Source organism: Paraburkholderia sp. WS6 (genome assembly GCF_030464835.1).
GTDB lineage: Bacteria > Pseudomonadota > Gammaproteobacteria > Burkholderiales > Burkholderiaceae > Paraburkholderia > Paraburkholderia madseniana.
The window spans coordinates 1-55183 of record NZ_JALQCK010000039.1 but is presented as its reverse complement, the minus strand read 5'-3'; the positions used below and the strand labels follow the sequence as shown (position 1 = coordinate 55183).

Here is a 55183-nt window from a genome sequence, read left to right as displayed (position 1 = left end):
TGCTTCCCAGGTTCAGGCCCGGCACTGCCATTCATGCGGTGGCAGCCTGACTGGCGGAAGTTGGCTAGATCACAGCGTGATACGTTTTGAAGGTGCACTGATTGTTGCGGCGACGCCAACATGAACAGAACCCGGCAAATTGGCCCGGTACCCGTTGCCCGAAGCGAAAAGCCCGCTTCCGGCTCGACTACGCGAAGTAGCTGATCCCCGAGGCGATCATTAGCAAGTTCACGGCGCGAGCGAAATGATTGTCTGACAGCCGCTTGTAGAGGGTCATGCCAACAGCGGTTCCGAGAAGCACAGCGGGTGTGCAGAGCAAGGGCACGGTCAAGTTGACGAGCGTAGGCTACGTGTCTGTCTCGAGAGTAGTTATCCTTATCAGATAACTCGGTTGGCTGCGGTTGAGACAGTCCAGTCATGCCATCTGGCGAGGCGTTCTTTTAGTATGGCGCGATGACATGCCGCGCTCATCTGATGTCTGGGCAACGCGAAGTGCTGCCGGATCGGGCCGAAGCATGAGAGAAACGCTTGCGTGCGCCGCGCGTCGCGAAAGTCGCACATCTGGCGTTCGCGCCTGCGGGTTGGCTGGTGGCTATTCTCGGCGCGGTTGTTCACGCGAGCAGCCGCTTTGACAAAGACGTACTTCACCTGAGCGAGTTCAGGAATATCAGCCTTCGCCGCCGGATAGCTGCGCAGTTGATCGGTAACGATCTTGTGCGGCACCGGGTTTGATCGCAGCACCCGCCGGAAGAAGCGCTTGGCCGCGGCCTTGTCGCGCCGCTTTTGTACCAGCACGTCGAGCTCGGCGCCATGCTCGTCGACCGCACGCCACAACAGATACGGCTCGCCGCGCAGTGTCACGAACATCTCGTCAAGGTGCAAGGTGCTGCCCGGGGCTCTGGTGCAAATCGGAGGAGCCGGTAGGTTACGCTCGGGTTTTGACGATCGCGAGCACGCAATGAGTAAGCAGATAGACATTGACCGGCTGTTCGACGGCCGTCACTTTGACCGCGAAGTCATCGTCCTGTGTGTGCGTTGGTACCTGCGTTACAAGCTCAGCCTTCGAGACCTTGTCGAAATGATGGCCGAGCGCGGCCTGTCGATTGCGCACACGACGATCATGCGCTGGGTCAAGCGGTTCACGCCGGAGTTCGTCAAGCGCTGGGATCGCTTTGCTACGGCAGCCGGTCGGTCGTGGAGAGTCGACGAGACGTATGTGAAGGTCCGTGGCAAATGGGTCTATCTCTACCGTGCAGTTGACCGGGCAGGAAAGACTGTCGATTTCAGGCTTAGCGCCAAGCGCGATGTCGCCGCGGCCAAGGCCTTCTTCGCGAAGGCGATCAAGAGTCAAGGGCGCGCTCCGAAGACCATCACGCTGGACGGCTACGCGGCGTCTCACCGCGCGGTGCGAGAAATGAAGACTGACGGGTTGCTGCCCGAGGACACGACGTTGCGATCGTCGAAGTACTTGAACAACTTGATCGAGCAGGATCATCGCAATATCAAGTCCAGGGTCAACGCGATGCTCGGCTTCAAACGCTTCAGGAATGCAGCCGTTACGATCTCCGGCATCGAATTGATGCATCGCATTCGCAAAGGTCAGTTAAACCTCACAAAGCTGCCTCTCAAAGATACCGCTGCGCCTGCTGTTTGGAAGGCGGTCCTCTCAGCACGATGAAGTAACGGTGAATACGCCGCGTTTCGCTCGCGCCCGTAATTTGCACCAGAGCCCCCATTTCTATTGTGTCGGCGTCAACTATGCGGACCATTTGAAGGAGGTCCAGGATGCCGGCATCGTACGCCCGAAACCGAAGCATCCATCGCTGTTTCCCCGCTTTCCGGAATCGCTGGTCGGGCATGATCAACCTTTGCAGATACCGAAGGTATCGGACGAATTCGACTACGAAGCAGAACTGGCCGTGGTCATCGGAAAAGGTGGGCGCTATATCGACGAAGCCGACGCATTGCGCCATGTCGCCGGATATACCTGCTTCAACGACGGCAGCGTGCGCGACTGGCAATATCATTCGAGCCAGGTCACCTCAGGCAAGAATTTCTGGCAAACCGGTGGCCTCGGTCCGTGGCTTGTCACGGCAGACGAGATCCCCGATCCGAGTTGCCTTGACATCAAGCTTTTGCTCAATGGTAAGACCCTTCAGGACAGCAATACTCGCCACCTGATCTTTGGTGTCGCGCAAATCATCGCTTATGCGTCAGCGCTCATACCGTTAAAACCGGGCGATGTCATTGCCACTGGCACACCATCTGGTGTGGGCTTCTCCCGCACGCCGCCGATTTTTATGAAAGCTGGCGACATCTGCGAGGTCCAGATCGGGAAAATCGGTACCTTGCGGAACAAGGTGGAGAAAGCAGTCGGGTAATCCGTTCGCCGCGCAGGCTGCCGCCGAAGCAACGCCATTGTCTCGTAAGGCAACTGGCTGATCGCGCACAGCAATATTTCGCGCCGTCAAATTTCAGAACCGCTATCGGAGTAACATGGCGCAATTTCTTGGCGAAGCGGAATGAGATTGCCAACATACCGAGTCCGGCCGACGACTATAGGTTCGGGAAGAAACTCCGTGATTCTGCCGGGGACGCCACGGCTAGCCTACGACGCAGAGCTGGCGTGCAATGAAGCGAAATTAGAAGCGTTTCGGAAGTAAAAGTGGAAGCAGCCTTGGCACAATTGGTCTACATCGCCCACCCAGACGGTTGTCGTGCCCATTCCCTTCGAACCTATTCACTGCCATGTTCGTGCAGGTCAGGCAGCTTTCCGTTTGATCCGCTATCGGTACGTTGAGGCCCTGCTGGCAGAACCGCTTTGTTGGCTTTTCTCTCCCGCCGCTCGCTGCGTCGCTGTTCCGCACGCTTCACGACTTCTTCCAGCGATTGCACGTTTTCGGGGGTCGAACGACCAAAGCGCTTGCTATAACAGTGCGCGATAAATTCGGCGAGAGGACGCTTCCACGGCTCCTGCTGGTCGTTAGCCAGTGATCCGAATTTTCGGGGATTCAATCCCAGTTCGCGCGCCATCTGGATATGAGCATGACTCAACCTGAAACGCTGCCTCGCTTCAAACCAGGGCTGAAGTTTCGGTGGTGTCCGCATCAGGGTTCACCTCTGCGCCAGCTCGCTGCAGTCAGGCGCTCCACCGCCGCGTAGTAACGCGCCTGCGAAGCAGCAGCATCGTCGTTCTGATCCGCCTTCAAAATGCCAAACAGATTCTCTGCGACAACTGAGCCGATCGCGTGGATAGCATCGTGTCGCGTGAGTCCCTGTTTCCTGAGGCGATCCATCGCCCGGACCACGGGCTCAAGGTCCAGGGCAATCTGGTTTTCGACGATCACATGCAGCGCGGCATGTGCCGTGACATTGGGAAGCTTGATCCGGGCAACGCGATGCCAGGTTTCAATGAGAAAAATCCGCTCCTGTTCGTCGAGTTCAAGCCATGATTCAGGCTCGGGCCCGCGCTCCGGGTTGTACGCTTCCATGATGTCAATCCTGTACTGACTTCTGTTCATCGTAAAAATGCCGCCTGCCGTCGCGTTGCGCTTAACCGTGCCAATTGAGCCCATGCGGAGGCATCGCGGGCGTTACACGCAGTTCGCTCCAACGCTCACCGAGACGGTCGATGCACGGCGTCTGATTATTCTGCAGCGCATCGAACAGACGCTCTAGCCAGCGTTCCCGCATGACGGCTGGCGCATCGACTCCGGCGATGACTGGTACCGGTGCGTCGACTGCACGGTTCACGGCTGTGCCGGGTGTACCGAACGAACTGTCGACCCGCTTGAGCGCGGGTGAAAGCTTCTCGAGCAAGGACACGGCGCCATCGGCCGCGACAACAAGCTCCTTTCGGGCGATCTGCCGGATTTCCGCGACGACTTCCTTGAGACGCTGGATCGGCAGCGCAGATTTCCGGCCAGACGCGCCGCGCTGGAACCGTGCCGGGAAAGTCCACCTGTGAGCGGTTGGCCGGGTCATCATCTTCAGGCATGCCGTGTCAGCGCGTCTTCATATAAGCGGCGTACAGGCCGGCATGCAGATCGCGCAGCGCCTTGCGGCGCTCAACCAGCTCATGCTGGTTGCCCTGCCGCTCGAGGCTCAGGATCTGCAGCAACAGCCGCGTCGCCCGCTCCGGCGCCGTCTGGCGCGACGGCTGCGCGTCACGCAGCAGCGGCGCCAGTCCTGGCTTTTCGATCAGCACCCACGCGGGAAACCACGCGAGGTCGGCTGTCTGGCCTGCACCCTCGAAATTCGCGTCGAACTTCCTGCGCAACGTGTCGATTGACGCGTCGGCGAGCCGGTGCAACAGACCCGCCAGCCGGCCAGGTGACAGCCACGCCAGTTCAGTGAGTAATGGCAACGCGGATTCCAGGCCATCCGCGCGATGCCGCACCTCGGCCATCCACGTCAGCGGCGCCGGGATCCGGCGCCACGACTCGATCCGCTCGACGGCCCGTCTTGCCTCACCCCAGTCGCCCGCGCGCAGCCATAGCGGCGCCGCGTGAAGGTCACTGACCTCAGCGCGAAACGGCAGGGCCGCGGCCTGCTGCGCGAGCGTCCGCCAGCATGACGCCATCCACGCCCGTCCGGGTGCGTCGCCCAGTAACCGCCGCGCCGCTGGTTCAACCTCATCATTGAGGCGACCACAGGCGGCCGCCAGCGCCGGATGATCGACGAGCGGCGCGGGGACATCGTTTCCGAGCACATCGATCAATGTCGCCAACCCGCCCAGGGTGTCGTCATCGGGGAATTCGCCTGCGAGTCTCTGCCAGGCCTGCCGGGCAGAGACCGCATCGCGCCGGTGGAGGGCGTCGAGCACATCGTTGCGAAGCATGACGTCGCGGCTGTCGGCGAAGATGTCGAGCTGCATGGTGGTCAGCGTCAGAGGAGTTGATCGTTCAGACCGGCCAGATTAGCCCATTTCACCACGCTGCGGAACGACCGGCCATTGACGTCGACCGATTCGATCACCGCGCGTTGACCGCTCGCTTCAGCGATCACGCGCACGATGCGATCGCGATACCGCATCAGCGCGCCGATCGGTGGGCAGACGGCCTTCTTCCCTTTCCGGGCGGTCGGGTTCATGCGCTTATCCGGGCTTCTTCGCCGATGCCGCCTTGCGGGTCGCACGGGGCTGCTTGCGGGCGGGTACCGTGACAGACACACCCTTGCGACCTGAGCTGCGCGGAGCGACCGCCCCCGTCATCTGCTGTCGCAGCATCCCGAGCTCTTGCGCGTAGCCGGCGCTGGCGTCGCGCACAGCCACCAGGCTGCCCTCAAGGACGCCGGCCTGGTGCCGTGCATTCGCGAGCTGTGCCTGCACGGCCTGCAGTTCGCTGCGATGCCGCGTCTCGCCCTGCTCGCCCTTTCGCGTGGTGGCCACCAGTTCTTTCTGGAGGCGCGCGCTGGCAACCCGTTCACGCTCGATCTCGAGCAGCGCACGTTTCTCGGCTGCCCGTAGTCGATCTTCTGCCAGATCGGCACTGGCGCGCAGCTTTTCAAGTTCACCCGAAAACCTTTCCCTTGCCTCCACCAGTTCGCGCTCGCGCGCGGCCAGTGCCGCCTGGACCCGCGCCAGTTCTGCCCCCAGCGCCTGTCGCTGTGCGTGGCCTTCGGCGTGTGCCCTGTCGAGATCCCGTATCTCGACCTGCGCGGCCAGCAGCGCCGCGGTGCGCTGCTCGAGCGCGGTCTCGGTGCGACCCAGCTCGTCCCGCGCGGCGACGACCGCCTGCTGCGCCTCGACACGCTGCGCCTCGACCTCGTCGCGCAGCGCGTCAAGCGCGGCCTCCGCTGACGCGGTGGCGCGGGTCCAGAGGATGGCCACCAGTTCGCCGGCGGCGGCACCGAGATCGGCAGGCAGGTCGGGATGCTCGATGCGCAGCCGGCTTTTTTCCCGCAGCTCGGCCCAGAACTCGCCAAGCACGGCAGCGGGCGTGCCCATGCTGCCACGCCGGACCAGCTGGTACAGCCGGTTTGCGGTCGGCGTCTGGCCGAAGCGGAAAAACAGCAGCGCACAGACTTCGCGGTACAACTCGCGCGTCCTCGGGAATTCCACCTTCAGACTGTCGATTTCGGCGGCGAGGCGGGCCTCGTCAGGCTGGACAGCGGGCAGGGCGTCAGGCATGGACGGGAAACTTCGTTGGGTGGCATTAATAATACAACGTAAAACGCCATATATACAACGCACATGGCGGATTACACGACATTAGGCCTATAATGTCGTGTATGTGGTCGGGAGCGCCGACCGAGAACGTGTCACACCTGTCGGAGCCGCCCGGACCGTGTCAAACACCCAAATCGCGTCCATCCAGACGGTCGAATCCCTCGTCATTCCGGAACGCCTCGATGGTCGCCACGGCACCAACCGGGGCGACACCGCCCATTCCCAGCTGTCGGCCAGCAATGACCTGGACGCGGTGCGCGCGTGGCTTGCCAACTACACCGACACGAAGACGACTTTCGACAATTACCGCAAGGAAGCCGAACGGCTGCTACTGTGGGCCGTCGTACAGCTCGGCAAGCCGCTGTCGTCGCTCACGCACGAGGATCTGCTGCTGTTCAAGGTATTTCTCGCCAATCCGCAACCTGAAAACCGCTGGGTGTCGGCCAGCGGCGGCAAATACCCGCGCGGCAACGCACGCTGGCGGCCGTTCAACGGACCGCTGTCACCGGCCAGCCAGCGACAGTCGCTGATCATCCTGAACGGCATGTTCACCTGGATGGTCGACGCCAGTTACCTGCGCGGCAACCCGATGGCGTTACTGCGCCAGCGGGGAAAACATACGGCGCCGCGTGTCACGCGCTACCTGTCGATGTCGCTGTGGGATGAGGTCAAGGCCTTCGTCGGGCAGTTGCCGCAGGACACCGCGGTGCAGCAGGCGTACGCCGCCCGCTGCCGGTGGCTCACTACCCTCTTCTACCTGCAGGGCATGCGCCTCTCCGAGGTCGCCGCCGGCAAGATGGGCGACTTCTCGCGGCGGCTCGGTGCGGACGGGCGCGAGCAGTGGTGGCTCGACATCCTCGGCAAGGGTGACCGGGAACGGATCGTCCCCGCGTCGCCCGAACTGATCGCCGAGCTGGCCCGCTACCGGAAGGCGAACGGTCTCCCGCCGCTTCCGGCTCGCACCGACGACACGCCGCTGGTCATCCCGTTCCGGGGAAAAAGCCGCTGCATGTCGCGCTCAGCCGTGCACGACGCGATCAAAAGCGTGTTCGGTCACGCGGCGGACTGGTTACGCGCCCGCGGACCTGAGTTCACCGATCGCGCCGATGAACTGGACCGGGCGTCGGCGCACTGGCTGCGTCACACCTCGGGCTCGCACCAGGCCGACGGCGGCGTCGACCTGCGCACGGTGCGCGACAATCTCGGTCACGTGTCGCTGAACACCACGAGCCTTTACTTGCACGAGGAAGAGGACAAACGCCATCGCGAAACGGTGAAACGCCACCGCATGAACTGGGAGACGCCGCCTGCCGCGGAGCCCGGTCCGGCGAAGCACGACCCATGAACCCGGCTCCGGACGGTTGGCCCCGGCAATCGCGTTGACCCACAGGCCGACGGCGGCGCCGATCGACATACCGTGCGCGACAACCTGCGCCACGCATCACTGACGAGCAGCGATCGGGAAAACCAGTTCGAACAAGAAACGGACAACAGCGACATGTTCAAGCATGCGCACCGCAACCATGGATACGACGCAGCGCAACTGGAACATTCGGACGGTTTGATTCGCCCAGCGGGCAAACCACGGTCCATCCCGGGGGCGCCTCATAACGCCGCGGAAGTAGCTCATCGCTGCATCTCTGCCCCGTCCCACGCCGGCACATCGGATCGTCGGCGCGCCTACGCAATATGGATGTGTCAATTCCTCGGGCAAGTGACTGCTCGAGTCCGCCGCATCGGGAGGTGGGCCGTACTGGATTCGAACCAGTGACCAACGGATTAAAAGTCCGCTGCTCTACCAGCTGAGCTAACGACCCGGGCTACTCCGATCCAGTCACCCCGCAAGCGCCACGTCGCCGCCCAAGGCTAGCCAATATCGATCGTGCGGCTCGCGGTTCGCTGCTGCTCCTGTTTCGGCACCGTCAACGTCAGCACGCCCTTGTCAAACTTCGCGAGAGCGTGGTCCGGATCGGCATTTTCCGGCATCGGGATCGTACGCGTGAAGGCTCCATATGCGCGCTCAAGCCGATAGCAGCCGTCCTCCTCACTGTGCACATCCTGTTTTTTTTCGCCGCGCAACACCAGCGCTCCGTCCTCGACGGTAACGGTCAGATCCTCCCGCTCCATGCCTGGCAGTTCGACGGTCACGCGCAGTATCTTCCCCTCGTCAACCACGTCGATGCGCGGCTGGAAACGCGATGAACTGAAGTCGCCAAACCATCGTTCAAGCGCGCCGCGCGCCGAGAACGGATCGTGAAAGAAATTCTCCATCGCACGCCACGGATCACGGGGGAAAAGTCGCGAAATGTCAGGCCACGGAACACGTGACGGTTCGCTGTCGGGCGGGCTTTGCGCACTGTCCGCCTCCGGCTTGCGTCCTGCACCGCGGAGAAATTTGAAAGGGTTCCACTTTTTCAGGTCGGTGTTCATCGTATGCTCCTCGATGGTCTGACAGGAGAGCCAGATGTCCATCATTGCGCTCACACTGCCACGTTTCTGCTGACGTCCCTGGACTGCCACCCGGCGGTCACCGTCGCCACGCGTTCTGCGCTCGCGAATGCACTGCTCGCAGTCAGCCTGACGGCGTGCGGCGGGGCGTCGCGCTAAGCCTTTGCGGCGACCGGCTCCCGCTGGCCCTGACGCGGCAGATACCGGTCGGCCAACAGCTGTGCATCACACCTGATGCTGATCGGCGCCAGATATCCATCGGCGACGCCTGGTCCGCCTGCGAACCGGCGCAGCGTCACAGCCCAGGTGCTGATCGTGTATTCGCGCCCCCACGAGCCGGGCGGTGGCGACCTCGTGGTCGCCATCGGCTTTTCTCCTGTCGTCGTTGCGGGTCTTGCGGGCTCAGTTCGTCTGTACCTCGATCCGTCGCGGCCGTGCTTCGTCGCGACGCGGAATCGCCAGTTTCAGCACGCCGTCCTGCAGGTTCGCATCGATCTTCGATGTGTCGAAGTCCGGGCTCAGCGAGAACGCGCGGGCGAAATGCGGTTCACGGATCTCGGCGTGCTGCAGCCGCAGACCGGCGGGCGTCGGCACGACCGCTTCGGCCTCGATATAGAGATTGCCGTCGTGCACCTTCACGTCGAGTTTGTCCTTTGTGACGCCTGGCAGGTCCGCCCACAGCGTAATGCCCTGGCTATCCTCGAACACGTCGACGGCCGGTGTGAGTGTCATCCGCCGTGCCGGCTGGTCGCCCTCGCGTCGTGCTACGGCTTTCTGGTCGCGTTCAGCAACCTGTGTTCTGTCGTTCATGGCTTGCTCCTTGAATGACTGGCGTTACTGGACGGCGATGGCCCGCGGCTTGGACGCTTCGCGCTTGCCGACGGTGATCGACAGGCAGCCGTTGGTATAGCGCGCCTGCACCTTGTCGGGGTCCGCGTTCTGCGGCAGTTCGATCACGCGCCGGAACGCGCCTGTGAAGCGCTCCTGCGCATAGGTGCGGATGTCGTCGCAGGCCTGGTCATCGCGGGTGTCACCACTGGCATCCTGCCGCGCCGGCTTGCGCTCGCCGGCAATCGTCAGCAGCCCCTTGTCGATCGACACGTCGAGCGCGGCGGCATCGACGCCCGGCGCGAACGCGACGATCTCGATCGAGCCGTCGGTCGCGCCAATGTTGATCTGAGGAAAGGCGCCGAAGCGACCGGAACGGATGCTGGAAGGAAAGCCGCCGAACAGGCTCACCATCTGGCGCTGCAGACGGTCGAACTCACTGAACAGGTCGGTTCCGGAATAGAGATCACTCATGGTCGTATCCTCCTGAACGCAGCATGGAGGCGAACGGGCCTACGCGCTCCAGCCCGCCTGCCAGCTGCTGGCAAACAGATCGAAACACGCAGCGCGCCTGATACCACCGGCGCGTCTGCCTGAGCGAATTCCAGGATAGGCGCTACAGTGAAAAATTCAAGTGGTGGTGGTGAAATTCCGGTCTTGAAAATCGCCTGCCAACTCCTATTATCGCGGTGCATTGCACCGGGAACCGGAGGACACCATGGAATTCGATTCGGACTGGCTCACGCTTGGCAGACACCGCGTCCGGCTGCGCTCGACCAGAGGCTTTCCGACGGAATTGATGCGTAGCGTGACGGAGGTCGTATGCCTCGCGATCGACAACAACATGAGCGCCCGCGCGCGGCTGGTCGAGATCGTCTTCCAGCAGGAACAGACCTACGATATCGCCGTCGGCACGACCCTGATGGAAGACAGCGTCTGTGCACCGCACCTGGAGGCGGCCATCGCGGTTGTGCTCGGCCTGCTGCCGGAGCAGGTGAACATCACCGTGACGACTGTCAGTCAGGATGAAGTCAATCTGCACTTCGGCGTGTACGAGCGCATGCTGGCCGAGAAGCTGGGCGTTGTGCCGCCAATCCAGTGACCGTAGGGTGATGGCATTGCTTCGCGGCGGCAGCCGCCCCGAGGCGGGTCATAGGGCACACCCGAGCGAGCACTCTTCGGGCTTTCGTATGCTCGGCGTGAAGGCTGGCTAATAGTTGTGCTGTGAAGGGTGCGGTGTGAACCGACTCTGAACCAGACCAGCCAGCTCCGGGATGCCCGGGACTGCACAAGCCAGATGGGAGCCGCATCATGAAAAAACGCTTGCAGACAATGCTCGCGTCGGCCGTGCTGGCCGCCGGCTCAACTGCTGCGGCGGTGGCCGCCGAGCCGCCCCTGAAAACGTTGCCGTTGCAACAGGACATCTGGATCACTGGCACGATCCAGCGGGGCAGCGGACAAGACGTGCCGGGCGACTATACGTCACTCCGGCTGGACCGTCCGTCAACCTCTCCCTGCAACGACAGGGTCGTGACCGACATCGTGCTCGGCAAGGCTGGCGTACCGGACCCTTTGCTTCTGCTGCCTTATCTGGGGCAGCGGGTCGCCGTCAGGGGGCGCGTCATCTGTCCGGATTCCGGCATCCGTTTTACGCCGACGCCGGACTTCGTGTTTCCGATCTACTGACGGCAGGCGCGGCACGGCCGGACCAGTAACGGTCCGGGGCGATGGCATTCCCCGTCCGGTCACCCGACGACGGCCTGACGTAATGCCGGCGATCCTGCTGTCTGGACGAGCGCTGTATAGATGCTCATGTAATGCTGTGCCATGGCCCTGGCGGTGAAGCGGTGCACGAAGGCCGCACGGATTTCCGTTCGGGACAGCATGTCGAGGCGTGTCACGGCATCGACCGCTCCTGTCACATCATCGACGATATAGCCTGTCACACCGTGTGAAATCACTTCCGGTACCGAGCCGCGATTGAACGCAATGACGGGCGTGCCACATGCCATTGCCTCAATCATCACCAGGCCAAACGGCTCCGACCAGTCGATCGGGAACAGCAGCGCGCGGGCGCCTGAGAGGAATCCGGATTTCTGCGCGTCATCGATCTCGCCGACGAATTCGACATGCGGCTGCGACAGCAGCGGCTGGATCACGCCCCGGAAGTACGCTTCGTCGGCCCTGTCCACCTTCGCCGCAATCTTCAGCGGCAGACCGGCGCGGGCGGCGATATCGATGGCCAGGTCGACACGTTTTTCAGCACAGATCCGGCCGAGGAAAGCCAGGTAGGCCGGTTGTGTCGACAACTGCGGGGTCAGCAGCTTCTCCGGCAGACCGTGATAGACGGTGTCGAGCCAGTTCGCGTGCGGCAACGGCACCCGCTGCGAATCTGAAATCGACACGACGGGCGCCTGCGGGAACATATCGAACACCGGCTGCAGCTCCGGCAGATCGAGACGCCCGTGCAGCGTGGTCACGAACGGCACGACGAGCTGCGAAAACGTCGGGAACGGCAAATAGCTCAGATGGAAATGCAGGACGTCAAACGTATGGGCGACGCGCCGCACCTTCTCGAGCAGCAACAGGTGCGGGGCAAACGTATCGGAGATTCCAGGATCGAGCCGCAGGGCGTGCGGCCAGGCGGCTTCGAGATGCGCGCCTGTCCGTGAGTCACCGCTTGCGAACAGGGTGACGTCGTGCCCCAGCCCGACCAGTGCCTCGGTGAGGTACGACACCACGCGTTCCGTGCCGCCGTAGAGCTTCGGCGGCACCGCTTCATGCAACGGCGCAATCTGCGCGATACGCATCTGGCAACTCCGTTCAGGTACTTCGCGCAGACCGTGCGCGTATAAGGACGCGACAGGAGAAACGGAACGGGCCAGCGAAACCGTACGTTGGCCCGCGCATCGACAGATCAGAACGCCGTCCTGAGCGCGGTCCTGACCTGTCTGAGGACCCTCTTTTCAGACGGGCTTCCGGGGCGTATCCTTGACGGCTTCCTTGACATCGCCCGCCTTCTTCCGTGCTTCGCCCGCCGCCTGCTGGACATCGCCCTTGACTTCCTGTTTCGTATTGCCCGTTGCGTGTCCAACCGCCTCATTCACCTTGCCCTTGACCTTCTCCGCCGTCCCCTTAACCTGATCCTTGTTCATGGCCGACCTCCAGTGCAAAACTGATCCATGGATGGGTTACCGCCCCTACCGGGCAGGCTCAACAATTTGCGCAAACGGCGTGCCTGGCCGCGCCGTTGCCGCTGCGCCATGTCGCCGTCTCCGTCCCCGCCGGACCGATAAAGTGAGTGCATTGGGGAGTACGAAATTAAATTGCGTGATACAACCGGCACGCTCCGCGCATGACGACTGTCGGCTCGCCACAATGAGGCGCAAACTGAGAGTGGCAGGAGCGCGTGCAGTGAGCAGCATGGCTGTCGCCGCGAACGGCACGATCGCGCCTGGCGGCCCCATTCGCGCCTTCGTTGACTGACACGTAGCGAGGTCGCTACGAAGTTCGCGATCGTTACGTGCGCGCTGATGCTCGCCAACGCTTTTGTCACTGACACCCTGCGGGCCCAGGGGACGGTGCAATCGATCAACACGACCCGGGGCGATGTCGTTCAGCTGACGTCCGGATACAGGGCCTCCAGGGTCATCGGCTCGACCGTCTACAACGAGCGCACGGACACGATCGGAACGATCGACGATCTGGTCGTGAGCCCCAAAGATCGCGTGACCTACGCCTTTCTGTCCGTCGGTGGTATTCCCGCTCCCGGCACCCACCAGGTCACGGTGCCATTTGACAGTCTGCACGTCGTCGATAAACAGATGCGTTTGCCGGGCACCCTCCGGGACTCGCTGAAAGCATTGCCCGAATTCAGATACGCGTCGCCTGGACCGCCAGGGCCCAGCGTGTCAGATCCTGAGCCGCGTGACCTTGGTGCCTTCCAGCGACACGCCGGCCATCAGGCCCGCATTGGTCAGCACGAAGGCCTGTATCGGGGCAGTCGCGGTTGACGTATCGATATTGCCGTTCGCCCCGACCTTCACCACGGCGACCGTCGCGTCGGCGCCGACGGCCCAGCCATCGCTGTTGCGGAAGCGGTCGAGCGCATCCTGCGTCATGAACAGGAAAATGATCGCCTTGGACTGCGCGCCGATCTGCAGACCGAACGAGCCGCCCGCCGTGCTGTAGTAGCCGGCCGTCTGGCCACCCACGCGCAGCGCGCCTTCGCCGTACTGCCCGCCGATCCAGAAACCGGCCTGGATGACCGACGGGAACACCAGCACACCGCGCGCTTTCGCGACGAGTTCGCGCGAACCGCTGGCAGCGGTGTACAGTCGCGCGAGCGTTGTATCGACACCGGCATTGATGGACCGGCGCTTATCGGCATTTTCCGACGTGTCCGATCCGGATTTCGGGGGCGTAGTCGTGCAGCCAGCCAGACCGAAGCCGCCCGTTGCGAGCGCCGCGCTCGCGGTCAAAATGAACTGTCTCCTGAGCATCATTGTTCTCCCGAGATCTCAACGATCAACGCGAAGTGCGAGCTTCGAGGTTCGAGCAGACACCTTCGCGTACTGCGTCAGTCCGTCATGAAATTGACCCTGCGCGCGTGGCGAACTATCCGTGCCCCGTGCACAACCTTCCTTGTTCACTCTGGCTCGAATTCATCGAGCAATGCGGCGCGGGGCCAGCCCAGTGGCGCCAATCGTCTGCTGACCCCCCGCAACGTTGCACCAAATCCCCGGCGAGCCCGGCAGTCCATCCGTGCGCTTGTCACGACACGCGTCGATGCGGTCCACGCGATAGTGGCGCCGGTGCCAATCAGCGCCTGGACGAAGGCGACATCTTCGTTAGATTCAAGCAACGGGAATCCGCCCGCTCTAAGGTATGCCGTCGCGGAGACACCGAGATTCGCACCATGAATATGATGGTGGCCGTCAGCGTCGCAGTATGTCCTGAGAAAGTCTTCCCGCACCGCGTCGCAGTGCCCTGACCAGTCATGAACGCCGATTATGCCGCATACCGCGTCCGCGCTGCAGCGCAACTGCTGGACAAGCCAGTCCGCAGGAACCACAGAGTCGGCATCCGTGAAGGCGAGCCACCGCGCACCGCTTTCTAGCGCAGCGCGCGCGCCCGTCGCACGGGCCATGCCGATATTGCGGCCCACGACCTCGATGATCTGCGCACCCAGTGACGCGGCAATCTGGCCCGTATCGTCCATGCACGTGTCCAGCACCACCGTCACCTGCACGTCCTCGCCGCCGAGCTCCGTGTGGCGCCCCGCCAGCATCGCGGCGCTAACGCACTCCCCGATGCAGCAGCCCTCGTTGTGGGCCGGAATAATAATGCCGATCATTTTGCACTCCGTTTTGTTGTTCTGTCCGTGCGCACACGGACATGACGGACCGATGAAAAAGCACTGCCGCGTTGAGCCGGCTGTACTGATGGCGGATAGAAGGTGGCAGTGCCAAGCATGTGTGCGCTCAGAACGCATCCTCACACGCGCCCTAGCTCGCCCTGTCTTCTCTTCTCTACATGGTCCCACGGACCAGCAATTTCTGGACCGAGCGCGAGATGTGGCCTGTGGTTTTCTGCGGTGGAGTGCGGGCGCATACTGTCCATCGCGATCGATCGCAACTGTCGGGAGGCGTTCCGTACGTTTTTCAGACCGGCATCGCCCGATTTTCCGGTGGACCGGCGGCACTGCGAGTTGACGGTCTTTACCACTTCGAGCACTGGCATGATCGTTGCGCAGCACCGGTAACGCCTGGTGGAGTTCGCCGCGACTACGTCGAACCTGCGAGCGCCGATTCCCATCGTCGCGCGAATCGTCAATCGTCGGCAGCGTCGCAGACATGATGGCTGCGACCACATGGCGGCATGTGTCGGATGAGCGCGTTCCGGGAGCGCCCTTCACGTTGCACTGCCTCGCATGGCAGCTGCCATGTGCCGGCCACGGACGCTTCATATTTGACGCCACCGCGCGGCGCGTCGGTGCCGCACGCGGTTTCAACAGGTACCACTTGCCTTCATGCGGATTCACAGGGCGTTAGGTTAGTGCACGAGTCATTCGCCCGCACGTGGAACCGGGTGGCAACCCACGACGTCATGAAGGGCAGTACAACTAACCTGAGACGAACGACCGATTGCTATGGAATGAAGGCGGCCGACGCCGCACTGCACTCTCCGGCGCGCCACAGGACGCCTTCTGCCTACAGAGCAGTTTCGGAACAAAAAATGACTCACCATGAAATGAACCGAGAGATTCTGCAGCTGGAAAATCTGTTCGGACATATTTTCGCCGTCGTACTGGCGCAGTCGCCTCGATTCCCTCCATGCGGTAGTGCTGCTTCCAATGCATCGCGCGCGGCTAATGAGGCTCGATGCATCGTTACGCGTCATGGAGCGATCAAGTTAGGGCGTGCCCGTGAAAATCCGATCGGGATGGTTCGCTCCCGCTCTCTGAGCGCCCTTGCCCGATTGCAACGAGGTTCGTTCGTAAGCCACGCGGTTCTCTCATGTTGGTACCGGTTGACCCGATTTGTAATCCGTGTCCCACCGCGAGACACAGAAAGGCAGTGTCCATGGCCTGCCATTTCCGGCCCAGTCGGAACCGAATACGTACCAGACCGCCAGACCCGTTCTATGCCGGATAGAACGTGTAATAGCGCGTTATACCCCTCCTGCAAGCTTAGATGACTCCGAATCCGCCACGATGGCCAGCGACAAAGGTGGCGCCTACGGATGCCCCCCATCTCCGAGCGTTGACGTCCCTTGTTACCTCCGTCGTTGTAATTTTCGCCCTGGATCTTGAACGGGTCGTTCTAGTCCCAATCACGCTTGCGGTCCTGCTCAGCTTTCTTGCGGCACCGTTGGTCGATTTGCTTCGGCGTCTGAAACAGGGACAACTACCTTCTGTTGTAGTTGCGGTCCTTTTGGCGTTGACTCTGATCGCAGGTGTAGGAACCCTGCTCGGCGCCCAGATCGCCCAACTCGCGACCGAGGCACCTCAGTACCAGGCCGCCATAGAAAAAAGATCGCGCGTGTGCAAGAGTCGACAGTTGGACGAGCCGACGCGTTTCTCGAGACCGCATCAAACGCGCTCAAGCGTCTCTCGCGTCCTACCAGGGCAAACGGCGGAGGCAGTCCCGTGTCGGCGCGACCGGCTGAAAAAGCACCGATGCCCGTGGAGGTCCACGAGCCGCCTGCGTCGCCCATCTCCCTGGCACAGCAATTCCTATCGCCAGTCGTCAACCCCCTTGAGACCACCGGCATCGTTCTGGCGGTTGCCACCTGTATCGAGAAACTGGAATTCATCGACGTGCTTTTCGGGGATCGCCCACCGCTCACTCCGCCGACCAACTTCTATCAACGGATACTGGCAGACGATCCCCAGGAAGCGCTCCAGCAAGCCGAGACATTGTTGAAGGAAATGCCCCTTGTCGAGTACTACGACTCTGTCGCCCTTGAAGGGCTGAAGCTTGCCCGGAACGCCCAGCCGGCGACTTTGCGGAACGGTCGGGTAAGGAAGCGGGTTGTGAGCCAACTGCCACGCGAGTGAGCGAAATATCGCCGGACACGAATTAAGCACAATCTCCCTGACATACCGGGCCCGCGCGCGCCAATAACTTTTGGTGCATTCTATCCAACAAGCGATGCCTCTGGACCACGTCCAATTTATCTCGAGATCACGCCATGGCCAAAAAGAAAACCGACGAAAAGAAGCGTACAAGGGGTGTAAAACTGCCTGACTTCAAAAGCCGGCAGGCCATCCTGCTTGCCACACGTAACGCAAAAATGGCGCGGTCAGCCCATGCCTATGTCCGTGGGAACACCACGCAGTTTTACGAATGGCTTGATGCAAGTGACAATAAAGCTTTGCCCGAGGGCCCCGCGATATGGATCTGCGGAGACTGTCACACCGGCAACCTGGGTCCTGTTGCGGATGCCCAGGGCCGCGTCGAAGTTCAGATCCGGGATCTCGACCAGACCGTTATCGGAAATCCCGCCCACGATCTGATTCGGCTAGGGCTATCGCTTGCGACCGCCGCGCGTGGTTCGGACCTGCCCGGGCTGACCACGGTCCATATGATGGAGGCGCTCGCCGATGGATATGAATGCGCGTTCGACAAGGCCGCAAAGGGAAAGCATCTCGATCTTGGCGAAAAGCCAGAGACCGTGCGGGTTGTCATGAAGGAAGCGGTCCGCCGATCCTGGAAGCACCTGGCAGTCGAACGCCTTGAAGACACCAGGCCGACGATCCCGCTCGGCAAGCGTTTCTGGCCCCTCACGAAGGATGAAGCTGCACAGATATCCTCATTGTTCGAAAAGGGTGCCATCAGCCAGCTCGCCACCAGTCTGCGGGGACGCAGTGATAGCGGTCAGGTGACCGTGCTAGATGCCGCCTATTGGGTGAAAGGGTGTAGTTCGCTTGGCCGCCTGCGCTATGCCGTGCTACTCGACGTGGACGGCGGTGTGGTTGAGGGAGACGACCTTTGCCTTGTCGATATAAAGGAAGGGATAAAGGCGGCAGCCCCTCGATACTCGGGCGCAAGTATGCCACGCGACAACGCGGAACGCGTCCTTGAAGGGGCGCGCCACCTGTCGCCGTTTCTAGGCGAACGGATGCGCGCAGACCGATTGCAGGACCGGTCAGTGGTCATCCGGGAATTACTTCCGCAGGACATTAAACTCGAGGTTGAACAAATCAGTCAGGCCGAAGCGATGGATGTGGCGCGCTACCTCGCGCAGATCGTCGGTAAAGCACACGCCCGACAGATGGATCACGGCTCCCGCCGGGCCTGGCTGAAAGAGTTGAGGCGCAACCGTTCCAAGACCATTGATGCCCCCCCTTGGCTATGGAACAGCATTGTCGAACTCGTCAGTAGTCACGAAGCTGGATACCTCGAACATTGCCGCCGATATGCACTAGCCGGAATGTAGTCAGATACGGCCGACGTAACGACGTGCACCATGGCCAAGTCGGGACTCTCGCCCGCCGGCACCGCGCTACAGTCGACTCTGAACGCGCGGGCCGCCAGTTCTGGGAGCCTACAGATAGATTGAAATCGACTTTGCCCCGCTCTTGCGTGGGCCGTCCGCTCAGCTCTTTGCCGGCAGGCCTCCGAGCAAATCCGCCATGTCGTCAGCGTGTTCTTCTTCCACTGCGAGAATTCCCTCCATCATGCGCCGCGTCGTCGGGTCTTTTTCGCCGAGGTACTGGATGATGTCGCGATAACTGTCGATGGCGATGCGCTCAGCGACAAGGTCTTCCTTGATCATGTCTACGAGGGATGTGCCTTCCACATATTCAGCGTGGCTCCGGCTCACCAATCCGTCGGGTGCAAAGTTGGGTTCGCCACCCAACTGGACTATGCGTTCTGCAATCTGATCGGCATGACCCTGCTCCTCGTTCGAATGGACCAGAAACTCATCTGCGACGCTTTTGGATGCCGGTCCCTTTGCCATGAAGTGATGGCGCCTGTACCTCAGCACACAGACGATTTCTGTGGCCAGCGAGTCGTTGAGTAATTTCAGGACAGTTTCGCGGTCCGCCTCGTAGCCAGCCGTTACCGCACCTTCGTCGATATGCTGACGGGCACGCTTGCGCAAGGTCTGGACGTCCGTCAGGAAGGGTTTCTGGGACATGAGAATCTCCTTGAAATTTCAATAAAAGACATTGATCTACACATCCGCTGAGACCGACCAGAATGACGGCGCAAACGCGGAACGATATGTCGTGTTCTCCGCCAGCTCACGGCAGGGAGCCACACAGAGGCATACTTGAACTCGGGTAAAGACTTCAAAGACTGATCGCGGCGCCAGACGGTACAACCTGCCTTCAGTCGACCTGATTGCCGCTGGACGGAACCGCGATCTGGGCCGAGTGGGATCATTTTTATGTCCAACCGGCAGCAAGGCACGTGCCCCCGCAGTGCAGCACGGGTGAGAGTGGCGGCCTGGAATGGAATAGACAACGCCCAACGTACCGGGCTGCAATGAAGTGAACCGTGAAGAAGCGTTGGCATGCGATCGGCTAGAGTCACGGGCACCGCGCCTCCGAGTAGTTGCGACGGTGCAACCGCGCTTATCCGAGCGCGTCCAACGGCAACGGTTGGATGCACGGGCAGACCACACTGCAGAACGTCCCGTCCAGTAATGTCGGGAAGACTTCCATCGTCCACGAACGGACAAATGATATTTCCCGCTTGAGCGATTTACGGCGCCTTTCAGCCAGGTGGGCTCCAGCGTCGGTGTACTGAACACCATAACGATCATGAATGTAGATTCGACCCGTTCCGTGCGAACCCAATGCGTCGCGGCAAACGAACGGGATCTGTGACCTTGACCCTGCGAAGCCAACCCCGTGACCCATAGCCAGCGGATCGCACTCCCCTCCAGACCCAGCTCCGTCCAGACACGAATCAACCGGTGACGGTTTGCAGTATCGCTGTGCGTTGCCCGCCGTGACGCAGCGCCCCAAAGCTGTCGACGCATTTCTGCGCCATGGTCCTGGCACCGAAGCGCCGTTCGAATCGAGCCAGTATTTCCGTTCGCGACAGTTCGTTGAGATGTTGCAACGTACGTATGGCACTCTGAACGTCCTCGCAGATATAACCGATGGCGCCGTGATCGATCACCTCGGGTACAGAGCCACAATTGAATGCGACGAAGTATTCCTGGTCGACCTTACCGGTCTTTCGAGCAGTCAACGCATCAGATCCCAGTTCCTGGTCCAATGCATGATCGATGATGTCTTCTTCGCAACAAGCACGTCCAGCGTCTGCTTAGCGACTGTAACGGCACGATCGCTGGGCGCGCGCAGCCACAGACGGTAGGCTGACGAACGACGATACCCAGCGGCGTGTCAAGGGGCCTAATTCCTCGCATCGCGATGCCGATCACACCAGGCCCTCCCATTGCGCGACAGAGCGAGCGCACTTTGACCAGAGTTCGAGTGTGAAATCCGGTTCCACGTGTTCAACCATTCGATGCAGTAATCCGGGCCGACGGAACGCGTTCGATATGTCGTCAACTGTCTGCGCCCATGGTTCGATCGGGTACCGCCAGTGGCAACTCACTACGTAACCATCGTCTGTCAATGACAACAGCACGTGCTCGACGAGTGACGCGAGTTTGCGTGGCGCGAGGTAATACGCCAGTTCGCTGAGCACGATCAGGTCGAATCGTTCATGGGGCCAATGCTCAGGCATCTCAAGCTGCTCGACGCGTGCCCCGGGAATGCCAGTGAGGCGATGGCGGGTGAGCTCTACCGCACGCGATGAAAAATCCGAACACAAGAGCCGATCGCAGCGCGTGGCAAGTTCCGCTGCAATTGATCCGTTGCCGCAACCCGGCTCAAACCCATGCCTAAAACGCTCGCGTGGTAGTGCGGCCAGCATGAGCGCGCGCTTTCGCCGTTCGTACCAACTGATGTTGCACCGCCAGGGGTCATCGTCGCGTCGGAACTTGTCGTCAAAATACTGTACGCGCGTCGTCATAGCGACCACTCATCGTGATCGCGCGCAACCGACTGGCCGAGCGCAGCGAGGTCATGTTCCGCGTGGCTCTGCCGCACAAATACTGGCAAGTCGGCACTCATCTGCGCAAACCAGCGGTCGCGGCAAAAGGGCGTTGCACCCAACGCACGTCCTGTCGCCTCCAGAACCGTGCAGACCGCCGCTTCCGTCACGCTGCGGGCACGAAGCGCGACTGTCATTGCATTGCAGTGCGGGTTATCGTCGATCCACGCGGCCGTCTCGCGCAGTACTGAGGCGGCGCTGGTGAGCGCGGCATCGACCGTCCCCAGGTGTGCGCGCCTGTAAGGATCGTCGCGACGCACGACCGCGCGACGCAAGGTGTTCCCAAGCGCAGCTGCGGCGCCATACCAGCAGGCCGCAATACCCGCTGCACCCTGCCAGAATCCCGGGCGGCTCAGATACTGGCCCGATACGCCGACAGGTGTTGCGGGCACGGCGTCAAACTCGACTTCAACACTTTGTGTTGCTGCCATGCCGACCGCATGCCAGCCCCGTTCGGTTACATGGATACCGGGTTGCCGAAGGTGGACTGCAGCAAGCCATTTTTCCCCGAGCGAGTCGCGGCAGGTGACAAGCGCGTCGGTGACGAAGGCCGCTCCTGAGCACCACGCTTTGGTGCCAGTGAGTGTCATTACCGCATCGCAGTCGCGGTCCGCCCGCAAGACTGCGTCAGGAGGCTCGGCCGCCCACACAGCCCAGATGCCCCCGGGCGTGAGCGCCATCGGAGCGCGTGATTCGGCAAGAATCGCGAGCGCGTCCGTGTGCGACTCATAGATTTTTACGAGCGACAGGTCACGGCCGGCGATCGTCGCCAGGACACGCCAGCGCGCCAGCGTGGCGCCGCGGCCAGGCAGCGGCAAGCGGTACCCTGAACCGGTCAGCGCTGCGCTCGCCCCCGCGAGTGCGTTGACGCTTCGGCACGGAAGATCCAGCTTGGCCAGAACGCCATCAAGTACAGAATATTCATTCGGATAATTTGGCATGACATATCAGACAGCATGGCTAGCCGCTTTCCAAGATCTCGGACAATCTGAAGCCCACCACATCGCGTTGGGCATTGACGCACCAGGGGCAGCATCGCTTCCGACGCTGGGTCTTCGCTCGTCGGCACATGGCGTGCTGCAGTGTATTGGTGCCTCAGTCGGTCACGATGATCCAACTCGGACGCCGACTTGCATCCGTGTGCGAAGGCTGAATCAAGCCCCTCGAGTTGAATCAGGTGGCGAGTTCACGTGAGGCGGAGATGTCAGTTCCTCTGACACCACCGTCTGTTTGCCGTGCAGTTAAAGGTCGCGGGGGTCTCCTTCGACAACATCCCGCGTGGCCATCCAGTATGGCCGGCGGTTGTAGTAATCGTGCACCGAAGAACCCCACTGGGGGTCCACCATCGAAGGCCAATGGTCCTTATCGAATCCGGGCGCGTTTTTGATACTGTCCGCGGTCATGTCGAACAGGCGGAAGCACTTCTCGTCCGTATCCAACGTGAGCGCGCTCCATGGGATAGCGTGCAGCGTGTCGCCCATTCCGAGAAAGCCTCCGCTCGACAGCACGGCATACGCGATGCGGCCGCCGCGCACATCGAGCATGATGTCCGCGATCTTGCCTACATGTTCACCATCCGACGTGAAGACCTTGTTGCCGTCGAGCGTGGCTGCGGCCATTACGTATGGGCCGGGGCCGTTGCCGCTCGCGATGCCGACGATGTGCGCGCCTGTTCCAGTTGACGGTTGCTGGATGCTTGGGTCAAGTGCGGTCATGATGTACTCCTACTGGATCGGACCTTATTCCGAGCAATCGGCATGCCGCACCGTAATGCGGTCAACGAATTGCACGGCCCGCCGGTCGTCAACGGCCCGGGCCGTGCCTCCCATTCAGGCGGCGCTCTTCCGAAGATCGCAAACTTACGATCGCAGCGGGTGAACGCGCACAACGGATCTGCAATTGCGTGGACTTCAGGACGTCGACACGACGCTCGCGCTACCGAAACGGAAGAAGATGCGACGTACAGTCGTGGTCGCTGGCACGCGCAAGCATTGGCGAAAGCGCCATACGCAAATGAGCCGAGAATCTTTGCTACATACGGCTATAGAATGAAACCGAACGCTGATGGCCGGGAATGCCCGTTGCGTGAGGGGTCACGTGGACGCTGACACCTCGTCAATTGCCGACGGCGATACCCTGTCAAAGAAACTTCTGCTAGCAGATGATGACCACTCCGCGTGTGCTGCGGTCGGGCTATTTTTCGAGTCCGAACAGTTCGAAGTGAAAACGGCGGGCGACGGAATCGAAGCGCTACCTCTTTGCACGACCTGGCACGCAAGCGCATGCAGCTTGTACAGCAACGCACCCTGCACATCCTGAGTATCGAAAGCCTGCTGGCCAGACAGTTGAACCTGCGCATCAATGGTGAACACATATAACGTCTCGACGACGCCGCGGTGCGGGCACTCACGCTGCCGCTTTACGTCGAGCGCGCGCTGATGGCGAACCTGGCGGTCTTGCGCACGCTACGCGGGGAGATTCCCTCCCTCGAAGCCATTCTTCATCAGAAAGTAAAATTGCGCTCGGAGTTTCGCGTCCTCAAGACCACGCCAGGCATCGGCGACTCGCTTGCCGCAACCATCATGCTCGAGACAGGGAGCATCACGCGATTTCCCGACGTCGGCCACTTCAGCTACTACTGCCGTTGCGTCGAGAGCGAGCGGATCTGCAATGGAAAGAAAAAAGGTGAAGGCAATGCCAACCCGCCCCGTGCTCGCACGACTTGCCGTTTGCAACAGACTGCGCGGCGGCAACGTGGCGTGCAGAAAACGCTGTTTCTTGCTGGGTCCTGCCACCTGGGCACGTCGTTAAGCTTCGCGCGCGGCATCGTCGATGGTCAATCGTTCCTCCAGTTTGTCCAATACTAGCCAGGTTGGGCGGCTTAACGCCGACAGCGGGAACAGTAGCAGCGCGCGGCATGATTTTTGCGTCTGCCACTGTACATGCGCTAGCCGACAGAAGGTGAACACCATGATTCAACGAGTGACCACGCTTGTTTCCGCAGGACTGCTCGCCGCGATTTTCACCACAGGTGCCCTGGCTCAAGGTGTGCCTCAATCCATTACGGAGAAGCGGACCGATGTCGTCCAACTCTCCGCTGGATACCGAGCCTCCAAGCTCGAAGGCGCAACCGTCTATAACCGCGAAAAGGACAAGATCGGGACAGTGGACGACCTCGTCGTAGCGCCGAATGACAGCAGCACTTACGCGATTCTGTCCGTGGGAGGCTTTCTGGGGATGGGCAAGCATCTGGTGGCGGTGCCCTTCCGCGATCTCCAGATCGACCGGCGGCAGCTCATCCTGCCGGACGCAACGAAGAAGTCCGTGGAGGCGCTGCCCGAATTCAAGTACGCGCCTGAGTAGGCGCGGGGGCTCGCCTTCGGCGACGAGCGGCGAGAAGTCTCGCGACGGCTGCGCCCAATGGCCTGCCCCTCGCAAATTTTTCAAACCACAGGCACTCGAAGCCATCGGCGTCCAGCAGCAATCGCAGCGCGTCGGATGCCCCCGGGTAATCGTCGAGTACGAGCACGCGCCCATGCGGCACCGAAGCCGCCATGCGAACGCGGAACGCGGCTTGCTTGGTTATGAGCGTCGAACTTTTGGACAAGAGCCGGCGTAACGCGAAATCGATGTGTACGGCCATTGGCTCGAACAGGAACTGACTACGGTGGGCGCGCGGGTGATTGTCGCGTTGGGCGTCACCGTGCTGAAAGACCGCAATGCGCATCCGCGGGACGCGCTCGGCAACGTGGTCGTACATGGAGAACGGCTCGTGGTGACGACCTATCTCCCGTCGTTCGCGCTGCGCGCACCCGATGCCGCCACGCGTGAGCGCACATACAGCGCCATCGTCTCGGGTCTGCGCCACGCGGGCGAGTTTGTGCACGAGCGCCACGGGTCCGACAGGTAACTCAGGCGAACTGCCTCGGCCGCTGTGTTCAGTCCACCCGCCATTCCAACAAGGAGCCCTTCATGCCTGTCGACCATCCGCCACCCGCCGTGCCCGTTGCGCCCACTGCGCGCGTTTCGGCGCTCGCGCCGCAGCCATGAGCGTCGATACGCTGCACCGCGCGCGCAGCATTGCACGCCATCCGGGCGCTTTCCTGTTGCAGACGCTGAAGGCCTTTCGCGCCAATCAGGGCATGTTGCTGGCGGGCGCCGTAGCTTACTACGCTCTCCTTTCGATTGTTCCGCTTCTGATCCTGATTGTCATTGTGCTGTCGCACGTGGTGGACCAGCGCCTTCTGCTCAACACGCTTGCACGTTTGCTGCGCTGGCTGGTGCCGGGCCAGGCCGACGCGCTCGTCCATGAACTCGCTAATTTCCTCGCGCACCGCGCGGTGATCAGTTGGGTGCTGCTCGTGACGATGTTCTTCTTCAGCTCGCTTGCTTTCACCGTGTTGGAGAACGCGATGTCGGTGATCTTCGTGCATCGGGTGGCGATCCGCCGGCGGCATTTCATGCTGTCGGCACTGCTGCCGTATTGCTACATCCTCTTTCTCGGCGTCGGCCTGCTGATAGTCACGTTTGTTTCCACTGGCTTGCAGGCGGTCGGCGCGCAAGGTATCGATCTGTTCGGCCGCCATGTTTCGCTGCAGGGATTTTCGCGCGCGCTGCTGTATCTGCTGGGGGTGGCAGGAGAAATCTTCGTGCTGACATCGATTTACCTCGTCATGCCGGTTGGCCGCCCCGTGCTTCGGCACGCGTTGTTCGGCGGCGTGACGGCGGCCCTACTGTGGGAAATCACGCGCCATATGCTGGTCTGGTATTTCGCCACGTTGTCAAAAGTCAGCGTAGTTTACGGCTCGTTGACGACTGCCATCGTGATCCTCTTCAGTCTCGAATGGCTTGCCACGCTGCTGCTGTTCGGTGCCCAGGTGATCTCCCAGTATGAGTCTTTTGGCATTGGTGCCGGGCCGCCGCCCGAACAGGGACTCACCACCCGCTGAATTGCGCCTGCGCGGCAGGATATTCCATCCATGCCGTATCACCGCTTTGCGGAATTGATCGGGAAGCGAAGGCGGTTGTGTCCGCGTATATGGCCCTTGTCGATCAACGCGGAGATTGCGATTGGTTGGCCGCCATCGGGTCGCGCCGTGAAGCGTTCGCGGCGCACGCCACGGCGGGACGCTTCGGTTTGCGACGGTTCGGCGAGCATCGAAATCAGCGCGCCGCCTTTCGCAACCCCGTTCCACGAGCGCGTCTGCGTTTCGCCGCCGACCAGGTTGAATACCGGATCGACCTCGGGCACGACGTCCTCGAATCGTGCGCTTACATGCCAGAGCCGCCACGTATGCCGCGTACCATCAGAGGCGTTACTCTTCGGGCACAGCCCGGTCTGCCGCAACGATCTTGCGGCCATACTCCACTGCCGCCTCACGCGCTTCCGCCGGCGTCGCGAAAGGTCCGATCTGCGGCGCGCCGTCGAACGGGAACAGAATCTTCCGGTCAGACTTCCTGATCACCCTGAGGCTGCCCATATATCGACCGTCGCCAGTGCCATGGTAGCTCGCGTAAATCTCGAAGTCGCCGTCGGAAACATCCGCCTTATGTCGCGCCATTGCTGATTCGTCGTTCATGTTCTTGAGCCGCTCTTCCTGCTCGACGCCGCGGACTATGCGACCGGCACGCGCCGTGCACCGGGTTGCTTCAAGTGCAAGCGTGAACGACTCGAGGAGGCCATGATCTGGCAGAGCAATCCGTATTCCCGAAGTCCGAAAACACTGACGAATCGGTTTGGCATGTGCCTTGCGTGTCCTCTGTCTGACTTGTCCGGCTCGCGGTAGCCGATCGGCAACCACCAGTATGCGAGGCGTCAATCGACCGCCCAGTAGAGAGCCCCACTACCATGCAACCGATGCCGCTCGTCCCCGGCTGGCAAGACTTCGCGATCCGGTTCGCTGTGGCGCTCGTCGCCTGGCACCGCGATCGGCCTGAATCGCGGCGAATCGTGCAAGGCTGCAGGTTTGCGCACGACCCTGCTGGTTTGCCTTGCCGCGCGTATCGCAATGGTTCAGGTGAACGCTTTGCCGCCGCAGACCGGCAATCCGGATAATTCGTTCGCAGTGCTAGATTAAATGCGCCTGCTCTTCGCATCCTGACCGGCGTCGGTTTCACCGGTGCGGGTGCAAATCTGCGCAAGGACGGTCTCATTATGGGTGTGACGACCGCCGCGACACTGTGGTTCGTCACCGTGATCGGACTATGCGCTGGTGGTGGTCAGATCGCGCTGGCGGGGGGGGGGCCAATACCGCGCTCGGCCTAAACGTGCTGCAATTGCCAGGTGTGCTCGAACGCCGCCTGCCGCACACCCATCGCGCGTGGCTGACGGTTGAATACGCCGAGGAGTAAGCGAACCCGCGGCGCAACGAACAAGAATACGCGATCACACAGTCGGACGATCCACTCGCAGGCAGACGTGTGTCTCGAAAGTTTCAGCTCCGCAGACTGCAGGCAGCGCGAACCCTCAGCGCCGAGCGCTTACGGTCGCGAAGGGTCCGTCTTTCGGATAATACTTATCTCGCCGTTGCGCTCGAGAATCGCACTTTTCACCCGGTCGAGGGCATCGGAGCCGAGTTCCTGGCGAACTGTCTCAAGGACATCGGTTCGGGTTATCAACGCTGCCAGCATCTCACGTTCGTTAAATCTGCCGTCACCGTAGACCTCTCGCTCAACCCCTACCACTAACGATTCCAGCGCCCGAGAGCGAATACACGCCCAGGCGAGTGCGCGATGGGTCAGAACGATAACAAGCGACGCGACAAGGGTCGGGACAGCGGGCGACGCACCAACAATAGCTCGGCTCAGTGTCGCACCGAGCAGAATGGCAACAACATAATCGAAAGGCGAGCGCTGTCCGAAGGAACGTCGCCCCGATATCCGAATGAAGACCAGAGCGGCAAAAAACGTAGCCGCCGCGCGCATCGCCATCTGTAATGAAGAAAGATCGTTTCCCTCTCCGAAAAGTGCAGTGAGTATTTGCATATCTGTCTCCTCCTGAACGACACATTCCGGCGGATGATGGGCATGCCCGAGCCCAATGGGCGCAGCAGGAAATTACCCCGTCCTGGAGTGACACTTCGTAGCTTGCAGTTGTCTCAGGAACGGGTCTCGCCGATGTAGCCCGGCAACCCCTCCGCGACTGAACTCTTTGCCAACTTCAACGCCTGTCGTTCTACGGAAGCAAATTCTTCGTCAGTTCCGGGATACGGAAGATAGGTGCGAAACAGGTCCGCCCACCGGAACTCTTCGAGGGGCACCGTCGTCTTTTCGTAGCCGCCAGCGTCCCGAACCGACGCCGCGAGGCTGCGATATTCGTCGTCGGCTAACGCCCAGACGTGGTCCGGCATATCCGCGAAGTTTCTGCGCTGACCTCTGGCGTCGTACGGGTAGGTCCAGCGCTGGTTTTCCATTGACAGCCAGAACTCCCGGTAGGACAGCGACGACAAGTCGGCAACCAGCACTGCCGGCATCGTCTTGATCCCGGCACGCCACAAAGCGGTCGCGACGTGATGATGATCAATCGCAAAAGGCGAACCACCAGGACCCAATACAACAGGAACAGGCTTTTCCGCTATTGCCATCTCAAGGTCATGGCCGGAAAGCGATCGATAAAACCGGGTCTTCTGACGTATTTCGCGCAGACCGTGCGTCAGTTGGGTTGGGCGCAGGTTTTTGATGGTTGCAGTATTCAAAGCTCCTCCCTCTTCGGACGGGGGAATTCCTCGGCCCATCATAGGCGGCACGGCGATGCTACCCTAAGGCCACGGCTAACGGCTGGTAATGCTTCAGCTCGGCGATGCTTTGCTGAACAGCGCGTGCGACCTCAAATCCGCCCGTGCCGAGCATACGAACGTCGATAGTTGCAACTCCTCGACGAAGTTCCGACATCAGAAGGATGGCATGCCCGCGCGTTCGACAAGTTCGCGAGTCTGGTCACCTGTTGGGCCGGTTCACCGGTCGCCTTTTGCCTGGCCTGACCGTAGTCGCATGGGTGGTGACAGGGCCGATGAGCTAACCAGAGCGTGCTTCAGTAGAGGGAGAATCCTCGAAGCAAACGGTGTTTGGTCGCGGCGGCGAACGCCAACGTCGGGACGAGCGGGGTCGATGCTCCTAACAAGCTACTCATCAATCGGAAGCATTACACCGGCGGTCGGCGTCATCTCACTATGCCTGAAACCGCAATACGCGCGACCGCCAGACATCGTCAAAGCCTACCTTTCAACTGCCACCCGAACCCGGATTGGCGGCCGAGGCCGGCGTGGCTGCGCTGGACTTCTTGTGCATCTTCTTGTGCGGAGTAGAACCAGCGGGTGCCATGCTATTCGCCCCGGACGCGCCCGACACAGTATCGGTTGAACCACTTGCGTTCGGTTTGCTCATCCCCGTGCCGCCTTGCCCCCCGGCCGCCCCGCCGCCGCCCGCACCTTGTGCGTAGACGGACCCTGATATACCGACAAATAATGCTGAAATCAACATTCCTCTCGTCGCAACTCGCATGACAGTCTCCCCAAATGCGAAGCGGTCGTTAGCACCGGAAGGTGTGAGCCCGCGTTCTATTCGCCGCAATTCCCATGCCGGAGGTCGGACAAGGAACCCACGGTGAACGCGATACGCTGTCGTGCGGTCGCGGTCGAGTCGACCACGGGGCGCGATTTTGCGTGAGTTGCGCTCACGCGCCACCGTCATAAGCTCCAGAGCTTTCTTTCTCGCACATCCGTTGATGCCGGCACGCTACAGTGTCTACCCTTCGTTCTTGGCGACGGTGCCTCGCTGCGCCGTTGCCGCCGCGCCCCGTCATCGTCTCCATCCCGGCAGGATCGGGAAGTGAGTACATCGGCAGTGCGCAATTGCATTGCGTGGCACAATTGGCGCGCCCCAGACATGACGATCGTCCGGTCGCCGCAACGAGGCGCTAACATGAGAATGATGGGAGCGCGGGCGGTGAGCACGATGCTTTCACCGCGAACGGCACGATCGCGCCTGCGGGCCCCATTCGTTCCTTCGTTGACTGACTGACACGTAGCGAGTTTGATATGAAGTTCGCCATCGTCACCTGCTCGGTTATGCTTGCCACCGCGTTTGCCACCGACACCCTGCAGGCCCAGGGGACGGTGCAGTCGATCACCACGACCCGCGTCGACGTCGTTCACCTGGCGTCCGGATAATGGGCCTCCAGAGTCATCGGCTCAATCGTCTACAACGAAAGCATGGACACGATCGGAACGATCGACGATCTGGTTGTGAATCCCAAAGATAGTGGGATGTACGCCATTCTGTCCGTCGGTGGTATTCCCGCTCCCGGCACCCACCAGGTCGCGGTGCCATTTGACAGTCTGCACGTCGTCGATAAACAGATGCGTTTGCCGGGCACCCTCCGGGACTCGCTGAAAGCGTTGCCCGAATTCAGATACGCGTCGCCTGGACCATCAGGACTCAGCGTGTCAGATCCTGAGCCGCGTGACCTTGGTGCCTTCCGGCGACACGCCGGCCATCAGCCCGGCATTGGTCAGCACCAAGGCCTGTACCGGCGCGGTCGCGGTTGACGTATCGATATTGCCGTTCGCCCCGACTTTCACCACGGCGACCGTCGCGTCGGCGCCGACTGCCCAGCCATCGCTGTTGCGGAAGCGGTCGAGCGCATCCTGTGTCATGAACAGGAAAATGATTGCTTTGGACTGCGCGCCGATTTGCAGACCGAACGAACCGCCAGCCGTGCTGTAATAGCCGACTGTTTGGCCGCCAACGCGCAGCGCGCCTTCGCCGTACTGGCCGCCGCTTTGTACCGGTTACGGGAAATCAAGCGGAGCGCAGAGCTGGATAGCGCAAAGATGCTCGCGCACCGCGGATTCGTGAATTATTTGGTGGCCCGATTCATGCTGCGCTTGATGGAAACCGGCGGGAGGCCTTCATGAAAACGCGGATCTTCACTTACCTCGAATGCCCATGCGGACATCGCGGAGCCCTCATCGAAACAATAGACGCAGGCGTTTTTTCAAACGGTTGGCATAAGGCGTGGCTGCGCGGGTTGACCCATACCGGGACGTACGACGGAGAAGACCGACTGTTTGCGGAAATGAAACCCGGGTGCCCGGCGTGCGACCGGAGTCCGGGCCCGGATGATGTGGTCGGACGCAGTGAGTTGCGGGAGACCGGCGAAGTGCTGCGAAAAAAAAGCGAGTCCGAAGCGTCAGAGGCAACGCCTGGCGTCGGTTGCTGACCGGCGGGACCGGACACCCCGTGGGAGGCTTCGACGCGCCCAGCGTGACATGCAGTCGCTTCATGAAAGGTTCAGGGGGCAGACTTTCCCCGCTCGTAGTACATGCCACGCACTTTTCCCAAAGGCGCCGAAATGGACATCGACATCGACCCGTCCGACAAGCCGGATCCCGAGGTTCAGTCGTGGCTGGAAAAGCTCGGTCCGGGCCTGGTTACCGGCGCCGCGGACGACGATCCGAGCGGTATCGCGACCTATTCGCAGGCGGGTGCGCAGTTCGGCTTCAACATGTTGTGGACCATCATCATCACCTATCCGCTGATGGTCGCCATCCAGATAGTCAGTGCACGATTGGGGCGCGTGAGCGGTCACGGGCTGGCGACAAACATCAGGCGCCACTATCCCGCGTGGCTGCTCTACGGCTCCGTAGTCCTCCTCCTGGTTTCCAACACAATCAACATCGCGGCCGACCTCACGGCAATGGGCGCGGCGGTCAACCTGGTAATCGGCGGTCCAATGCGCATTTACACCGTCGCGCTTGCATTCATTTCCGTACTGCTGCAGCTCTTCGTTCCCTATCGCAGTTATGTTCGCGTACTGAAGTGGTTGACACTCGCGCTGTTCGCTTACGTGGCCACGGTGTTTGTCGTCCAGATCCCGTGGCAAACGGTGCTGGTTCGTACCTTTATTCCGCACCTGTCCTGGAAAAGCGATTACCTCACGACGGTCGTTGCTGTATTGGGTACAACCATCAGTCCGTACCTGTTCTTCTGGCAGGCTTCGCAGGAGGTAGAAGAGATGCGCGCCGAATCGGGCCAGCGTGCACTCAAGAATGCGCCTGGCCAGGGTCGGGCCAACCTGCGTCGCATCCGGATCGACACCTGGATCGGGATGGGATTTTCAAACGTGGTTGCTTTTTTCATTATCCTGACGACTGCGGCAACCCTGAATGCGCACGGCGTGACTGACATACAGACGTCTTCGCAGGCCGCTGTCGCGCTGAAGCCCATTGCAGGTCGGTTCGCTTTCACTCTGTTCAGTCTGGGAATCGTCGGCACAGGCCTGCTCGCGCTGCCAGTGCTTGCAGGATCTGCAGCCTACGCGATGGCGGGCGCGTTCAACTGGCGCAACAGCCTCGCGCTGAAACCGCAACTGGCGAAACGTTTCTACGGCATCATTGCCCTGTCGACTCTGATCGGTCTCGGGATCGGCTTTACAAAAATCGATCCCATCAAGGCGCTTTACTGGAGCGCCGTGATCAACGGAGTGGTTTCCGTCCCGATCATGGGACTGATCATGTTCATGGCAGTGAATCGAAAAATCATGGGTAGCTTCACCATTCCTACGCGCCTGCGCGTCACGGGATGGGCTGCAACGATTGCGATGGGCGCAGCCGCGCTCGCCATGTTGTGCTTCATGCTCAGCCCCTGAACGCACGATCGGTGCGGGCGCCACTGAAGCGTTCTTTCCCGTCTGCCCAAGCGCACTCCAACAGCCACGTCGCAGAGGCGACGAGGCGTTCCTAAAAAACACCAAGGAGTCAGCGGGTTTCTTCCGTCCGCTCGGCTTGTCGGGTCCACCGCGCGTTATCGCGCCGGACCGGCCATGCGCGCTTCGTGGCATTGCTTTCATGCTAGTCCAGCTGGACGACTGGATCAGCACCTTGCGTCAGACTAACGAAATGACACCGGCAGCTGGATACGGAGAGCGCCCGCCGTTCGTATTCGCGTGTCAACGAATTGTCGAGCTGGGCCCAACTCTTGCGCACCAGTTGGTACGCTATCCCGATGCCTATTCTTTGCCTTGCAGAGAGGCGCGGTTCGCGATTTTCACACACTGGCGTAATTTACCCGTGCGGCCCGGCCGCACTCACTCGAGGAGCAGACAATGGAAACGACGAAAGGAGAAGGAACGCTACGGGAAGTTGCTGGCGACGTACAGCAAGCCGCCGGGAACCTGCTGGACAATGCCGGTGCGCAGTTTAGCGGAACAGCGAAGGAACTGGGTGGCAAAGCGCAGCAACTCTATGCCGATTTTGCGGATGTCGTACGCGAGTCTACTGTGGAGCGGCCGCTCGCAGCGCTGGCGATTGCCGCCGGCGTGGGCTTTATCCTCGGAGCGCTACACGCAGCGAATCGCACGAGGCCCGATAACGTTCGGAGCGACTGGAGAGATCGGGAGTAAGGCTATTCGCGTCTTGCCCTCAACGAGACCGAAGAGGTGCAGACGACAAGCCCCTGGCGCGCCGCCACGGCGTTTCCGCAACCAGCCAGCCCCGAGGAGTGCCGCAATGTCCATCCGTTCGAAAGTCACCAGGTGGCGAAACGTCGGCAGATTCTGCGTCGAACGAGCCACTGATTATGGTGAGCTACTCGGTGTCGAACTTGAAGAGACCAGGAAATGTCTGGTCCGCGAGTTAAGCGCACTCGTTGCCCTGGCCGTCGCTGGCCTTTTCACTCTTTCGTTTGTGTGCATTGCGATCATCGCGACGGCTTGGAGGACGCCCTATTTTCTTCCCGTGGTATGGGGCGTCGCCGCGATGTGGCTGATCGTGTCATTTATCTCCCTGCTCCTCGTTCTCGCTCAGAAACCCGGCCGCTCGCTTCATGTTCTGCAAAGGGAGATCCGGAGCGACCTCGACACGTTGAAGGAAGCGCTCAAATGAGCCGCGCATCTACCGATCGGGAAGCCGAGACTGCCATACTGCTGCGCATGGCGGCATCACGCGCAGCATTGCTTGCGGCAAATTGCACGCCACCATCAGTCCCGGCCGTGCACGGGCGGACGCGGTCTCCCGCAGTTGACGTGATCGCTTCGCTTGCAGACGCACCGCGCGTCACGCTGCTGGTTGCACTGTGCGTCGGCGCAATCGTCCTCGGACCTCGGCGCACAATCGGAATTGCCAGCCGTTCGGGGATCACCGCGTTTCTAGGCGGAACCGTCCGGAAAGTGATTCTCAGATCTGTCTGACTTGCATCCTGGGACGGCGCGGCCAGGTCAGTTCAGACTCGCCAAACGTTCCCCCACCCCGACTCAACCGCGGCCCGGCTAGCCGTTAGCCCGTTGCAGAACTCGTCGCGCCGCAAATTCGCCTGGGACGCGCTCTCTTGCGGCCATGACAGGGGGTTACGACCGGGACTGCTGCGGCATGTCTTTTGAAATCGCCGTGCGTTTTGGTTACGGAGGCAGGACGCAATTGTTTATCGCCGGTACATTAAGGTGCAGGGCTCGCGCCATTTGAAACTGGCCGCCGCCGCTACGCGTCGGCGGCTGCCAGAACGACGTGCCGGCCCTCCGCGGAAGACTACGAACCGGTCGCCGTAAAGTGCCCTGGAGATGATCATGATGTACTCTGAAAATATCAGGTGAGAACCTTTATGCGCAACGAATATGCCCGCCGGCTTGCCCTTGGAGGGCAAGACTCCCAGAGGATCGTTTGCCCGGTGGTTCAGCAAATACCGACGAACATATGCACCCCGCGCATCGGGCACGCTCCTGCCTTCGTCGTTCGGGACGCTCCCGCTGCCCGGCAAGTCTCATCGCTTTCATCGTCTTCGCGATGCCGATGTGCCGTTTAGCCCCTTTGATGTTGTTCGTAGCCACGTAAATTTGCATTCAATGCTCACCGGGTTAAGAGAGAGCGTGCAGGAAAGCGAGTCGATTACAGGAGCACGACGTTGACGCTCGTCTTTGTCCGTACGCCAATCGCCACACACGCGAACTAGATCGCACGGCGGACCGCCTTCAGAAAATTCGACATAAAGGTCCGTGTTCTGCCGTCCGGAAATACGATCGCTACCTGCTCGCCGCTCGCCAACGCGACTTCTCCCGCCCCAAACCTCGGCACGCAGACCACGTCGCCGGGCGACCACGAGTGTGACTTCGGCGATCGGGTCGATGCGTTCGCGTTGAACGCTGTGTCGCCCACGGCGATCGACTGCTCCGCCGGTGCAATCTGCGGAGGACTCATGCAGTTGTCACATACGCCACAGTGCTGCATCGCCGGTGTATCGCCGTAGTACGGGAGGATAGCGCGCCAACGGCACTGGCCAGTCGGTGCGTAATCGATCATGTGTTGCAGCGTTTCCTTATCGTGGTCGCTCATCGCTTCGAATCGTGCGGCGGCTTTCGCCATCGCATCACGCGTGCTACCCTGCCCGCCATCGCGTGCCCGCAGACGATAGCGTCGCTGCCGGTCGACGCCCGCGATACGGCCATTGAGCAGCATGCCGATCGCCACCTCCAGCTTGCCGCCGCCCACCTCCGGCAACGCGTCCTTGAGCTCCGCGACCGTGACACCTTCCGGCGCATCTTTGCAGCGTGCCGCGAGCATGTCGTAGACACGCTGCGCCGGTTCGACGCTCGGATACCTGCCGGCGAGAAAGAACTGCTGAACACGCCGGTCGTTCAGACCGAACAGCAGCACGCAATCGGCGGGTTGCCCGTCGCGGCCCGCTCGGCCAGTTTCCTGATAGTAGGCGTCGACGCTGCCAGGCATCTGGTAGTGGATGACAAAGCGGATGTCGGCTTTGTCGATACCCAAGCCAAACGCGTTGGTCGCGACCATCACCCGGGTCGTGCCCGACATGAATGCCTCCTGCGCGGCGTCGCCAGCTTCTGCGAGCCAGCCGTAAATCTCCTCTGCGTCGCGTATCGTCGCTGTGTAGATGATGCCGGCTCCGGCGTTCGACGCGATCACTCCGCGCAGCTGCTCGCGCTTGGCCTGTGTGGCGCGCGTAACGCCGTCTTGGCCGCCCCCTACGCTGAGCTGCACGACACGATAACGCAGGTTCTCCCGCAACGTACCCGTGCGGACCACGCGCGGATCGCGCATCCGCAACAAACGCGTGATGTCGTCCAGCGCAGGCGGAGTCGCGGTCGCAGTCAGCGCAAGCACCGGCGGTTGGCCGAGCGCCTTGACGGCGCAGGCAATCTCAAGAAACGCCGGCCGGAAGTCGTGGCCCCATTGCGACACGCAATGCGCTTCGTCGACCACTACCAGACCCATGTTATGTCCTGCACCCGCCCGCAATACCTTCATGAATGCGGGGCCGCTCCAGCGTGACGAAGATGATGCCGCTCTTCCCGTCCAGAATGCGCTGCAACGCCTCCCGTTCATCGCGGCTGCGCAACGTGCTGTTGACCAACGTACACTCGATGTCCGCCGCCAGCAGTTTGTCCGCCTGATCCTTCATCAAGGCCATGAGTGGCGACACGACGAGCGTCATACCGTCGAGATGTAATGCCGGTAATTCATAACAGAGGGATTTGCCGGCGCCGGTCGGCACCGTCGCAAGTGTGTTAGGCCGCTCCAGCACGCTGCGAATGATGTCCTCCTGGCCGGCACGCAATCGGGCGATGCCGAACATGTCACGCATCGTCTTGCGCACGCCGCGAAGCCGCTGCTTCAGCGTCATGAACTTTTTATCTCCGGTTGGCGTGCGCGATCTGCTATTGCGCTGCAGGACTCAAAGCATCTCAGTCTTGTCGCCTACCGATCCGCTGCCCACTGCATCGAGCTTGCTTTGCAACTCCGCCTTGCGTTTTGCCAGCTTTTCGCCGAGCGCGCGGAGATTGCATTTCGACTTGCGCAGTTCCGGGAAGAGCTCCTCCTCTTCTTCCTCGACATGATGGCCCACCATCTCACTCATCACCTTGAAGGTCGCGTCGAAGCCCTTGTCGCAAGGTTTCAGCGTTTCAAACTTCGCGATCAGCGTCTTGACGAGGAAGTGCTCGATATACGCTTCGTCGACGTCGATCTTGTCGCTGTCGGCCAACGCCTCCTGTGCGGCCGGATAAAGCAGCTCCTCTTCGAGTATCGCGTGGATGGATAGCTCTTCGCAGGCGCGCTGCACAAGCGCCGACCTCGCGTCAAGGTCGTCGTCGCCGACCCTCCCGAACGCCTCGAACAGTTTTTCAACTGAACGATGCTCCGCTTCAAGAAAGGCCAGTGCATCGTGCGAGCCGGATCCGGTCTCGGTCTTGTCCTGTTTCGTCGCTTCCATACTGATCTCCTCGGTCATGCGGTTGGTTGCTACGGGTGAATGCTGCGGAAGAACGCTATGTCGAGCAAACCCCATGCCTACCACCTGACGGGCCAGTACGCAGAGTCGGGAAACGGAACGTGGAAATACGGACGAGACGACACCCTGATCTGGCGTCAGTCACGTCCACACCAAAACGCGCATCACAGACGGCTGCCGGGCACAAGCGGCACAAAAAATGCGACATACGCAGGCGATTTGCTCCCGCACGGCGTCGCAGTGATGCCGAACGGGTCGGCATATCGACAATGGCGGTATCAACAAGTTCATGGAGGCTGTCAATGAACAACACAAGAGATCCAGCAGACTATACGCTGGCCACGAATGATCCTGCGCTGCTAGTCCGTCAACACGAGGCCGCGCTCTCATGGGGAGCCGTGTTCGCCGGCGGCGTCGGTGCGGCCGCGTTCGCGCTCATCCTGCTGACGTTAGGCACCGGCCTCGGCCTAACGTCGATTTCCCCGTGGTCATCGGGCGCCTCGAATGCGAAAGCGTTCGGTGTCGCCGCTGTAGTATGGGTATGCGTCACCTCGATTCTCACGTCAGGATTAGGTGGCTATCTGGCGGGACGGTTACGCAGCCGCTGGCTGGCCGTCGACGCCGATGAAGTCCACTTCCGGGACACGGCGCATGGTTTCCTGAGCTGGGCCGTGGCGACGCTCGTTACCGCCGCCATACTGACATCGGCCGTGTCGGGCACCGTGCGGGCCGGCGCGCAGACCGCCGCGACAACCGCCGCGGCAGGCGGCTCCATTACGATGGGGACGATGCAACGCGGCAATGCAGAGGCCGCGACGAATACGTGGCCGCTCGGCTACTTTGTCGATTCGCTGTTCCGGATGCCCGCCGGTTCGTCACTCGCGGCCCCCGCGACCGTAGCCGGCGGCAACGAGATGCCGCGTGCGGAAACGGCACGAATCTTCCTTAACAGCGCGGCAATGGGCGATCAACTGTCGCCGGAAGACACTGCCTATTTAGGCCAGCTTGTTGCGCAACATACTGGCCTTACACCAGAAGCTGCAAAAGCTCGTGTGGTGACCACCTACACGCGCCTGCTGCAGAAAATCGCTGCCCTCGATGCTGCCGCTAAGGATGCCGCCGACAAGGCACGCAAAGTCACAATCGGCGCATCGTTGTGGTTATTCATCTCGCTGCTGATGGGCGCATTCTCTGCGAGTCTGATGGCAACTCATGGCGGCCGCGTACGCCAGCTCTGATTGAAACTTCAATTCATTTACCGAAGGAGGTGTTCATGCGCTCAATTCTTCTTTATATGCTCGGGGTACCCATTCCCATCATCATTCTAATCGCGCTGTTCTGGCATTAGGCGCCACCGTGCCGCCGATCGCGGGGCGTATCCTAGCGTTCGGCGACAGTGAACGACGAAAAGGTCGCAGTTGGCGAGCCGCAGTTGAGCGCGTCGCGTTCCTGTTGACACCACGTTACTGTCGATCAACCAGGTCTAGGCCGGGATAGGGTCGGCACCAGCTTCGAGGTGGACGGCACGAACTGAAAGCCATCGACCGATTCATGGCCGAGCAGCTTGAAGACCATGCCTTCGAGCTGGGTTAGCTCAGCAGGCTTGCGGCAGACGGCGTCGAAACCAACCTCCTTCATTTCCTGGATGTAGTCGGCGGTACCGAATGCAGTAAATGCCAGAAGAGGACTCTTTCCGGTCGTCCCGATTCCCCGGAGCGCCGCTGCGACGCCTGATCCGGATAGGCCGGGCATGGCGACATCCAGAACAATGCAATCAGGTGTCCATGCCTTCGCGTCCCTCGGGGCGTCCGACCTGTGGTAGACGGGTTCGCACCCTCATGCCGCCGACTTGCAGGTATGCGCTCAGAGCGCCGGCCGACGGGCACGAATCGTCCACGACAAGCGAGTGGACAGGCGCCCAGTTCTAGAGGCGCCTGTGCTGGCCTGCGGTCGGATCTTCCCGGCATTCCCGGTTTTCGAAGCTCGAGTTCATGGGTTTTCTCTCGCTATTGGCTCGTTGGCATAGGACCGCTACCAACTGTGAGCGCACCAACCGCTCACTCACACCGGCCGTTCCGTCGACTCGTCGCAGGCGAACAAGCTGTGCGCAGCGACATAACTGCTCCGCAGGCCGTACCAGAGCGCATGGCGGCTAGCAATTCTTGCTCGACCGCCGTGCAACTCGACAGCTCGCGCAGTAGCGCGCTCCTAACCTCACGCGTCTACGCCGACGGAATGAAGCGATGCACGCCCGCCGGCCGATTCAATCCTTGTGCAAGTCGCCCCTTGCATCGTCCGAAGAAACCAACTTACCCGAACTGTCCACGATTGCAACCCGCTCGGCGTCGCCAGTCGCCGGTTGCGCCATGACAAGCAGGCTCGACCCGCCGAGCCGCTCCAGAGCGGCGAATCCGACTGATGTGACGTCGAACATCTCCGCGAACGGCTGAAGCGAACCTCCGAAGTGCTCCTCCATTACCCCGAAGAACCCGTCTCGTGTTTGAACCGCAATGTCCTCGACATGCCGCCAGTACGCGAAGGTCTTTTTAACGGAGGCCGGGAATTGCTGCGACTGGAGATCAATTACCTCACTGAGGGATCGGGCAGAAAGTGCCGCGTCGGCCAACGCCTGCTGCTCGGACAATGAGGTTTTCACAGTCTGGACATTCAATTCGACAATTTTCTCAATACCGGCAAAGACCTCCGTAGTGCAGTCGAAGGCTGCTTCGACGACAGCGTCCCGTTGACGCGGGGAAAGCTGGTTCATGGCATCAGGGTACATAAAGGCTCCGTTGTGGTGAGGCGCGCACAGCGCCGTGATACGGCATCTTGGGGCGACCTGTTCGCCCCCGCTCGCACTGCGCCGAGACCGAACAGGTTCCGCCGTCGCCGGTGTAGAAGTGCCGGCGACCTTGATTTCTGCTGCTAACGCTTTTACTTCGATACGGCTGTATCCTTCCCGGCGCCCAGGTCGGCACCGGTGACCGGATTGGTTTCAGTTGCAAAAGCCGTTCGCGATGCCATCGCACTCAACATCTCGACTTCATTTTCAGACACCCGAACATTTGCGAGGCCGTCGCCACCGTCGATTGACGGTTCCGGCATTTCGACGAACTCCCAGCCCGGTCCTTCATTCCACGGACCGCGCGGCGCGTCGTCTCCGTTGGACATGTTGTAGTAGACGTTGGTGAATTCTGGGACGCCCGGCAACTTGCCTTGCGGGAAGTTTGGCTGGATCGAGTGCAACGCCTTCTCGAACGATTTCTGGTGTGCGATCTCGCGGGTCACCAGAAAGCCGAGAGCTTCCTTGAAGCCTGTATCATCGGTCACATTGATCAGCCGTTCGTAGACGCCTCCGACTTCGCATGCATCGTGCCTGGGGAACTGAATTGTTTGAGCGGATCCCTCCCGGTCCCGCTTAAGATCGGTCTACCTATGCGAGGCTTCGACGGCCAGCGGTTCGCATGCATGTGAGTCAAGACTTATCCAATTGCGTTGCGGACAGCACGAGTTACCCACAAAATCTGTTCACAAATCTGTGCATAACTCGTCCGAAGGTGTCCACCCGATAGACCAGCGTCACTGTCGGCATACCGGCTCAAGCCGGCGCCCGCGTAACTGCTAAGCCGCGGACGTTGTGGTATCGACCGGAAAGGCCGGCCCTTTGAATTCCTAGAGAAACTTTTCGTAGCCTGCTTGCACGCCGAGCGCGTCTGACCTTTGTCAGATAATTCCGTGTGCAAGCAGACAGATTCGCGGCAGATATCGGAGGAGCGAGCGACGCGCTGTATCGGACAGAAACGAAAGCAGTGCGGTGACGTTCACGTCGCCAGCAGGCAGATTGAGACGGAAAAACGCTGGACACCGTTATCGGGCTTTGGCCTTGCGCTAGCTTGACGCAGGGCAACGCGCGATGAAGCGACACAACTCTGGAAAGTTGACAGGCATATTCGTTGCGGAAATCAGGTTGCCTCCGGACTACTTACATGTCTACTATCCTGCTCGTCGACGATGAAGTGGATTCGCTCTGACTGCTTCAGATTATCCTGGAGGGACGCGGTTACCGCATACTCCTCGCGGAAGGCGGGGAGGCAGCGCGGTACCTTCCCGATTTGATAGTCACGGACTGGAACATGCCAGGTATGGACGGAATTGCCTTGTGCGAACGGCTGAAGTTTTATCCCGCACTTGCCCAGATTCCCGTGGTCACGGCATCCGGTCGCGTCCCGCCAAAAGAAAAATCCACGCTGTGGAATGTTTTTCTTTCCAAGCCCGTCGACGTGGATGCCCTGGAATCCGCCATTGACTCGCTGTTGGCGAAGCGTTTGTCCAGTCCTCAACCCCGCGTGAATGTGCCCGCGCCGGCAGTTTCCCGGTGGCAACCAATATCCTCAAAACTTTGGGCGCAGTTAGCAGTATTCGCAGCTGTGACTGGCGGTGGAGTTCAGGAAAAACTTTAGTCGTCACCAAACCTCTCCGTTCTTTCCCCGCTCGGACAGGAATGGGAACAATGCAACGTTCTTCAGGCCTTGCCGCCGTTAACTCAGCATCCGAGTCTCCGTAAGCGAAAGTTGTCGCAATCGGTGCTATGCCTCGGCGATATTCGAGCGGAATGAGCGCATCCCGCTTACTGCCCGATATCCAGAACGGGGACTGCTTGTAAAAACTCCTGCCCTAAAGCTTGTCGCCAATTTTAATAACCGGACCGTCCGACCTTTGCGGCCGCCGCAGTGCGAGGGACAAGCCAGTCCTTCGAGCCCGTGCCTTGAGGGACGGGCTCGGGTTATCTTGAAAGCAAGGGAAGCAGGCCTGCGGCCGACGGCTCGGGAACACCGCTTGCGCACCACTGGAGTACCTTTTTCGAAGGAGGTGAATCATGGGCTCAATCAATCCGCAAGGTGGCACCCGACGCGGAGCTGACATCGTCGGCGGTGGTGTGGGTGAAGGACCGGGGCCGGACATCATGGCCGCAGCAACGCTCGATGGGGACAAGGTCATGTCCTCTGATGGCGAACACGTGGGGAAAATCTCAGACATCATGCTCGACGTCAGGAACGGACACATCGCCTATGCAGTACTTTCTGAGGGAGGTTTCCTCGGAATGGGTTCTAACCTGCATGCCATTCCATGGAGCGCACTGACTCTCGATACGAACGAGAAGTGCTTCGTCGTCGACATCACGGCACAGCGCCTCAAGGACGACCCAGGCTTTGACAAGGACCACTGGCCGACGATGGCAGATGCGAAGTGGGGAGAGTTGACGTATAGCTACTACAACCGGGAGCCGTACTGGTCAGCGACCCATGAAGTGGTGGAAAGCGATCCCAGCATCAGGCCCAGCGAGCACTGAAAAACACAACGGGTAAGCCGCGCCACGCGAACGGCTAGTCTGTTGCTCTAGTCCCTACGTCACTGCGACGCACTGCGGTGGCGTAGGCGAGTGGCTCCAGCGACCAGACGCGCGCGAATAGCCGGTGAGCTCGCCACCCGGTACATTACTTCGGTCGGAAATCCTTTCGTCGAGCGTAGTCTCAGTCGATGGTTACCAACAGTTCTCCATTCCGTCGCGAATTCGATGCTTGCTGACCATCCCACGCAGGAAAGAAGCAAAGCCGTGGCGGATTGAGGTCAGCGTACGCTGACTGCGCAGCCGGGCGCGGAGCCAGAAGGTGAGGACCGGAGATAAGGCATTCTCGAAATTGAAACGTAACGCGCCTCGGCTGAATTGAATGCTTTAAAGTGGCCGCGCCCGACCTCGGCTGAAAAGTCGCAGGACAGCGAGCAGGATAACCGCGCCAAGCAGCGCCGTAACAAGCGAGCCGACTATGCCGCTTCCCAGGTGCAGACCCAGCGCCCCGCCAAGCCAACCTCCTATGAAGGCTCCGACAATTCCCACGATGATGTCGACCACAATGCCGAAGCCGCCGCCGTCGACGATACGACCCGCCAAGGCGCCAGCGATGCCTCCGATAATCAGCCAGAAAATAATTCCATGCGAAACCGGGTCCATATTTCTTCTCCTATAGAGCTAAATCCGCGTTAGCGGCGAGCGAGCATTCCGATGATAAGTCCGCCGATGAGTGCCATGGTGACCGCTTTCCACGGAGCCTCATGAACGTAATCGTCGGTCGATTCAGAGACGACACGGTACTTCTTCTTGACCACCTCCTGTGCACCAGCAATCTTGTCCTTCACGTCGGACAGCGTGCGGGCGCCGGTTGCTCGGTCTCCGTCGTCGCCGCTGGACTTCGCTGTAGAGCCGTTGCCCTGTTGAGATGACCCGGCGGAACTGGGTGGGTCGGACGCGACGGGCGAGGACCCGGCTGCCGGGGCGGTGGGTTGATGCGACTCGGTCATTTGAACCTCCATATTTTCGTTTGAATGGTCCAAGGGTTGAGCAAGTGGCGTGCCCCACAGAGAACTTGCACGCGAGTAGAGGTCGTCATCAGTGGCGCTCGCGGCGACTCGGCCTCGCGACGTTTCCGGGCGCATGCTTCGGACGACGGTCGAGATGCGCGCTATTCCCGCAGAAGGACTGCTATCAGCCCTGCTTGCCACAAGCCTCAGTGCACATGGTTCCAGCGACCAGGAGCACGTGAAGGACGAGAAAGTTGGAATCGAACAGCCTCGCTCCATCCCAGCAGAGAAAAATCGTGGATGAAAAGTTGAAACATGGGGATGGGACAGCGGCTGCGATACACCCGATACACCTTTGTGATTTGCAAGCGAGCCGCGAGGAGCCGCGACCAAGGACGTCGGAGTCGACGCTCAGAACGAAATCATTCTCGAAAACAGCGTGGAATGACCTAATGTTATAGATCGGCGCACCTATCCCCGGACAGCATCCGCACCCAGGTACGAACTGCATCGCCGAAAGCAGTCTTTACAATCGAGCCGTTTCCTCCGCCGACGCGGCCGTTTCTGAAATGGCCGTTGCTGTCAGGAACTAATACCAACTCGCGAAGGAGGTATCAACGCATAGGCTACAGGCAATCACTAGCGCGATAGATTCGTGAACACGCCAGAAGACGTTTCGCTACTAGTCAGTTTGACTCCCGTGAGGCAAAGGCTGGCCTGCCGTGAGGAATTACCGCGGGTCAGCATTGCTGCCAGAGCCGCATGGTGTCGACACCGGGAGTCATATCAGCTCATCACTATGGAGGCGCATATGGCGCAATACCTTGCTCACGAACAAGATCATCGACCTTTAGGATAACTGAGTCAAATTGCGACGCAAAAAGCGCACGACGGCGCGGACTATCTGGCTGCTTGCGACAAGCCGGTTGAGACAGCGCGAAAAAACGGCGTGGACCAAGGATGTTATCGATCGGATCGAGCGGCTGCCGGACCACAACTCTGATAGTTCCGCAGCAGTCTCGAAAGAAGTCTCACGGATCCAATGACCCATTGCACTTTGACCGGCCCGATGTGCCAATCCAATATGGATGTTCACCATGACCACAATTGACGAACCACGTGCAGGCGCAGGCATTGTCGAGAAGGGGCGTGAAACCGCGGAAGGGCTTTGTCACGTTGCCGAGGTGGTCGCGTAAAATCGGGAGATGAAAAAGACGAAATCTCTCTATCACGGCCATCGCTTCCCGGCGGTGGTGATCAGTTGTGCCGTTCGCTGGTATTTCCGGTTTCAGTTGAGCTTGCGCGACATTGAAGAGCTGCTCTTCGAGCGCGGCGTCGTGGTGAGTTACGAAACCGTTCGCCGCTGGTGCGATAAATTTGGCACGGGGTTCGCGTATCGCGCCAAGGCTGTGCGACGCAAACCGGGCAGTACCTGGCATCTCGATGAGTTGTTCGTGAGGCTGCGCGGTGAACCTTATGTGCTGTGGCGAGCCGTCGACGAGCACGGCGCCGAACTCGATATCCTGCTGCAGAAGCGGCGCGACACGGCCGCAGCCGAACGATTCTTCAGGCGCGTGCTTCGTTCGTGCCCGGTGCCGCGCAGGATCGTCACCGACCAGTTGCGCAGTTATCCGGCCGCGAAGTCCAGGATCCCCGAGCTGGCAAACGCCAGACACGTGTTCGTTAAGGCTGCAGCCCGCGTGAACAATCGGGCCGAGAATAGCCATCAACCTACGCGTGAACGTGAGCGGCGCTTGCGCGGGTTTCGCGACCCAAAGCGCACCCAGGTGTTTCTCTCGAGCTTCGGACCGATCCGGCAGCACTTCGCGCTCAAGCGACATTTGCTGCGCGCTTCTCTCTACCGCAAACAGCTCGCTCAGCGTTTTGACGCATGGCATCGTTTCACCGAACTCACCCAGAATCCGTCAGCCGTCTGAGCTGATACGCGTCCTCTGTAGATTTGCGCCGTCGATCAGCCAACGTGACAATGCCTTCGCAATCCGTCTACGCTGAACATGCAGGGCGTCGCATTGGCTCGCCCTTGTGCGCCCTTCTTCTGCTCATGTCGGCGCTAGCGTGCATATCGCGCTGTCATCGCTCATCGTCGAGGCCAAGCGACAGCTGCTGTTCTATCGCGAGCCGACCGCATGAGCCGCGGGTCATTCGCCCCGTCAACGCTGGCCGCAGCACATCCCGATGGAAGACCACATCCGCACTCATTCGAACCAGACTGTCGTCGTTTGCCGGTTGAACCGGCTTTGCGTTCGAGCGCATCTAGTTGCCGCAGGTCAAGGTGTCGGATAGCGCACTCATCCGGCAGCCGCCAGCATCGACTGGCGACAGGTTGTCGCGCCGCACCGGCAGACATACTGCTGGCGAACCCGCTCATCGAGCGGATCGTCAACCGTCAGCTGGTACTCGATAAAGAGTTCGTCACCCACTTCGATGTCCCTGACGGCTTCGATGAACACCCTCCCCGCATCCTCAACCGCCTCACAGTTGGCTGCGCATGCGTGGTTAAGCCACCGCGCACTGTTGCCGCCGCGACTGCCGTCAATAACGTATCCGTTGGAAAGTCCGAAGAAAAAAGTATGGCCGTCAACACCGTGACGCTGATGACGACGCACCGCCTCTCGCCAGGTCGTGACTTCACCCTTGTATCCGAGAAGGCGCTCGCCGCCTTCGATTCGCCGTGGCGCGAACACGCCTTTTCCGTGGACCGGCGAACGCCGGACGATGACCCGTCGCATATTCTTCCAGCTAGCCATGCATCTGCAAAATATAATCGTGGACCTTCCTGGCCAACTCGACCAGCACGACGAACTCCCCGATGAACCGCCAGCGGGCTCATCGAGTTCGAAATTCCGAACCACTGCTTCGGAATTGACCGGATGGGCCTCGTCGGTCGGTTCCCGAATCAGCGATTCGGAAATTGCGGCGGGCGGCCAGGTCTGGTGCTTATTGTTCATCCTTCATCAGCAAGCGTTGCCGAGCTGTCGCAATCGACTGATGCAGCTTGGCTTTCAGGGCTTCCCGAGAAGGGAGGACGGTGAGATATTCGGCAACGTGGATCCCGCTCTTGTCGAGTTCCAGCAGTTCAATCTGCTCCTGCTTCTTGCCCGCACACAGGATAATTCCCAGCGGCGGAGCCTCGTCTGGTTCCTGTTCGTGCTTTGCCAGCCAGCGCAGGTAGAGCTCCATCTGACTCTTGTATTCGTGCCGGAAAGTCCCGAGTTTCAGGTCTATCGCCACAAGCCGCTTGAGTTTCCTGTTGTAAAACAGCAGATCGATGTAGAAATCTTCATGGTCAATCTGTAAGCGCTTCTGCCGGGCGACGAAGGTGAAACCAGCCCCCAGTTCGAGCAGGAACTGCTCGATTTCACGCAATATGGCGTCCTCAAGATCCTTTTCCAGGTAGTGGTCGTTCAGCCCCAGAAAGTCGAGAACGTACGGATCCTTCAGGAGCAGGTCGGGAGACACCTTCTGTTCCTGTCGTAATTGAGCCAGATCGTGACGCACCGTTTCCTCGGGCTTCTTCGATATTGCGCTGCGCTCGAAGAGCATGGAGTTGATTCTCTCCTGCAACTGACGGGACGACCATCCCTCAAGCCGGCAAAGTTCAACGTAAAAATCGCGTTTCAGGGGATCGTCGATGTAGATCAGCGTCTTGATGTGCGTCCAGGACAATTCTCTCCGCACCGCGGAGACACTCACCTCGTCCGGAAAAGTCTCCGCGGTGCGGAGACAATGTCGCAGCTGCTTCTCGCTCCAACCCCGACCGTAGTCGGCCGTCAACCGGCGCGCCAGCGAGGCAATGACCTGCTGGCCATACCCGGCACGCTCGCCGCCAAGAACCTCGGCCTGGATCCGGCGACCTACCTGCCAGTAAAGAAGTGTCAACTCGGCATTGATCGTTGCGGCCGCGCGGCGCCTGGCCGCGTCGATCAGTCGCCGGATATCGGCGAGCAAGGGCGCATCCAGGTCGTGAAGCGCGGGAGTCGTCATATTGTGCAGATCCTTCTACAAGAAGCGCGCATTATCCCCCTCGCAGCGCCTGGTGGTCGCAGATCACATGAGATGCGTCTGTCCTGCTACCGCACGAATCTGGACAACGCACATAGGCAAAATGCGTGACGCTCGAATACCCACTTTCAGACGGCCCACGGCTGCCGTCAGTCAGATCGCGCGTTCTCATATACGCCGCATACAACCCGGCATGCAGATCGCGCAGTGCCTGGCGACGCTCCACCAACTCGTGCTGGTTACCCTGACGCTCAAGGCTCAGGATCTGCAGCAGCAGCCGCGTCGCCCGCTCCGGCGCCGTCTGGCGCGACGGCTGCGCTTCACGCAGCAGCGGTGCCAGTCCTGGCTTTTCGATCAGCACCCACGCGGGGAACCACGCGAGGTCCGCTGTCTGGCCTACACCCTCGAAATTCGCGTCGAACTTTCTGCGCAACGTGTCGATTGACGCGTCGGCGAGCCGGTGCAACAGACCGGCCAGGCGGCCAGGTGACAGCCAGGCGAGTTCGGTGAGCAACGGCAACGCAGACTCCAGGCCATCCGCGCGATGTCGCACCTCTGCCATCCACGTCAGCGGCGCCGGGATCCGGCGCCACGACTCGATCCGCTCGACGGCCCGTCTTGCCTCACCCCAGTCGCCCGCGCGCAGCCATAGCGGCGCCGCGTGAAGGTCACTGACCTCAGCGCGAAACGGCAGGGCCGCGGCCTGCTGCGCGAGCGTCCGCCAGCATGACGCCATCCACGCCCGTCCGGGTGCGTCGCCCAGTAACCGCCGCGCCGCTGGTTCAACCTCATCATTGAGGCGACCACAGGCGGCCGCCAGCGCCGGATGATCGGCGAACGGCGTGGCGACATCGCTGTCGAGCACATCGATCAATGTCGCCAGCCCGGCCAGGGTGTCGTCCTCGGGGAATTCGCCTGCCAGTCTCTGCCATGCCTGCCGGGCAGAGACTGCATCGCGCCGGTGGAGGGCATCCAGCACATCGTTGCGGAGCATGACGTCGCGGCTGTCGGCGAAGATGTCGAGCTGCATGATGGTCAGCGTCAGAAGAGTTGATCGTTCAGACCGGCCAGATTAGCCCATTTCACCACGCTGCGGAACGCCCGGCCATTGACGTCGACCGATTCAATCACCGCGCGTTGACCGCTGGCTTCGGCGATCACGCGCACGATGCGATCGCGATACCGCATCAGCGCGCCGATCGGTGGACAGATGGCCTTCTTCCTTTTCCGGGCGGTCGGGTTCATGCGCTTATCCCGGCTTCTTCGCCGATGCCGCCTTGCGGGTCGCACGAGGCTCCTTGCGGGCGGGTACCGTGACAGACCCACCCTTGCGACTTGAGCTGCGCAGGGCGACCGTCCCCGTCATCTGCTGTCGCAGCAACCCGAGCTCACGCGCATAGCCGGCGCTGGCGTCTCGCACGGCCACCAGGCTGCCCTCGAGGACACCAGCCCGGTGCCGCCGCATCGGCAAGTTGCGCCTGCACGGCCTGCAGCTCGCTGCGGTGGCGTGCCTCGCCCTGCTCCGTGCGGCGCGTTGCGGCGTCGAGTTCCTTCTGGAGTCGCGCGCTGGCAACCCGCTCACGCTCGATCTCGAGCAGCGCCCGCTTCTCGGTCGCCCGTAGTCGCTCTTCCGCCAGTCCGGCGTCGGCCCGCAGCTTCTCGATCTCTTCCGAGAAATCCGCCCTCGCCTGCACGAGTGCCAGGTCGCGCGCGGCGTTTTCGTCCTGCAGCCGGATGATTTCCGCTTCGAGTGCACGACGCGTGGCCTCACCTGCGGCCTGCCCCTGCTCGAGTTCCTGGATCCGGACCTGGGCGGCCAGCAGCGCGCTGGTGCGCTGCTCGAGCGCGGTTTCGGTCCGGCCCAGTTCGCCTTCCATCGACGTGACGGCATTCTGCGCGACGACCTTCTCTGTCTCGGCTTCGCCCCGCAGCGCCTCCAGTGCCATCTGCGCCGTTGCGGTCGAACGCGTCCACAGCGTCGCGACCAGTTCGCCGGCGGCGGCCTGCAGGTCGGCCGGAAGATCCGGGTGGTCGATCCGCACGCGGCTCTTCTCGCGCAACTCAACCCAGAACTCGCCGAGCACCTGCGTCGGCGTGCTCATGCTGCCGCGCTTCACCAGCTGATAGAGCCGGTTCGCGGTCGGCGTGATGCCGAAACGGAAGAACAGCAGCGCGCAGACCTCGCGGTACAGCTCGCGGGTCTTCGGGAATGCGGCCTTCAGCCGGTCGATTTCGGCGGCAAGGCGGACTTCATCGGGCTGGACGTCGGACATGGGGGCGGTTTTGACGAGATTTTATAAATAATAAAACGTAAACCGATAAATATCCAACGCGTGGGAGTCTTAATTTTGACATTATGGCGATAATGTTAATATTGTTTGTGTCATTGACTACGGCCAATGCGTGACACCCCTGCCAACTTCAAAACACTCCATGACTGCCCTGCTGCTGCCTCCGCAGCCCATCGAAACCCTAATCATTCCGCCTGAACTGGACGGCAGCGAGGGCAAAAATCGCGCAAGGAGCGGCATCGCCCAGATTGCCGCCCACAATGATCTCGACGCGATCCGTGCGTGGCTCGCCCGCTTCGTCGATACGAAAACGACGTTCGACAACTACCGTAAGGAAGCCGAACGGCTGCTGCTGTGGTCCGTCCTCCAGTTGGGCAAGCCACTATCGTCGTTGACTCACGAAGACCTGCTGGTCTATCAGCACTTCCTCGCCGATCCGCAGCCCGGTGCGCGATGGACGGCCAGTGGTGGACGCAAGCATCCACGGGGAGATCCGCGCTGGCGCCCGTTCTACGGCCCGCTCTCTTCGGCCAGCCAGCGCCAGGCGATGGTGATTCTCAACGTCATGTTCGCGTGGCTGGTGCAGGCGGGGTATCTGGCCGGTAATCCGTTGTCGCTGGCGCGTCAGCGCGCGCGACATGTAAAGCCGCGTATCACGCGCTATCTGTCGCCTGAGCTATGGCTTGAGGTCAAAACCTATATTCAAGGGATGCCCAACGGCACGGATCGCGAGCGCGAACATTATTCGCGCGTGCGCTGGCTGTTCACCCTGCTCTATCTGGGAGGTTTGCGGATCACCGAAGTGGGTGAAAACACAATGGGTGGATTCTTCCGCCGTCGGGACGCAAACGGCGAGAATCTCTGGTGGCTGGAGGTACGGGGCAAAGGTGGCAAGGAGCGGCTGGTGCCGGCCACTTCAGAAATGATGACGGAACTCTCGGCATACCGTCGCGAACGGGGACTACCGGCGTTTCCGTCCCAGGGCGAAGACACACCCCTGGTACTGCCGATCGGGCAGTCGCTCAAACCGCTGACGCGCGCGGCGCTGCACCGCATCGTCAAGCAGGTTTTCAGTGGCGCGGCTGAGGCGCTGCGGGCGCGCGGTGAAGACTATACACAGCGTGCCGATCGGCTCGAACAGGCATCAGCGCACTGGCTGCGGCACAGCGCAGGATCACATATGGCGGACCAGCAGGTTGATTTGCGGCTCGTTCGCGACAATCTCGGGCATGCGTCGCTCACGACCACCAGTCAGTATCTTCACGTGGACGACGATCGTCGTCATCGCGAAACAGATGAAAAGCACCGCATTGACTGGTAGTCCAGACGGCTGAAGTTCTTGAGGTTTGTTCGACGCCTGCCCATGTCCGCGGGCTCGGGGGCGCGCGACGGCGCGTGCGGGCAGGCGTTGAATAAACCTGAAGGGAGGAAACCGCGGAGTGCCCCGATGCAATGGGAGTCTTCGGGGCTATGGCGATTGATGGGCCGGGACGCCCAGCGGTGTTGCGGGATGCGCGGCCAGGCGGGATGCTGAATCAGCGCTGACGCAGTGACGAAGCGGCGCAGTCGCGCAATCGTGATGGCGAAGCGGACGTGCGAGGGCCTGCGCGAAGCGACAGACGCAAACGTCCGCTCGTGGGCCGCGTTGCCGCAGAGCCGACGGTCGGGTTGCACGTCCAGAAACGGTTACGCTCATGTGTGGCCCCGGCGCGTGGGTGGTGCGCGAATCGGTGCGGTGCGCGCAAGAATACCTGCTCGAGCATGCGCTAGAAAAGCGCAGCACGCCGATTGAGGAGCCGCCTCGTGGTGTTTGGTCAATGTGGGCAAACACCAGTTGGTAGGCAAACTCCAGCGTATCAACGCAGCTGCGTGCCAGTCTCTGTCGATCGCTACAGCAAGTGAACGCTCCACGATCGCCGAGCAAGCGCTGTATCTCTTTGCGCCAGCGTTCGTCACGGGCGCCGGCGCGCACCCCGCCGGACAAACTCCAGGGAACGTCGCGCGCAAACTGACGCTTTCGCGCAACAATCGTCCCCAAGTCGCCGTCCCGTGATCGTTGGCGAGGTGCGCACCGGGGAAGCGCTCGTTCAAGGTCACCATTTACGCTTGAACTGGGGAGAAAGGGTAACTAAGCCGGCTGAGCCTCTGCGTGCTGCACCCAATCTGGAACTGATACCCAGTCCTGCTTGCGCTTGAGCCACACCGCATCGGTGGGCCTCAGCCAACTCGTTTCGTCAAGCGTGCCGGGCTTGATCACCACAACCGCCTCGCGACCCTTGATTTGCTGAAAGATGCGCACACCACAGTCGGGGCAGAAGAAGCCTGTGTTCTCATTCCCGCTATCTGCGATGCGGGTGTACTGCTTCAGTTCGCCGGTGAGTTTCAGACTCTCGCCCGAAACGATCATCGACATGCCAAAAGCGCTTCCAGATTGTCGCTGGCACTCCTTGCAGTGACACGTCACAGTTCGCAGCGGCGCCGCCGTGACCCTATAGCGCACCTGGCCGCACTGACAGCCTCCGGTGTATTCCATCGCTTCTCCGATTCAGTTGGAAGAAACACGCTCACTCCGAATCGCCTGAGTCAGCTATCGAAATCCAGAGTCGAGTTGCCTTTGTGTTCGTTGTCCATCGTTGTCTCGTCAGTCACTTCAACCGGCCGCTAAACCGGTAACTCGCCGAGCGTCGGATAGTCCGTGTAGCCGCGCGCGTCTCCCCCATAGAAAGTCGTCCGATCGTATGGAGTCAGAGTTGCGCCCTGTCGGATGCGGCGAGGCAGGTCCGGATTGGAGATGAACATACGACCGAAAGACACCGCGTCGGCCGAGCCCTCCTCGATCGCTGCAGCCGCGGAGGCTCCATCAAAGCCCCCGTTGGCGATCAGAATCCCTGGCCACAGAGGCCGCAGCAAAGCGCTTGCGAACGGCTGACCGGGCCGCGGCACGTCACCGCGCGCAGCAATACCACTCGCACGCGGCTCCACAACGTGGAGGTAATCGACACCAAGCTTCGCCGCGCTCTCGAGCAAGCACGCGTAGACCGGCATCGGATCGTCTTCGCCGCTGTCGTTTGCCACGCCAAACGGAGAGAGTCGAATCCCGACAGGGCGACCGTTCGCTACGCTCGTCACTGCCTCGATCACTTCGATAGCGAGGCGACATCTGTTGATGACGGAGCCGCCGTACTGATCCGTGCGGTGGTTGGTGCGGCTTTGCATGAACTGCTCGAGCAGATATCCATTCCCAGCCGAAACCTCGATACCATCAAAGCCCGCAGCCAGCGCATTCTTTGCGGCTTGCACATAGCTCTGCACCAAGGCGGGAATCTCACCGAGCTCAACCGGGCGCGGTACGGGGTACGGCTCACGTGTCCACGATGCAGTCAACGCCATCCCGCTAGCTGCCACGGGAGAAGGAGCAAGCGGAATCCCACCGTCCGGCTGATGCGACGAATGGGAGATCCGCCCAACGTGCCATAGTTGCGCGAACACGTTGGCGCCCGCGGCGTGCGCGGCACTTACCACCTTTCGCCAGCCGTCAACCTGGTCTGCAGAGTGAATGCCCGGAGTCGCGGGCGAGCCTTGTCCGTCAGCACGAATCTGGGTGGCCTCCGCCACGATCAATCCGCCTTCTGATGACCTTTGCCCGTAGTAGAGCGCATTCAGCTCGGTAGGGACGTTCCCGGGAGTTGACGCCCGCATCCTCGTCAGAGGTGACATCACCACCCGATGGGCCAGCCGAACGGAGCCGATCTGCAACGGCGCGAATAAAGAAGTGTGCATAGCTAGAAGCCCTAATGCGAAGGCTTCTAATGCTAGGCGTCAAGCTGCGGCCGTGCTCGCGGTTTAGGTTGATAAGCGGCATCAGTTTCTCTGATGAGTCGCACCGCATGCTCGCGTTGGCAGCTCCACAGCGGTTGCGTGGCGGAGTACGCCATCCAGCTCATCTTTACGCATGTCTTTCGGGCGTTCATCCGCTGATCGAGCAGCCATCTTTGTCCGCTTTCCGATCGTCATCGGGCACGCGCCCGTATATCGTGAGAAGCTCACGCGCCGCGACGCCCAGCAAACCGACGTCTGTGCCGTCTGCAACGAAGGTAGCTCGGGTGGCAAGATACTCTCGCGCGCAAGCTTTGTCCGGAGCGAGCACCTCGGCCGCTTTACCGTCTCGCCGAACGAAATCAATCATGAACGGTCGCGCTTTTTCTGGCCGTACAACGCCCACTTCGTCCTTCGCGATGTCGGACGTTCATGCAGGGGAAATCGGCAGTTTGCGACGTCGTCTGCGTGAAACCTAGCGTTTGCCGACGAAGTCAGTAACGGTGAGCCAGACGGGCTGATCAGGGCGCGCCCGCCTTTTTCTTTCCGCGACAGCAATTATGCGTTCGCGCCCATCTGCAAACGTTTTGAGCATGCGTACCTCGCAGGCGCCTAACGGCAACCAGAAATGCGCCTCAAGTGCCTCACGTGAAATTGCACATTCAGCAGAGCCAGCCTGCTCGGACAACCGGAAGGCGATTCTGCCTCCGTCTGGCGGCACGCTTGGCACGAAATCAAGGACGTCCATGAAATACCTCCCAAATTCACCCGAGGACTTTTAGGTCGCTGTCCCTCGCTTGCAAATTTACCAGAACACGCGTGGCAGCCAACTGCGATTGCCACCAAAGACTTCGGACTAGGGTGCGCATTTGTGGAAACCAGTCTGCCGCGCTCCATAGACTTGGCGTTGAAGTTTGTGGGCGATGGTTTTTCGCTCGGCAGTTAGCTGCATTGTTATAGACGGGCGCAACACGGCACAATGGAACGCAGTCGCCCGCCAAGCCCGTGCTTTGTTGCACTGATGAGACTCTTCTATACAAAGATGGTGGCCGTCGGCTGGAAGCAATGTGCGAGAGCGAACTGCCGGCAATAGTGCGGTCAGTAACTTTCCGCGTCATTCGGGAAGTTGCTTCTGTCTTCTCAATCTGCCCTCCCTCTCCTTCCTCTCTCCTGCGGGTTGCTGAGCACGGAGAAGGTCAAGTCGATCGGTCTTGGTTGCAAAACGAGATGACTGGTCGTATTATTTTTGTGGTCTAGGGATGCAGGAAAATAATCTGCAAAGAGAGCAGTTTCCCCTCAAAAGCCGGTGCACCTTCCGTAGCCCGCCGGCCGGATCGCCACATGCTGTTGTTGTACAGTCGGCGCGCAGCGCAGTGTAAGCGGCTCGCCTAGGCCGTTCGTCCACGCGCGTGCACGTGAAGCATGATGGT

General features: G+C 60.8%; 57 protein-coding genes, 1 tRNA gene and 9 pseudogenes. 24 read left to right on the top strand and 43 right to left on the bottom strand.

Going from position 1 to position 55183, the window contains the following annotated elements; genetic code table 11:
- Positions 1-378: 378 nt before the first annotated feature.
- Positions 379-894 (bottom strand): annotated as a pseudogene (locus M0D64_RS34085) (transposase); the annotation flags it as partial.
- A gap of 64 nt (positions 895-958) precedes the next feature.
- On the opposite strand from M0D64_RS34085, the gene M0D64_RS34080 reads away from it, so the two are divergent.
- Both M0D64_RS34080 and M0D64_RS34075 read left to right on the top strand, forming a co-directional pair.
- On the top strand, positions 959-1678 hold the full coding sequence (locus M0D64_RS34080) for an IS6 family transposase (RefSeq protein ID WP_266261039.1): 720 nt from the start codon (positions 959-961) through the stop codon (positions 1676-1678).
- Between the two features lie 7 nt (positions 1679-1685).
- Positions 1686-2381, top strand: a complete 696-nt coding sequence (locus M0D64_RS34075; protein WP_266261038.1) for a fumarylacetoacetate hydrolase family protein — start codon at positions 1686-1688, stop codon at positions 2379-2381.
- 355 nt (positions 2382-2736) lie between these two features.
- On the opposite strand, the gene M0D64_RS34070 is transcribed toward M0D64_RS34075, so the two are convergent.
- The 6 genes from M0D64_RS34070 to M0D64_RS34045 all read right to left on the bottom strand — a co-directional run bounded on the left by M0D64_RS34070 (position 2737) and on the right by M0D64_RS34045 (position 6130).
- Positions 2737-3108: a hypothetical protein gene (locus tag M0D64_RS34070; protein WP_266261037.1), complete on the bottom strand. Its 372-nt coding sequence runs from the start codon at positions 3106-3108 to the stop codon at positions 2737-2739.
- The gene (locus M0D64_RS34065) at positions 3108-3491 is read right to left on the bottom strand and encodes a hypothetical protein (protein ID WP_266261036.1); all 384 of its coding nucleotides are present in this window, start codon (positions 3489-3491) and stop codon (positions 3108-3110) included. Before M0D64_RS34065 ends, M0D64_RS34070 begins: the two co-directional genes overlap by 1 nt.
- A gap of 61 nt (positions 3492-3552) precedes the next feature.
- Entirely contained in the window at positions 3553-3987 is a 435-nt protein-coding gene (locus M0D64_RS34060; RefSeq protein ID WP_266261035.1) for a hypothetical protein, read from the bottom strand.
- A 16-nt stretch (positions 3988-4003) separates the two neighbouring features.
- Complete coding sequence (locus M0D64_RS34055; protein ID WP_266261034.1) at positions 4004-4876, bottom strand: hypothetical protein; 873 nt, start codon at positions 4874-4876, stop codon at positions 4004-4006.
- 11 nt (positions 4877-4887) lie between these two features.
- Positions 4888-5091, bottom strand: a complete 204-nt coding sequence (locus tag M0D64_RS34050) for a hypothetical protein (RefSeq protein WP_266261033.1) — start codon at positions 5089-5091, stop codon at positions 4888-4890.
- Positions 5092-5095: 4 nt separating this feature from the next.
- Positions 5096-6130: a DNA-binding protein gene (locus tag M0D64_RS34045; protein ID WP_266261032.1), complete on the bottom strand. Its 1035-nt coding sequence runs from the start codon at positions 6128-6130 to the stop codon at positions 5096-5098.
- Positions 6131-6287: 157 nt separating this feature from the next.
- Between M0D64_RS34045 and M0D64_RS34040 the strand changes: the two genes are divergently transcribed.
- Positions 6288-7514: a tyrosine-type recombinase/integrase gene (locus M0D64_RS34040; RefSeq protein ID WP_266261031.1), complete on the top strand. Its 1227-nt coding sequence runs from the start codon at positions 6288-6290 to the stop codon at positions 7512-7514.
- Between the two features lie 399 nt (positions 7515-7913).
- Here the strand turns inward: M0D64_RS34040 and M0D64_RS34035 are convergent.
- The 5 genes from M0D64_RS34035 to M0D64_RS34015 all read right to left on the bottom strand — a co-directional run bounded on the left by M0D64_RS34035 (position 7914) and on the right by M0D64_RS34015 (position 9919).
- Positions 7914-7986: transfer RNA gene (locus M0D64_RS34035), tRNA-Lys, on the bottom strand.
- Positions 7987-8035: 49 nt separating this feature from the next.
- On the bottom strand, positions 8036-8599 hold the full coding sequence (locus tag M0D64_RS34030; protein ID WP_266261030.1) for an Hsp20/alpha crystallin family protein: 564 nt from the start codon (positions 8597-8599) through the stop codon (positions 8036-8038).
- A 173-nt stretch (positions 8600-8772) separates the two neighbouring features.
- Entirely contained in the window at positions 8773-8982 is a 210-nt protein-coding gene (locus tag M0D64_RS34025) for a hypothetical protein (protein WP_266261029.1), read from the bottom strand.
- A gap of 37 nt (positions 8983-9019) precedes the next feature.
- Positions 9020-9427 carry an Hsp20/alpha crystallin family protein gene (locus tag M0D64_RS34020; RefSeq protein WP_266261028.1) on the bottom strand — a complete coding sequence of 136 codons (408 nt, stop codon included), beginning with the start codon at positions 9425-9427 and terminating at the stop codon, positions 9020-9022.
- 24 nt (positions 9428-9451) lie between these two features.
- Positions 9452-9919 (bottom strand): Hsp20/alpha crystallin family protein, encoded by a 468-nt coding sequence (locus M0D64_RS34015; RefSeq protein WP_266261027.1) that lies wholly within the window; start codon positions 9917-9919, stop codon positions 9452-9454.
- Between the two features lie 244 nt (positions 9920-10163).
- Here M0D64_RS34015 and M0D64_RS34010 point away from each other — a divergent pair, with 244 nt between their 5' ends.
- Together M0D64_RS34010 and M0D64_RS34005 are read left to right on the top strand one after the other, a co-directional pair.
- On the top strand, positions 10164-10547 hold the full coding sequence (locus M0D64_RS34010) for a hypothetical protein (RefSeq protein ID WP_266261026.1): 384 nt from the start codon (positions 10164-10166) through the stop codon (positions 10545-10547).
- A 209-nt stretch (positions 10548-10756) separates the two neighbouring features.
- Positions 10757-11131 (top strand): hypothetical protein, encoded by a 375-nt coding sequence (locus M0D64_RS34005; RefSeq protein WP_266261025.1) that lies wholly within the window; start codon positions 10757-10759, stop codon positions 11129-11131.
- Between the two features lie 59 nt (positions 11132-11190).
- Here M0D64_RS34005 and M0D64_RS34000 read toward each other — a convergent pair whose 3' ends face one another.
- Positions 11191-12255: a glycosyltransferase family 4 protein gene (locus tag M0D64_RS34000; RefSeq protein ID WP_266261024.1), complete on the bottom strand. Its 1065-nt coding sequence runs from the start codon at positions 12253-12255 to the stop codon at positions 11191-11193.
- A 156-nt stretch (positions 12256-12411) separates the two neighbouring features.
- A complete protein-coding gene (locus tag M0D64_RS33995; RefSeq protein ID WP_097389074.1) occupies positions 12412-12600 on the bottom strand; it encodes a CsbD family protein in 189 nt (62 codons plus the stop codon).
- 378 nt (positions 12601-12978) lie between these two features.
- Here M0D64_RS33995 and M0D64_RS33990 point away from each other — a divergent pair, with 378 nt between their 5' ends.
- Positions 12979-13458, top strand: a complete 480-nt coding sequence (locus M0D64_RS33990) for a PRC-barrel domain-containing protein (RefSeq protein ID WP_266261023.1) — start codon at positions 12979-12981, stop codon at positions 13456-13458.
- Here M0D64_RS33990 and M0D64_RS33985 read toward each other — a convergent pair.
- Together M0D64_RS33985 and M0D64_RS33980 are read right to left on the bottom strand one after the other, a co-directional pair.
- Positions 13357-13947 (bottom strand): YSC84-related protein, encoded by a 591-nt coding sequence (locus M0D64_RS33985; RefSeq protein WP_266261078.1) that lies wholly within the window; start codon positions 13945-13947, stop codon positions 13357-13359. The genes M0D64_RS33990 and M0D64_RS33985 overlap by 102 nt on opposite strands.
- A 146-nt stretch (positions 13948-14093) precedes the next feature.
- Positions 14094-14801, bottom strand: coding sequence for a glycosyltransferase family 2 protein (locus M0D64_RS33980; RefSeq protein ID WP_266261022.1), 708 nt, complete (start codon positions 14799-14801; stop codon positions 14094-14096).
- 1339 nt (positions 14802-16140) lie between these two features.
- On the opposite strand from M0D64_RS33980, the pseudogene M0D64_RS33975 reads away from it, so the two are divergent.
- The 3 genes and pseudogenes from M0D64_RS33975 to M0D64_RS33965 form a co-directional block, all read left to right on the top strand.
- Positions 16141-16437 (top strand): annotated as a pseudogene (locus M0D64_RS33975) (AI-2E family transporter); the annotation flags it as partial.
- 158 nt (positions 16438-16595) lie between these two features.
- Entirely contained in the window at positions 16596-17006 is a 411-nt protein-coding gene (locus M0D64_RS33970; protein ID WP_266261082.1) for a hypothetical protein, read from the top strand.
- A 134-nt stretch (positions 17007-17140) separates the two neighbouring features.
- A complete protein-coding gene (locus tag M0D64_RS33965; protein ID WP_266261021.1) occupies positions 17141-18388 on the top strand; it encodes a DUF2252 domain-containing protein in 1248 nt (415 codons plus the stop codon).
- A 159-nt stretch (positions 18389-18547) separates the two neighbouring features.
- Here the strand turns inward: M0D64_RS33965 and M0D64_RS33960 are convergent, their stop codons facing one another.
- From M0D64_RS33960 to M0D64_RS33940, 5 genes and pseudogenes are all read right to left on the bottom strand, one after another.
- Positions 18548-19093 carry a bacterioferritin gene (locus tag M0D64_RS33960; RefSeq protein WP_097389068.1) on the bottom strand — a complete coding sequence of 182 codons (546 nt, stop codon included), beginning with the start codon at positions 19091-19093 and terminating at the stop codon, positions 18548-18550.
- A 776-nt stretch (positions 19094-19869) separates the two neighbouring features.
- A pseudogene (locus M0D64_RS33955) lies at positions 19870-20115 on the bottom strand (glycosyltransferase family 4 protein); the annotation flags it as partial.
- Between the two features lie 231 nt (positions 20116-20346).
- Positions 20347-20946, bottom strand: coding sequence for an SAM-dependent methyltransferase (locus M0D64_RS33950; protein ID WP_266261019.1), 600 nt, complete (start codon positions 20944-20946; stop codon positions 20347-20349).
- Positions 20943-21968, bottom strand: coding sequence for an acyl-CoA dehydrogenase (locus M0D64_RS33945; protein ID WP_266261018.1), 1026 nt, complete (start codon positions 21966-21968; stop codon positions 20943-20945). The genes M0D64_RS33950 and M0D64_RS33945 overlap by 4 nt, the downstream gene beginning before the upstream one ends.
- A 300-nt stretch (positions 21969-22268) precedes the next feature.
- Positions 22269-22742 (bottom strand): PRC-barrel domain-containing protein, encoded by a 474-nt coding sequence (locus M0D64_RS33940; protein ID WP_266261017.1) that lies wholly within the window; start codon positions 22740-22742, stop codon positions 22269-22271.
- Positions 22743-23423: 681 nt separating this feature from the next.
- Here M0D64_RS33940 and M0D64_RS33935 point away from each other — a divergent pair.
- Both M0D64_RS33935 and M0D64_RS33930 read left to right on the top strand, forming a co-directional pair.
- On the top strand, positions 23424-23894 hold the full coding sequence (locus M0D64_RS33935) for a transposase (RefSeq protein ID WP_266261016.1): 471 nt from the start codon (positions 23424-23426) through the stop codon (positions 23892-23894).
- A 103-nt stretch (positions 23895-23997) separates the two neighbouring features.
- A complete protein-coding gene (locus M0D64_RS33930; protein ID WP_097389062.1) occupies positions 23998-24390 on the top strand; it encodes a PRC-barrel domain-containing protein in 393 nt (130 codons plus the stop codon).
- 91 nt (positions 24391-24481) lie between these two features.
- Here M0D64_RS33930 and M0D64_RS33925 read toward each other — a convergent pair.
- A pseudogene (locus M0D64_RS33925) lies at positions 24482-24583 on the bottom strand (response regulator); the annotation flags it as partial.
- Between the two features lie 75 nt (positions 24584-24658).
- On the opposite strand from M0D64_RS33925, the gene M0D64_RS33920 reads away from it, so the two are divergent.
- Positions 24659-24937, top strand: coding sequence for a hypothetical protein (locus M0D64_RS33920; RefSeq protein ID WP_266261015.1), 279 nt, complete (start codon positions 24659-24661; stop codon positions 24935-24937).
- 136 nt (positions 24938-25073) lie between these two features.
- Positions 25074-25976, top strand: a complete 903-nt coding sequence (locus M0D64_RS33915; RefSeq protein WP_171927255.1) for a YihY/virulence factor BrkB family protein — start codon at positions 25074-25076, stop codon at positions 25974-25976.
- A 38-nt stretch (positions 25977-26014) separates the two neighbouring features.
- Here M0D64_RS33915 and M0D64_RS33910 read toward each other — a convergent pair whose 3' ends face one another.
- Complete coding sequence (locus tag M0D64_RS33910; RefSeq protein ID WP_323135789.1) at positions 26015-26278, bottom strand: zinc-binding dehydrogenase; 264 nt, start codon at positions 26276-26278, stop codon at positions 26015-26017.
- 64 nt (positions 26279-26342) lie between these two features.
- A complete protein-coding gene (locus tag M0D64_RS33905; protein ID WP_266261077.1) occupies positions 26343-26588 on the bottom strand; it encodes a DUF6723 family protein in 246 nt (81 codons plus the stop codon).
- Positions 26589-27121: 533 nt separating this feature from the next.
- Between M0D64_RS33905 and M0D64_RS33900 the strand changes: the two genes are divergently transcribed.
- The gene (locus M0D64_RS33900; protein ID WP_308102530.1) at positions 27122-27292 is read left to right on the top strand and encodes an MgtC/SapB family protein; all 171 of its coding nucleotides are present in this window, start codon (positions 27122-27124) and stop codon (positions 27290-27292) included.
- Positions 27293-27507: 215 nt separating this feature from the next.
- Here M0D64_RS33900 and M0D64_RS33895 read toward each other — a convergent pair whose 3' ends face one another.
- Together M0D64_RS33895 and M0D64_RS33890 are read right to left on the bottom strand one after the other, a co-directional pair.
- Positions 27508-28011: a DUF421 domain-containing protein gene (locus M0D64_RS33895; protein WP_266261013.1), complete on the bottom strand. Its 504-nt coding sequence runs from the start codon at positions 28009-28011 to the stop codon at positions 27508-27510.
- 113 nt (positions 28012-28124) lie between these two features.
- On the bottom strand, positions 28125-28721 hold the full coding sequence (locus M0D64_RS33890; protein WP_266261012.1) for a ParB/Srx family N-terminal domain-containing protein: 597 nt from the start codon (positions 28719-28721) through the stop codon (positions 28125-28127).
- Positions 28722-30062: 1341 nt separating this feature from the next.
- On the opposite strand from M0D64_RS33890, the gene M0D64_RS33885 reads away from it, so the two are divergent.
- On the top strand, positions 30063-30194 hold the full coding sequence (locus tag M0D64_RS33885) for a hypothetical protein (protein ID WP_257020617.1): 132 nt from the start codon (positions 30063-30065) through the stop codon (positions 30192-30194).
- 15 nt (positions 30195-30209) lie between these two features.
- Positions 30210-30572, top strand: coding sequence for a PRC-barrel domain-containing protein (locus tag M0D64_RS33880; protein ID WP_266261075.1), 363 nt, complete (start codon positions 30210-30212; stop codon positions 30570-30572).
- Here the strand turns inward: M0D64_RS33880 and M0D64_RS33875 are convergent.
- A pseudogene (locus M0D64_RS33875) lies at positions 30471-30803 on the bottom strand (YSC84-related protein); the annotation flags it as partial. The gene M0D64_RS33880 and the pseudogene M0D64_RS33875 overlap by 102 nt on opposite strands.
- Positions 30804-31378: 575 nt before the next feature.
- Here M0D64_RS33875 and M0D64_RS33870 point away from each other — a divergent pair.
- The 3 genes from M0D64_RS33870 (at position 31379) to M0D64_RS33860 (ending at position 33908) form a co-directional block, all read left to right on the top strand.
- Positions 31379-32674: an NRAMP family divalent metal transporter gene (locus tag M0D64_RS33870; RefSeq protein ID WP_266261011.1), complete on the top strand. Its 1296-nt coding sequence runs from the start codon at positions 31379-31381 to the stop codon at positions 32672-32674.
- A 456-nt stretch (positions 32675-33130) separates the two neighbouring features.
- Complete coding sequence (locus M0D64_RS33865) at positions 33131-33427, top strand: CsbD family protein (protein WP_154567733.1); 297 nt, start codon at positions 33131-33133, stop codon at positions 33425-33427.
- Positions 33428-33533: 106 nt separating this feature from the next.
- The gene (locus M0D64_RS33860) at positions 33534-33908 is read left to right on the top strand and encodes a phage holin family protein (RefSeq protein ID WP_171927251.1); all 375 of its coding nucleotides are present in this window, start codon (positions 33534-33536) and stop codon (positions 33906-33908) included.
- Positions 33909-34964: 1056 nt separating this feature from the next.
- On the opposite strand, the pseudogene M0D64_RS33855 reads toward M0D64_RS33860, so the two are convergent.
- A pseudogene (locus M0D64_RS33855) lies at positions 34965-36660 on the bottom strand (ATP-dependent DNA helicase RecQ).
- A gap of 51 nt (positions 36661-36711) precedes the next feature.
- Positions 36712-37248, bottom strand: coding sequence for a hemerythrin domain-containing protein (locus tag M0D64_RS33850; RefSeq protein WP_266261010.1), 537 nt, complete (start codon positions 37246-37248; stop codon positions 36712-36714).
- 320 nt (positions 37249-37568) lie between these two features.
- Here M0D64_RS33850 and M0D64_RS33845 point away from each other — a divergent pair, with 320 nt between their 5' ends.
- Positions 37569-38504: a hypothetical protein gene (locus tag M0D64_RS33845; RefSeq protein WP_233465451.1), complete on the top strand. Its 936-nt coding sequence runs from the start codon at positions 37569-37571 to the stop codon at positions 38502-38504.
- 235 nt (positions 38505-38739) lie between these two features.
- On the opposite strand, the gene M0D64_RS33840 is transcribed toward M0D64_RS33845, so the two are convergent.
- The 3 genes and pseudogenes from M0D64_RS33840 to M0D64_RS33830 form a co-directional block, all read right to left on the bottom strand.
- A complete protein-coding gene (locus M0D64_RS33840; RefSeq protein ID WP_266261009.1) occupies positions 38740-39018 on the bottom strand; it encodes a hypothetical protein in 279 nt (92 codons plus the stop codon).
- Between the two features lie 511 nt (positions 39019-39529).
- Positions 39530-40048, bottom strand: coding sequence for a phasin family protein (locus tag M0D64_RS33835; protein ID WP_266261008.1), 519 nt, complete (start codon positions 40046-40048; stop codon positions 39530-39532).
- Between the two features lie 152 nt (positions 40049-40200).
- A pseudogene (locus M0D64_RS33830) lies at positions 40201-40617 on the bottom strand (manganese catalase family protein); the annotation flags it as partial.
- A 680-nt stretch (positions 40618-41297) separates the two neighbouring features.
- On the opposite strand from M0D64_RS33830, the gene M0D64_RS33825 reads away from it, so the two are divergent.
- Entirely contained in the window at positions 41298-41726 is a 429-nt protein-coding gene (locus M0D64_RS33825) for a response regulator (protein ID WP_308102529.1), read from the top strand.
- A gap of 416 nt (positions 41727-42142) precedes the next feature.
- Positions 42143-42616, top strand: coding sequence for a PRC-barrel domain-containing protein (locus M0D64_RS33820; protein ID WP_266261007.1), 474 nt, complete (start codon positions 42143-42145; stop codon positions 42614-42616).
- A 384-nt stretch (positions 42617-43000) separates the two neighbouring features.
- Here M0D64_RS33820 and M0D64_RS33815 read toward each other — a convergent pair whose 3' ends face one another.
- Positions 43001-43276, bottom strand: a complete 276-nt coding sequence (locus tag M0D64_RS33815) for a GlsB/YeaQ/YmgE family stress response membrane protein (RefSeq protein WP_097389047.1) — start codon at positions 43274-43276, stop codon at positions 43001-43003.
- 29 nt (positions 43277-43305) lie between these two features.
- Positions 43306-43623 (bottom strand): YqjD family protein, encoded by a 318-nt coding sequence (locus M0D64_RS33810; protein WP_154567515.1) that lies wholly within the window; start codon positions 43621-43623, stop codon positions 43306-43308.
- Positions 43624-44828: 1205 nt separating this feature from the next.
- Here M0D64_RS33810 and M0D64_RS33805 point away from each other — a divergent pair.
- A complete protein-coding gene (locus tag M0D64_RS33805) occupies positions 44829-45560 on the top strand; it encodes an IS6 family transposase (RefSeq protein WP_266261006.1) in 732 nt (243 codons plus the stop codon).
- Positions 45561-45932: 372 nt separating this feature from the next.
- Here M0D64_RS33805 and M0D64_RS33800 read toward each other — a convergent pair whose 3' ends face one another.
- From M0D64_RS33800 to M0D64_RS33780, 5 genes and pseudogenes are all read right to left on the bottom strand, one after another.
- Positions 45933-46373, bottom strand: coding sequence for an SET domain-containing protein (locus tag M0D64_RS33800; RefSeq protein ID WP_266261073.1), 441 nt, complete (start codon positions 46371-46373; stop codon positions 45933-45935).
- A 208-nt stretch (positions 46374-46581) separates the two neighbouring features.
- Entirely contained in the window at positions 46582-47628 is a 1047-nt protein-coding gene (locus M0D64_RS33795) for a YhcG family protein (RefSeq protein WP_266261005.1), read from the bottom strand.
- Between the two features lie 31 nt (positions 47629-47659).
- Positions 47660-48676: a hypothetical protein gene (locus M0D64_RS33790; RefSeq protein WP_266261004.1), complete on the bottom strand. Its 1017-nt coding sequence runs from the start codon at positions 48674-48676 to the stop codon at positions 47660-47662.
- A gap of 11 nt (positions 48677-48687) precedes the next feature.
- A complete protein-coding gene (locus M0D64_RS33785) occupies positions 48688-48891 on the bottom strand; it encodes a hypothetical protein (protein WP_097393937.1) in 204 nt (67 codons plus the stop codon).
- A 181-nt stretch (positions 48892-49072) separates the two neighbouring features.
- Positions 49073-49919, bottom strand: a pseudogene (locus M0D64_RS33780) (DNA-binding protein); the annotation flags it as partial.
- A 160-nt stretch (positions 49920-50079) separates the two neighbouring features.
- On the opposite strand from M0D64_RS33780, the gene M0D64_RS33775 reads away from it, so the two are divergent.
- Positions 50080-51258 carry a tyrosine-type recombinase/integrase gene (locus M0D64_RS33775; RefSeq protein WP_266261003.1) on the top strand — a complete coding sequence of 393 codons (1179 nt, stop codon included), beginning with the start codon at positions 50080-50082 and terminating at the stop codon, positions 51256-51258.
- A gap of 807 nt (positions 51259-52065) precedes the next feature.
- Here the strand turns inward: M0D64_RS33775 and M0D64_RS33770 are convergent.
- From M0D64_RS33770 to M0D64_RS33755, 4 genes and pseudogenes are all read right to left on the bottom strand, one after another.
- A complete protein-coding gene (locus M0D64_RS33770) occupies positions 52066-52470 on the bottom strand; it encodes a GFA family protein (RefSeq protein WP_266261002.1) in 405 nt (134 codons plus the stop codon).
- Between the two features lie 128 nt (positions 52471-52598).
- Positions 52599-53717 (bottom strand): alkene reductase, encoded by a 1119-nt coding sequence (locus tag M0D64_RS33765; RefSeq protein ID WP_266261001.1) that lies wholly within the window; start codon positions 53715-53717, stop codon positions 52599-52601.
- Positions 53718-53904: 187 nt separating this feature from the next.
- Positions 53905-54120 (bottom strand): annotated as a pseudogene (locus M0D64_RS33760) (hypothetical protein); the annotation flags it as partial.
- Between the two features lie 108 nt (positions 54121-54228).
- Entirely contained in the window at positions 54229-54501 is a 273-nt protein-coding gene (locus M0D64_RS33755) for a DUF1488 family protein (protein ID WP_266261000.1), read from the bottom strand.
- Positions 54502-55183 lie beyond the last annotated feature (682 nt).

Excerpts from the sequence above, each read along its gene's own strand:
- M0D64_RS33790 (WP_266261004.1), bottom strand. The coding sequence starts at position 48,676 with ATGCAGCTCGACATCTTCGCCGACAGCCGCGACGTCATGCTCCGCAAC.
- M0D64_RS33820 (WP_266261007.1), top strand. The coding sequence starts at position 42,143 with ATGGGCTCAATCAATCCGCAAGGTGGCACCCGACGCGGAGCTGACATC.
- M0D64_RS34010 (WP_266261026.1), top strand. The coding sequence starts at position 10,164 with ATGGAATTCGATTCGGACTGGCTCACGCTTGGCAGACACCGCGTCCGG.
- M0D64_RS33945 (WP_266261018.1), bottom strand. The coding sequence starts at position 21,968 with ATGCCAAATTATCCGAATGAATATTCTGTACTTGATGGCGTTCTGGCC.
- M0D64_RS33815 (WP_097389047.1), bottom strand. The coding sequence starts at position 43,276 with ATGGACCCGGTTTCGCATGGAATTATTTTCTGGCTGATTATCGGAGGC.
- M0D64_RS33805 (WP_266261006.1), top strand. The coding sequence starts at position 44,829 with ATGAAAAAGACGAAATCTCTCTATCACGGCCATCGCTTCCCGGCGGTG.
- M0D64_RS33905 (WP_266261077.1), bottom strand. The coding sequence starts at position 26,588 with ATGGCGCGACATAAGGCGGATGTTTCCGACGGCGACTTCGAGATTTAC.
- M0D64_RS33895 (WP_266261013.1), bottom strand. The coding sequence starts at position 28,011 with ATGCAAATACTCACTGCACTTTTCGGAGAGGGAAACGATCTTTCTTCA.
- M0D64_RS34020 (WP_266261028.1), bottom strand. The coding sequence starts at position 9,427 with ATGAACGACAGAACACAGGTTGCTGAACGCGACCAGAAAGCCGTAGCA.
- M0D64_RS33915 (WP_171927255.1), top strand. The coding sequence starts at position 25,074 with ATGAGCGTCGATACGCTGCACCGCGCGCGCAGCATTGCACGCCATCCG.
- M0D64_RS33795 (WP_266261005.1), bottom strand. The coding sequence starts at position 47,628 with ATGACGACTCCCGCGCTTCACGACCTGGATGCGCCCTTGCTCGCCGAT.
- M0D64_RS33995 (WP_097389074.1), bottom strand. The coding sequence starts at position 12,600 with ATGAACAAGGATCAGGTTAAGGGGACGGCGGAGAAGGTCAAGGGCAAG.
- M0D64_RS33885 (WP_257020617.1), top strand. The coding sequence starts at position 30,063 with ATGAAGTTCGCCATCGTCACCTGCTCGGTTATGCTTGCCACCGCGTTT.
- M0D64_RS34025 (WP_266261029.1), bottom strand. The coding sequence starts at position 8,982 with ATGGCGACCACGAGGTCGCCACCGCCCGGCTCGTGGGGGCGCGAATAC.
- M0D64_RS33950 (WP_266261019.1), bottom strand. The coding sequence starts at position 20,946 with ATGACGACGCGCGTACAGTATTTTGACGACAAGTTCCGACGCGACGAT.
- M0D64_RS33835 (WP_266261008.1), bottom strand. The coding sequence starts at position 40,048 with ATGTACCCTGATGCCATGAACCAGCTTTCCCCGCGTCAACGGGACGCT.
- M0D64_RS34045 (WP_266261032.1), bottom strand. The coding sequence starts at position 6,130 with ATGCCTGACGCCCTGCCCGCTGTCCAGCCTGACGAGGCCCGCCTCGCC.
- M0D64_RS33985 (WP_266261078.1), bottom strand. The coding sequence starts at position 13,947 with ATGCTCAGGAGACAGTTCATTTTGACCGCGAGCGCGGCGCTCGCAACG.
- M0D64_RS33810 (WP_154567515.1), bottom strand. The coding sequence starts at position 43,623 with ATGACCGAGTCGCATCAACCCACCGCCCCGGCAGCCGGGTCCTCGCCC.
- M0D64_RS34060 (WP_266261035.1), bottom strand. The coding sequence starts at position 3,987 with ATGATGACCCGGCCAACCGCTCACAGGTGGACTTTCCCGGCACGGTTC.
- M0D64_RS34005 (WP_266261025.1), top strand. The coding sequence starts at position 10,757 with ATGAAAAAACGCTTGCAGACAATGCTCGCGTCGGCCGTGCTGGCCGCC.
- M0D64_RS33865 (WP_154567733.1), top strand. The coding sequence starts at position 33,131 with ATGGAAACGACGAAAGGAGAAGGAACGCTACGGGAAGTTGCTGGCGAC.
- M0D64_RS33785 (WP_097393937.1), bottom strand. The coding sequence starts at position 48,891 with ATGAACCCGACCGCCCGGAAAAGGAAGAAGGCCATCTGTCCACCGATC.
- M0D64_RS33960 (WP_097389068.1), bottom strand. The coding sequence starts at position 19,093 with ATGTCCCAGAAACCCTTCCTGACGGACGTCCAGACCTTGCGCAAGCGT.
- M0D64_RS33775 (WP_266261003.1), top strand. The coding sequence starts at position 50,080 with ATGACTGCCCTGCTGCTGCCTCCGCAGCCCATCGAAACCCTAATCATT.
- M0D64_RS33770 (WP_266261002.1), bottom strand. The coding sequence starts at position 52,470 with ATGGAATACACCGGAGGCTGTCAGTGCGGCCAGGTGCGCTATAGGGTC.
- M0D64_RS33845 (WP_233465451.1), top strand. The coding sequence starts at position 37,569 with ATGAACAACACAAGAGATCCAGCAGACTATACGCTGGCCACGAATGAT.
- M0D64_RS34015 (WP_266261027.1), bottom strand. The coding sequence starts at position 9,919 with ATGAGTGATCTCTATTCCGGAACCGACCTGTTCAGTGAGTTCGACCGT.
- M0D64_RS33930 (WP_097389062.1), top strand. The coding sequence starts at position 23,998 with ATGATTCAACGAGTGACCACGCTTGTTTCCGCAGGACTGCTCGCCGCG.
- M0D64_RS33940 (WP_266261017.1), bottom strand. The coding sequence starts at position 22,742 with ATGACCGCACTTGACCCAAGCATCCAGCAACCGTCAACTGGAACAGGC.
- M0D64_RS33850 (WP_266261010.1), bottom strand. The coding sequence starts at position 37,248 with ATGGAAGCGACGAAACAGGACAAGACCGAGACCGGATCCGGCTCGCAC.
- M0D64_RS34065 (WP_266261036.1), bottom strand. The coding sequence starts at position 3,491 with ATGGAAGCGTACAACCCGGAGCGCGGGCCCGAGCCTGAATCATGGCTT.
- M0D64_RS34070 (WP_266261037.1), bottom strand. The coding sequence starts at position 3,108 with ATGCGGACACCACCGAAACTTCAGCCCTGGTTTGAAGCGAGGCAGCGT.
- M0D64_RS34080 (WP_266261039.1), top strand. The coding sequence starts at position 959 with ATGAGTAAGCAGATAGACATTGACCGGCTGTTCGACGGCCGTCACTTT.
- M0D64_RS33755 (WP_266261000.1), bottom strand. The coding sequence starts at position 54,501 with ATGGACGTCCTTGATTTCGTGCCAAGCGTGCCGCCAGACGGAGGCAGA.
- M0D64_RS34055 (WP_266261034.1), bottom strand. The coding sequence starts at position 4,876 with ATGCAGCTCGACATCTTCGCCGACAGCCGCGACGTCATGCTTCGCAAC.
- M0D64_RS33965 (WP_266261021.1), top strand. The coding sequence starts at position 17,141 with ATGGCCAAAAAGAAAACCGACGAAAAGAAGCGTACAAGGGGTGTAAAA.
- M0D64_RS34030 (WP_266261030.1), bottom strand. The coding sequence starts at position 8,599 with ATGAACACCGACCTGAAAAAGTGGAACCCTTTCAAATTTCTCCGCGGT.
- M0D64_RS33800 (WP_266261073.1), bottom strand. The coding sequence starts at position 46,373 with ATGCGACGGGTCATCGTCCGGCGTTCGCCGGTCCACGGAAAAGGCGTG.
- M0D64_RS33860 (WP_171927251.1), top strand. The coding sequence starts at position 33,534 with ATGTCCATCCGTTCGAAAGTCACCAGGTGGCGAAACGTCGGCAGATTC.
- M0D64_RS33765 (WP_266261001.1), bottom strand. The coding sequence starts at position 53,717 with ATGCACACTTCTTTATTCGCGCCGTTGCAGATCGGCTCCGTTCGGCTG.
- M0D64_RS33840 (WP_266261009.1), bottom strand. The coding sequence starts at position 39,018 with ATGCCCGGCCTATCCGGATCAGGCGTCGCAGCGGCGCTCCGGGGAATC.
- M0D64_RS33990 (WP_266261023.1), top strand. The coding sequence starts at position 12,979 with ATGCTCGCCAACGCTTTTGTCACTGACACCCTGCGGGCCCAGGGGACG.
- M0D64_RS33870 (WP_266261011.1), top strand. The coding sequence starts at position 31,379 with ATGGACATCGACATCGACCCGTCCGACAAGCCGGATCCCGAGGTTCAG.
- M0D64_RS34050 (WP_266261033.1), bottom strand. The coding sequence starts at position 5,091 with ATGAACCCGACCGCCCGGAAAGGGAAGAAGGCCGTCTGCCCACCGATC.
- M0D64_RS34000 (WP_266261024.1), bottom strand. The coding sequence starts at position 12,255 with ATGCGTATCGCGCAGATTGCGCCGTTGCATGAAGCGGTGCCGCCGAAG.
- M0D64_RS33980 (WP_266261022.1), bottom strand. The coding sequence starts at position 14,801 with ATGATCGGCATTATTATTCCGGCCCACAACGAGGGCTGCTGCATCGGG.